Annotated in this window: 76 protein-coding genes and 1 tRNA gene (1 of these 77 cut by a window edge); 54 read left to right on the forward strand and 23 right to left on the reverse strand. The window is 63.6% G+C overall.

Going from position 1 to position 51,202, the window contains the following annotated elements; all coding sequences use genetic code 11:
- The coding region (locus AX735_RS09915) for an AAA family ATPase (RefSeq protein WP_156447459.1) at positions 1-381 on the reverse strand (381 nt) is incomplete at its 3' end.
- 258 nt (positions 382-639) lie between these two features.
- On the opposite strand from AX735_RS09915, the gene AX735_RS26870 reads away from it, so the two are divergent.
- Both AX735_RS26870 and AX735_RS09920 read left to right on the forward strand, forming a co-directional pair.
- Positions 640-768 (forward strand): hypothetical protein, encoded by a 129-nt coding sequence (locus tag AX735_RS26870; protein ID WP_273304901.1) that lies wholly within the window; start codon positions 640-642, stop codon positions 766-768.
- Between the two features lie 46 nt (positions 769-814).
- Positions 815-1,003 (forward strand): PspC domain-containing protein, encoded by a 189-nt coding sequence (locus AX735_RS09920; protein ID WP_066279275.1) that lies wholly within the window; start codon positions 815-817, stop codon positions 1,001-1,003.
- Positions 1,004-1,037: 34 nt separating this feature from the next.
- Here AX735_RS09920 and AX735_RS09925 read toward each other — a convergent pair whose 3' ends face one another.
- From AX735_RS09925 to AX735_RS09975, 14 genes are all read right to left on the reverse strand, one after another.
- Positions 1,038-1,796: a queuosine precursor transporter gene (locus AX735_RS09925; protein WP_066279281.1), complete on the reverse strand. Its 759-nt coding sequence runs from the start codon at positions 1,794-1,796 to the stop codon at positions 1,038-1,040.
- Positions 1,797-1,985: 189 nt separating this feature from the next.
- Positions 1,986-2,195, reverse strand: a complete 210-nt coding sequence (locus tag AX735_RS09930) for a hypothetical protein (RefSeq protein WP_066045519.1) — start codon at positions 2,193-2,195, stop codon at positions 1,986-1,988.
- Between the two features lie 7 nt (positions 2,196-2,202).
- Positions 2,203-2,409, reverse strand: coding sequence for a hypothetical protein (locus AX735_RS25005; RefSeq protein WP_156441543.1), 207 nt, complete (start codon positions 2,407-2,409; stop codon positions 2,203-2,205).
- A gap of 147 nt (positions 2,410-2,556) precedes the next feature.
- Complete coding sequence (locus tag AX735_RS09935) at positions 2,557-3,459, reverse strand: tyrosine-type recombinase/integrase (protein WP_066045522.1); 903 nt, start codon at positions 3,457-3,459, stop codon at positions 2,557-2,559.
- Between the two features lie 65 nt (positions 3,460-3,524).
- The gene (locus AX735_RS09940) at positions 3,525-3,818 is read right to left on the reverse strand and encodes a helix-turn-helix domain-containing protein (protein WP_066045525.1); all 294 of its coding nucleotides are present in this window, start codon (positions 3,816-3,818) and stop codon (positions 3,525-3,527) included.
- On the reverse strand, positions 3,818-4,159 hold the full coding sequence (locus tag AX735_RS09945; protein WP_066045527.1) for a hypothetical protein: 342 nt from the start codon (positions 4,157-4,159) through the stop codon (positions 3,818-3,820). The genes AX735_RS09940 and AX735_RS09945 overlap by 1 nt, the downstream gene beginning before the upstream one ends.
- Positions 4,156-4,656, reverse strand: a complete 501-nt coding sequence (locus tag AX735_RS09950; protein ID WP_066045530.1) for a hypothetical protein — start codon at positions 4,654-4,656, stop codon at positions 4,156-4,158. The genes AX735_RS09945 and AX735_RS09950 overlap by 4 nt, the downstream gene beginning before the upstream one ends.
- Positions 4,649-5,389 carry a hypothetical protein gene (locus tag AX735_RS09955; protein ID WP_066120555.1) on the reverse strand — a complete coding sequence of 247 codons (741 nt, stop codon included), beginning with the start codon at positions 5,387-5,389 and terminating at the stop codon, positions 4,649-4,651. The genes AX735_RS09950 and AX735_RS09955 overlap by 8 nt, the downstream gene beginning before the upstream one ends.
- Positions 5,386-5,604: a hypothetical protein gene (locus AX735_RS09960; RefSeq protein WP_066045536.1), complete on the reverse strand. Its 219-nt coding sequence runs from the start codon at positions 5,602-5,604 to the stop codon at positions 5,386-5,388. The genes AX735_RS09955 and AX735_RS09960 overlap by 4 nt, the downstream gene beginning before the upstream one ends.
- Positions 5,601-6,758: a DUF5131 family protein gene (locus tag AX735_RS09965; RefSeq protein WP_066045541.1), complete on the reverse strand. Its 1,158-nt coding sequence runs from the start codon at positions 6,756-6,758 to the stop codon at positions 5,601-5,603. The genes AX735_RS09960 and AX735_RS09965 overlap by 4 nt, the downstream gene beginning before the upstream one ends.
- Entirely contained in the window at positions 6,755-6,919 is a 165-nt protein-coding gene (locus AX735_RS25010; RefSeq protein ID WP_156441542.1) for a hypothetical protein, read from the reverse strand. The genes AX735_RS09965 and AX735_RS25010 overlap by 4 nt, the downstream gene beginning before the upstream one ends.
- A complete protein-coding gene (locus AX735_RS25015; RefSeq protein WP_156441541.1) occupies positions 6,916-7,065 on the reverse strand; it encodes a hypothetical protein in 150 nt (49 codons plus the stop codon). The genes AX735_RS25010 and AX735_RS25015 overlap by 4 nt, the downstream gene beginning before the upstream one ends.
- The gene (locus AX735_RS09970; protein ID WP_066045543.1) at positions 7,062-7,556 is read right to left on the reverse strand and encodes a hypothetical protein; all 495 of its coding nucleotides are present in this window, start codon (positions 7,554-7,556) and stop codon (positions 7,062-7,064) included. The genes AX735_RS25015 and AX735_RS09970 overlap by 4 nt, the downstream gene beginning before the upstream one ends.
- Complete coding sequence (locus AX735_RS09975; protein WP_156447460.1) at positions 7,553-7,777, reverse strand: hypothetical protein; 225 nt, start codon at positions 7,775-7,777, stop codon at positions 7,553-7,555. Before AX735_RS09975 ends, AX735_RS09970 begins: the two co-directional genes overlap by 4 nt.
- 95 nt (positions 7,778-7,872) lie before the next feature.
- On the opposite strand from AX735_RS09975, the gene AX735_RS09980 reads away from it, so the two are divergent.
- On the forward strand, positions 7,873-8,622 hold the full coding sequence (locus tag AX735_RS09980; protein WP_066045549.1) for a tellurite resistance TerB family protein: 750 nt from the start codon (positions 7,873-7,875) through the stop codon (positions 8,620-8,622).
- Between the two features lie 4 nt (positions 8,623-8,626).
- Here the strand turns inward: AX735_RS09980 and AX735_RS09985 are convergent, their stop codons facing one another.
- On the reverse strand, positions 8,627-9,340 hold the full coding sequence (locus tag AX735_RS09985; RefSeq protein WP_066045552.1) for a LexA family transcriptional regulator: 714 nt from the start codon (positions 9,338-9,340) through the stop codon (positions 8,627-8,629).
- Here AX735_RS09985 and AX735_RS09990 point away from each other — a divergent pair.
- From AX735_RS09990 to AX735_RS10030, 9 genes are read left to right on the forward strand one after another with little or no spacing between them, the layout of a single operon-like run.
- On the forward strand, positions 9,339-9,881 hold the full coding sequence (locus tag AX735_RS09990; RefSeq protein WP_066270863.1) for a hypothetical protein: 543 nt from the start codon (positions 9,339-9,341) through the stop codon (positions 9,879-9,881). The genes AX735_RS09985 and AX735_RS09990 overlap by 2 nt on opposite strands.
- On the forward strand, positions 9,878-10,279 hold the full coding sequence (locus AX735_RS25020; RefSeq protein ID WP_156441532.1) for a hypothetical protein: 402 nt from the start codon (positions 9,878-9,880) through the stop codon (positions 10,277-10,279). Before AX735_RS09990 ends, AX735_RS25020 begins: the two co-directional genes overlap by 4 nt.
- Positions 10,276-10,764 carry a phage regulatory CII family protein gene (locus AX735_RS10000; RefSeq protein ID WP_066045559.1) on the forward strand — a complete coding sequence of 163 codons (489 nt, stop codon included), beginning with the start codon at positions 10,276-10,278 and terminating at the stop codon, positions 10,762-10,764. Before AX735_RS25020 ends, AX735_RS10000 begins: the two co-directional genes overlap by 4 nt.
- On the forward strand, positions 10,764-11,159 hold the full coding sequence (locus tag AX735_RS10005) for a hypothetical protein (RefSeq protein WP_066045562.1): 396 nt from the start codon (positions 10,764-10,766) through the stop codon (positions 11,157-11,159). The genes AX735_RS10000 and AX735_RS10005 overlap by 1 nt, the downstream gene beginning before the upstream one ends.
- The gene (locus tag AX735_RS10010) at positions 11,156-11,353 is read left to right on the forward strand and encodes a hypothetical protein (protein ID WP_066120552.1); all 198 of its coding nucleotides are present in this window, start codon (positions 11,156-11,158) and stop codon (positions 11,351-11,353) included. The genes AX735_RS10005 and AX735_RS10010 overlap by 4 nt, the downstream gene beginning before the upstream one ends.
- A 37-nt stretch (positions 11,354-11,390) precedes the next feature.
- Positions 11,391-11,981 carry a hypothetical protein gene (locus tag AX735_RS10015; RefSeq protein WP_066120549.1) on the forward strand — a complete coding sequence of 197 codons (591 nt, stop codon included), beginning with the start codon at positions 11,391-11,393 and terminating at the stop codon, positions 11,979-11,981.
- The gene (locus tag AX735_RS10020; protein WP_066270859.1) at positions 11,978-12,622 is read left to right on the forward strand and encodes a hypothetical protein; all 645 of its coding nucleotides are present in this window, start codon (positions 11,978-11,980) and stop codon (positions 12,620-12,622) included. The genes AX735_RS10015 and AX735_RS10020 overlap by 4 nt, the downstream gene beginning before the upstream one ends.
- Entirely contained in the window at positions 12,619-13,104 is a 486-nt protein-coding gene (locus AX735_RS10025; protein WP_231730639.1) for a hypothetical protein, read from the forward strand. The genes AX735_RS10020 and AX735_RS10025 overlap by 4 nt, the downstream gene beginning before the upstream one ends.
- A complete protein-coding gene (locus AX735_RS10030) occupies positions 13,101-14,093 on the forward strand; it encodes a hypothetical protein (protein WP_066045574.1) in 993 nt (330 codons plus the stop codon). Before AX735_RS10025 ends, AX735_RS10030 begins: the two co-directional genes overlap by 4 nt.
- A 23-nt stretch (positions 14,094-14,116) precedes the next feature.
- Here AX735_RS10030 and AX735_RS10035 read toward each other — a convergent pair whose 3' ends face one another.
- A complete protein-coding gene (locus AX735_RS10035; RefSeq protein WP_066279292.1) occupies positions 14,117-14,953 on the reverse strand; it encodes a hypothetical protein in 837 nt (278 codons plus the stop codon).
- A 146-nt stretch (positions 14,954-15,099) separates the two neighbouring features.
- Here AX735_RS10035 and AX735_RS10040 point away from each other — a divergent pair, with 146 nt between their 5' ends.
- From AX735_RS10040 to AX735_RS10145, 25 genes are all read left to right on the forward strand, one after another.
- A complete protein-coding gene (locus AX735_RS10040; RefSeq protein WP_197421679.1) occupies positions 15,100-15,699 on the forward strand; it encodes a hypothetical protein in 600 nt (199 codons plus the stop codon).
- The gene (locus tag AX735_RS10045; RefSeq protein ID WP_066045583.1) at positions 15,696-15,983 is read left to right on the forward strand and encodes a hypothetical protein; all 288 of its coding nucleotides are present in this window, start codon (positions 15,696-15,698) and stop codon (positions 15,981-15,983) included. The genes AX735_RS10040 and AX735_RS10045 overlap by 4 nt, the downstream gene beginning before the upstream one ends.
- Entirely contained in the window at positions 15,983-16,204 is a 222-nt protein-coding gene (locus AX735_RS10050; protein WP_066045586.1) for a hypothetical protein, read from the forward strand. The genes AX735_RS10045 and AX735_RS10050 overlap by 1 nt, the downstream gene beginning before the upstream one ends.
- Positions 16,201-16,866: a hypothetical protein gene (locus AX735_RS10055; protein WP_066045590.1), complete on the forward strand. Its 666-nt coding sequence runs from the start codon at positions 16,201-16,203 to the stop codon at positions 16,864-16,866. The genes AX735_RS10050 and AX735_RS10055 overlap by 4 nt, the downstream gene beginning before the upstream one ends.
- Positions 16,863-17,123 (forward strand): hypothetical protein, encoded by a 261-nt coding sequence (locus AX735_RS25025; RefSeq protein WP_156441533.1) that lies wholly within the window; start codon positions 16,863-16,865, stop codon positions 17,121-17,123. Before AX735_RS10055 ends, AX735_RS25025 begins: the two co-directional genes overlap by 4 nt.
- Positions 17,120-18,319 (forward strand): CHC2 zinc finger domain-containing protein, encoded by a 1,200-nt coding sequence (locus tag AX735_RS10060; RefSeq protein ID WP_066045593.1) that lies wholly within the window; start codon positions 17,120-17,122, stop codon positions 18,317-18,319. Before AX735_RS25025 ends, AX735_RS10060 begins: the two co-directional genes overlap by 4 nt.
- Positions 18,316-18,759: a DUF2312 domain-containing protein gene (locus AX735_RS10065; protein WP_066045595.1), complete on the forward strand. Its 444-nt coding sequence runs from the start codon at positions 18,316-18,318 to the stop codon at positions 18,757-18,759. The genes AX735_RS10060 and AX735_RS10065 overlap by 4 nt, the downstream gene beginning before the upstream one ends.
- Positions 18,756-20,327, forward strand: a complete 1,572-nt coding sequence (locus AX735_RS10070) for a DNA primase family protein (RefSeq protein WP_082735505.1) — start codon at positions 18,756-18,758, stop codon at positions 20,325-20,327. The genes AX735_RS10065 and AX735_RS10070 overlap by 4 nt, the downstream gene beginning before the upstream one ends.
- Before the next feature lie 434 nt (positions 20,328-20,761).
- Entirely contained in the window at positions 20,762-21,205 is a 444-nt protein-coding gene (locus tag AX735_RS25030) for a hypothetical protein (RefSeq protein WP_066045601.1), read from the forward strand.
- Between the two features lie 233 nt (positions 21,206-21,438).
- On the forward strand, positions 21,439-21,750 hold the full coding sequence (locus AX735_RS10080) for an HNH endonuclease signature motif containing protein (RefSeq protein WP_066045604.1): 312 nt from the start codon (positions 21,439-21,441) through the stop codon (positions 21,748-21,750).
- A 75-nt stretch (positions 21,751-21,825) separates the two neighbouring features.
- Positions 21,826-22,311: a hypothetical protein gene (locus AX735_RS10085; RefSeq protein ID WP_156441534.1), complete on the forward strand. Its 486-nt coding sequence runs from the start codon at positions 21,826-21,828 to the stop codon at positions 22,309-22,311.
- A 4-nt stretch (positions 22,312-22,315) separates the two neighbouring features.
- On the forward strand, positions 22,316-24,046 hold the full coding sequence (locus AX735_RS10090; protein WP_066045611.1) for a terminase large subunit: 1,731 nt from the start codon (positions 22,316-22,318) through the stop codon (positions 24,044-24,046).
- Positions 24,043-24,204, forward strand: a complete 162-nt coding sequence (locus AX735_RS25775; RefSeq protein WP_197421680.1) for a hypothetical protein — start codon at positions 24,043-24,045, stop codon at positions 24,202-24,204. The genes AX735_RS10090 and AX735_RS25775 overlap by 4 nt, the downstream gene beginning before the upstream one ends.
- On the forward strand, positions 24,204-25,448 hold the full coding sequence (locus AX735_RS10095) for a phage portal protein (protein ID WP_066045614.1): 1,245 nt from the start codon (positions 24,204-24,206) through the stop codon (positions 25,446-25,448). Before AX735_RS25775 ends, AX735_RS10095 begins: the two co-directional genes overlap by 1 nt.
- Position 25,449: 1 nt before the next feature.
- Positions 25,450-26,112 (forward strand): HK97 family phage prohead protease, encoded by a 663-nt coding sequence (locus tag AX735_RS10100; protein WP_066045617.1) that lies wholly within the window; start codon positions 25,450-25,452, stop codon positions 26,110-26,112.
- Between the two features lie 18 nt (positions 26,113-26,130).
- The gene (locus tag AX735_RS10105) at positions 26,131-27,489 is read left to right on the forward strand and encodes a phage major capsid protein (protein WP_197421681.1); all 1,359 of its coding nucleotides are present in this window, start codon (positions 26,131-26,133) and stop codon (positions 27,487-27,489) included.
- A 98-nt stretch (positions 27,490-27,587) separates the two neighbouring features.
- Positions 27,588-28,037, forward strand: a complete 450-nt coding sequence (locus AX735_RS10110) for a hypothetical protein (RefSeq protein WP_066045620.1) — start codon at positions 27,588-27,590, stop codon at positions 28,035-28,037.
- 29 nt (positions 28,038-28,066) lie between these two features.
- Positions 28,067-28,639 (forward strand): head-tail connector protein, encoded by a 573-nt coding sequence (locus AX735_RS10115; RefSeq protein ID WP_066045622.1) that lies wholly within the window; start codon positions 28,067-28,069, stop codon positions 28,637-28,639.
- Entirely contained in the window at positions 28,636-28,983 is a 348-nt protein-coding gene (locus tag AX735_RS10120; protein ID WP_066045623.1) for a head-tail adaptor protein, read from the forward strand. Before AX735_RS10115 ends, AX735_RS10120 begins: the two co-directional genes overlap by 4 nt.
- Before the next feature lies 1 nt (position 28,984).
- Entirely contained in the window at positions 28,985-29,161 is a 177-nt protein-coding gene (locus AX735_RS25035) for a hypothetical protein (RefSeq protein ID WP_156441535.1), read from the forward strand.
- Positions 29,161-29,553: an HK97-gp10 family putative phage morphogenesis protein gene (locus AX735_RS10125; RefSeq protein WP_066045626.1), complete on the forward strand. Its 393-nt coding sequence runs from the start codon at positions 29,161-29,163 to the stop codon at positions 29,551-29,553. The genes AX735_RS25035 and AX735_RS10125 overlap by 1 nt, the downstream gene beginning before the upstream one ends.
- A gap of 13 nt (positions 29,554-29,566) precedes the next feature.
- Positions 29,567-29,974 carry a hypothetical protein gene (locus AX735_RS10130; RefSeq protein ID WP_197421682.1) on the forward strand — a complete coding sequence of 136 codons (408 nt, stop codon included), beginning with the start codon at positions 29,567-29,569 and terminating at the stop codon, positions 29,972-29,974.
- 11 nt (positions 29,975-29,985) lie between these two features.
- On the forward strand, positions 29,986-30,426 hold the full coding sequence (locus AX735_RS10135) for a hypothetical protein (protein WP_066045632.1): 441 nt from the start codon (positions 29,986-29,988) through the stop codon (positions 30,424-30,426).
- 12 nt (positions 30,427-30,438) lie between these two features.
- Positions 30,439-30,822, forward strand: coding sequence for a hypothetical protein (locus AX735_RS10140; RefSeq protein ID WP_066045635.1), 384 nt, complete (start codon positions 30,439-30,441; stop codon positions 30,820-30,822).
- A 92-nt stretch (positions 30,823-30,914) separates the two neighbouring features.
- Positions 30,915-31,154 carry a hypothetical protein gene (locus tag AX735_RS10145; RefSeq protein WP_066045638.1) on the forward strand — a complete coding sequence of 80 codons (240 nt, stop codon included), beginning with the start codon at positions 30,915-30,917 and terminating at the stop codon, positions 31,152-31,154.
- Between the two features lie 415 nt (positions 31,155-31,569).
- Here AX735_RS10145 and AX735_RS25040 read toward each other — a convergent pair whose 3' ends face one another.
- A complete protein-coding gene (locus AX735_RS25040) occupies positions 31,570-31,746 on the reverse strand; it encodes a hypothetical protein (protein WP_156441536.1) in 177 nt (58 codons plus the stop codon).
- A gap of 113 nt (positions 31,747-31,859) precedes the next feature.
- Here AX735_RS25040 and AX735_RS10150 point away from each other — a divergent pair, with 113 nt between their 5' ends.
- The 15 genes from AX735_RS10150 (at position 31,860) to AX735_RS10220 (ending at position 45,514) form a co-directional block, all read left to right on the forward strand.
- Positions 31,860-32,147, forward strand: a complete 288-nt coding sequence (locus AX735_RS10150; protein WP_066045645.1) for a hypothetical protein — start codon at positions 31,860-31,862, stop codon at positions 32,145-32,147.
- Positions 32,144-32,875, forward strand: coding sequence for a Rha family transcriptional regulator (locus AX735_RS10155; protein WP_066045647.1), 732 nt, complete (start codon positions 32,144-32,146; stop codon positions 32,873-32,875). The genes AX735_RS10150 and AX735_RS10155 overlap by 4 nt, the downstream gene beginning before the upstream one ends.
- 172 nt (positions 32,876-33,047) lie before the next feature.
- Positions 33,048-36,098 carry a phage tail tape measure protein gene (locus AX735_RS26875; RefSeq protein ID WP_066045650.1) on the forward strand — a complete coding sequence of 1,017 codons (3,051 nt, stop codon included), beginning with the start codon at positions 33,048-33,050 and terminating at the stop codon, positions 36,096-36,098.
- Positions 36,095-36,691: a hypothetical protein gene (locus tag AX735_RS10165; protein ID WP_066045653.1), complete on the forward strand. Its 597-nt coding sequence runs from the start codon at positions 36,095-36,097 to the stop codon at positions 36,689-36,691. Before AX735_RS26875 ends, AX735_RS10165 begins: the two co-directional genes overlap by 4 nt.
- Complete coding sequence (locus tag AX735_RS10170) at positions 36,688-37,311, forward strand: hypothetical protein (protein ID WP_066045656.1); 624 nt, start codon at positions 36,688-36,690, stop codon at positions 37,309-37,311. Before AX735_RS10165 ends, AX735_RS10170 begins: the two co-directional genes overlap by 4 nt.
- Positions 37,308-37,730 carry a DUF6950 family protein gene (locus AX735_RS10175; RefSeq protein ID WP_066045657.1) on the forward strand — a complete coding sequence of 141 codons (423 nt, stop codon included), beginning with the start codon at positions 37,308-37,310 and terminating at the stop codon, positions 37,728-37,730. Before AX735_RS10170 ends, AX735_RS10175 begins: the two co-directional genes overlap by 4 nt.
- Entirely contained in the window at positions 37,731-39,644 is a 1,914-nt protein-coding gene (locus tag AX735_RS25780) for a hypothetical protein (RefSeq protein ID WP_066045660.1), read from the forward strand. It begins immediately after the preceding gene.
- Positions 39,645-39,706: 62 nt separating this feature from the next.
- Entirely contained in the window at positions 39,707-39,943 is a 237-nt protein-coding gene (locus AX735_RS25785) for a hypothetical protein (protein WP_066045661.1), read from the forward strand.
- Positions 39,940-40,632: an N-acetylmuramidase domain-containing protein gene (locus AX735_RS25790; RefSeq protein WP_066045664.1), complete on the forward strand. Its 693-nt coding sequence runs from the start codon at positions 39,940-39,942 to the stop codon at positions 40,630-40,632. The genes AX735_RS25785 and AX735_RS25790 overlap by 4 nt, the downstream gene beginning before the upstream one ends.
- Before the next feature lie 17 nt (positions 40,633-40,649).
- A complete protein-coding gene (locus tag AX735_RS10195; RefSeq protein ID WP_066045667.1) occupies positions 40,650-41,222 on the forward strand; it encodes a hypothetical protein in 573 nt (190 codons plus the stop codon).
- Positions 41,223-41,228: 6 nt separating this feature from the next.
- A complete protein-coding gene (locus tag AX735_RS10200; RefSeq protein ID WP_066279297.1) occupies positions 41,229-43,775 on the forward strand; it encodes a DUF2807 domain-containing protein in 2,547 nt (848 codons plus the stop codon).
- Positions 43,772-44,062 carry a phage fiber-tail adaptor protein gene (locus AX735_RS10205; RefSeq protein WP_066045672.1) on the forward strand — a complete coding sequence of 97 codons (291 nt, stop codon included), beginning with the start codon at positions 43,772-43,774 and terminating at the stop codon, positions 44,060-44,062. The genes AX735_RS10200 and AX735_RS10205 overlap by 4 nt, the downstream gene beginning before the upstream one ends.
- Before the next feature lie 12 nt (positions 44,063-44,074).
- Entirely contained in the window at positions 44,075-44,584 is a 510-nt protein-coding gene (locus AX735_RS10210) for a hypothetical protein (protein WP_066045675.1), read from the forward strand.
- Positions 44,581-44,898, forward strand: coding sequence for a hypothetical protein (locus AX735_RS10215; RefSeq protein WP_066045678.1), 318 nt, complete (start codon positions 44,581-44,583; stop codon positions 44,896-44,898). The genes AX735_RS10210 and AX735_RS10215 overlap by 4 nt, the downstream gene beginning before the upstream one ends.
- A 1-nt stretch (position 44,899) precedes the next feature.
- Positions 44,900-45,514 carry a hypothetical protein gene (locus AX735_RS10220; protein ID WP_066045679.1) on the forward strand — a complete coding sequence of 205 codons (615 nt, stop codon included), beginning with the start codon at positions 44,900-44,902 and terminating at the stop codon, positions 45,512-45,514.
- 144 nt (positions 45,515-45,658) lie between these two features.
- Here the strand turns inward: AX735_RS10220 and AX735_RS10225 are convergent, their stop codons facing one another.
- Positions 45,659-45,898 carry a hypothetical protein gene (locus tag AX735_RS10225; protein WP_066045680.1) on the reverse strand — a complete coding sequence of 80 codons (240 nt, stop codon included), beginning with the start codon at positions 45,896-45,898 and terminating at the stop codon, positions 45,659-45,661.
- Positions 45,899-45,907: 9 nt separating this feature from the next.
- Positions 45,908-46,261 (reverse strand): hypothetical protein, encoded by a 354-nt coding sequence (locus AX735_RS25045; RefSeq protein ID WP_156441537.1) that lies wholly within the window; start codon positions 46,259-46,261, stop codon positions 45,908-45,910.
- Between the two features lie 199 nt (positions 46,262-46,460).
- Here AX735_RS25045 and AX735_RS10230 point away from each other — a divergent pair.
- A tRNA-Arg gene (locus tag AX735_RS10230) sits at positions 46,461-46,537 on the forward strand.
- A gap of 47 nt (positions 46,538-46,584) precedes the next feature.
- On the opposite strand, the gene AX735_RS10235 is transcribed toward AX735_RS10230, so the two are convergent.
- On the reverse strand, positions 46,585-47,982 hold the full coding sequence (locus AX735_RS10235) for a methyl-accepting chemotaxis protein (RefSeq protein ID WP_066279299.1): 1,398 nt from the start codon (positions 47,980-47,982) through the stop codon (positions 46,585-46,587).
- A gap of 606 nt (positions 47,983-48,588) precedes the next feature.
- Here AX735_RS10235 and AX735_RS10240 point away from each other — a divergent pair.
- Positions 48,589-49,341 (forward strand): ferredoxin--NADP reductase, encoded by a 753-nt coding sequence (locus tag AX735_RS10240; protein WP_066279302.1) that lies wholly within the window; start codon positions 48,589-48,591, stop codon positions 49,339-49,341.
- A gap of 3 nt (positions 49,342-49,344) precedes the next feature.
- Here the strand turns inward: AX735_RS10240 and AX735_RS10245 are convergent, their stop codons facing one another.
- On the reverse strand, positions 49,345-49,779 hold the full coding sequence (locus tag AX735_RS10245) for an acyl-CoA thioesterase (protein ID WP_066279306.1): 435 nt from the start codon (positions 49,777-49,779) through the stop codon (positions 49,345-49,347).
- On the reverse strand, positions 49,776-51,202 hold the 3' portion of the coding sequence (locus tag AX735_RS10250) for an acetyl-CoA acetyltransferase (protein ID WP_066279309.1). 118 nt of this gene lie beyond the right edge of the window; only the last 1,427 of its 1,545 coding nucleotides appear in the window; the start codon falls outside the window, past its right edge; its stop codon occupies positions 49,776-49,778. The genes AX735_RS10245 and AX735_RS10250 overlap by 4 nt, the downstream gene beginning before the upstream one ends.

The raw sequence follows: 51,202 nt of genomic DNA on the forward strand, positions 1-51,202 counted from the left end.
TTCCAGGAACAGCCGATCCATCGCCGGGGTCAGCCAGACGACGGCGAGCCAATCGGCCAGGCTGTTCGCTGCCGCCGCGGCGCCATTGACGCGCACCTGCCGCCGCGATGGCGCGTCGGCGCTGGTACCGGTGCCGATGCGCACCTCGTCGTCCATGAGTGCGGCGGCGACCGTGAACCCGCCCGGTCCCTGCTGCCGGGCCATCTGCTGGATGTCGGCGCGGCGCATGCCCCGGCCCGGTGCGAGCAGCGAGATCGCCTCCAGGATGTTGGTCTTGCCCGCGCCATTGTCGCCCCAGATCACGTTGAACCGCGCGCCCGCCTGAAGCCGGGTCGCCTCATGGTTGCGGAACTGGGTCAGCGAGAGGGAAGAAAGCGCCATCTGCGGCCCGCTATAGCGCCATGAACCGAGCCATGCGCGCAAAATCGGCGAGGCGCGGCACGGCGGGAATGGTCTCACCCCAAAACATCGTGAATATTCCCAAAATTTCGCATTCAGCCTGCAGCAAGAAATGTTTCATCCTGTGCAAGCATCAGAAATATATGGGTTTTTCAATCTGGCACGCCCTGTGCAGAGTATCCGGCATCTCCCGACGGACGGACCGAAGGGACACGCAGACACTCTGAAAGGACCCGCATCATGTTCTCGCTCTCGCAGTTCAACACCAATCTCGTCGCTGCCATCTGCGCTTTCGCCACCTCGGCACTTTTCATCGGACTGAGCGTAGGTCCGGCGGAAATCGGTACGATGTCGGCGATGATCGTCTGATCGTCGACACGCTGCCATCACATTCAAGGTTTAAAGGGAAACCATCATGAACAACCGCTCTTTCCATCTCGACAAGTCGAACGGCAAGCTGATGGGCGTGTGCTCCGGCATCGCCAACTATTTCGACTGGGATGTGAACCTGATCCGCATCGCCTTCGTGCTCGCCGCATTGTTCGGCATCGGCGCGCCGGTGCTGATCTATCTGGTGATCGGCCTGATCGCCTCGGACCGCTGAGCCGGGAGCGCCGGATGCCGGATCAGACCCCCGATCAGACCTTCGTGCTGAACGGCGTGAAATCGGTGGCGGTATCGAACACCTCTACCCCTTCGCGCCGCTTCAGCCAGCCGACCACGGCATAGGTCACCGGCGTCAGCACCACTTCCCAGCTCACCTTGAGCAGCCAGTTGGTGATCATGACCGTGATGACCTGGCTCGTCTCCCATTCGCCGTAAAAGGCAAGCGGATAGAAGATCAGGCTGTCGACACCCTGGCCGACCACCGTCGAGCCGATCGTGCGGGTCCAGAGCAGCTTGCCCGCCGTCCAGATCTTCATCCGCGCCATGACATAGCTGTTGACGAACTCGCCCGCCCAGAAGGCGACGATCGAGGCGAAGACGATCCTGGGAACCTGGCCGAAGACCGATTCATAAGCCGCCTGACCGTCCCAGCCTTCCGCCGGGGGCAGGCTCACCACCACCCAGCTCATGAACGCCATGAACAGCAGCGCGCCGAACCCTGCCCAGATCACGCGGCGCGCGCGGGCATAGCCATAGATTTCGGTGAGCACGTCGCCGATGACATAGCCCAGCGGAAAGAACAGGATGCCCGCGCCATAGACCCATTGCTGTCCGGCGATGGTGATGAAGGTCGGCTTGGCCGCGCCGATGACGTTCGACAGCAGCAGCACCGTGACGAAAGCCGCCATGACGAAATCGTAATAGCGGAAGCGGTGCGTGGCGGGATCGAAGCCGATGCCCGGTTGCAGGCTGTGGCTGACGGCGGCGGGTTCGGCAGATGGGCTTTGCATCGCCCAAGCCATATCGCGGTTTGCACCCACCTGCAAAGCCCGCTATTGCGCCCACACCAAGGCGCGCGCCCTTAGCTCAGCTGGATAGAGCACGAGACTTCTAATCTTCGCGGATAGCATTGAAAAAAAAGGATTTATTGGCATTTTGTGCCAATTTTTGTGTCAATTTTCTTGTGCTAGCCGCTGGCGTTAGTCTGCTCTGGCAGCGTTGTGCCTTGCGATCAGGTCGTAAAGTTCGGCTTTTTGGCGTTTCAGTTCATCGACCTGCTGTTGGGTGGTATCCGTTCGAATACCATTCCGCATTTCGCTTGTAGTAATTCGGCGATCTTCAAGGAAAGGTAACCGCTGATCGATTTCTTCGATGTAGCGCACGGCCCATTCAACAAAAGCATTTACCATGGCGCCCTCATTCGCCGCCCGCCGCTGCAAGCAGTTCATTGGCCAGTGCTCCCAGCTCGACGACTCGCCCGTCGTCGAGGCGAACTTCAATTTTTGGTGTCCTGCCGGTCGGGGCCTTGCCGCTCGCAAATTCAGCCATTTCGGCGGTTAGATTAGTCATGACAGACACAGCCTGTCTCAAATCGGTAGCAATCTCATGAACGCTGCGCGGCATTGGCCTCTCCCATATTTGACATTGCAATGGATATAGTCCGCAGGTTTGAAAAGGTCGAACCTTTTTCAAGGTCCCCGATAGCCTGATCGCTCCAGCGCAAGTTGTGGCCATTTGCCCTGACTTCGGTCGCATCGGGTTTGAACGGAGTTATGCGGACTTCTCCTGCTCGCCTTCTGCTGCTTTGCCCCTGCTGATCGCCGAGGCCGCCCTGTCGAAGGCGGTGACAGTTTCCTCCGCGCCGATGTGCATGTAGCGGGCGGTGACCGCGATCGAGCTGTGGGCCATGGCCTTTTGCAGCTCGAGCAGGTCGGCACCGCCCTGGCGCGCCCAGGTGGCGAAGGTGTGGCGCAGATCGTGCCAGTGGAAGTCGACCAGCCCTGCTGTCGCGCGAGCCTTGTCCCAGCGCTTGCGGAAGTTGGTCTGGTCGAAGACCGGGCCGCGCAGCTGCACCACCCTGGGGGTGCCTTCGTCCGCGCGCTCGCCCGGCTTGCCGGCGACGGCGGCGGTCTGGCTAGCGCGATGGTCCTTCAGCAGTTTCAGCAGCGGCTCGGCAATGCCGACCACCTGGGGCTTCCTGCCCTTGCCCTTGGGAATCGTGATCGTGCGGCCGCGCAGGTCGACCTGGTGCCATTCAATGCCCAGCATCGCCGTCTTGCGCAGGCCCGTGGTGACCGCCGCCGTGATCGCCAGCTGCATGCCGGGATCCGCCGCGGCGATCAGCGTGTCGAATTCCTCGTGGCTGAGGAAGCGGACGCGGTGTTCGTTCTCCGGATAGCGCAGGCGCTTCCAGTCGATCGACGGCGCGGCCAGGCCGTGCGCATTGACCGCGTGGTTGATTGCGGCCTTCAGCACCGCCATGTCGCGGTTGATGGTCGGGCGATCGATGCCGTCGCCGCGGCGCTTGGCCCGATAGTCCATCAGCTGGCGCGTGGTCAGGCGGTCAAGCGGCTGCTGGGTATCGAGGCGCGAATCGAACAGCGTGATCTTCTGCCAGATGAAGCTGTGGCTTTTCAGGTGCTGGGCGTGGTCGGTGTAGTAGGTGCCCAGCACATGGGTGAGCTTCCAGCTTTCAGGGCGCTGGGGCGCGGCCTTCAGATCGGCCAGCAGGGCGGCGGCTATCGCCTGCGCGTCTGCTTTTCTCTCAGCTTTCGTGCTGCCGCGATATCGGTGACCGTTGTGGGTGAACGCGTACCACCAGTAGGGGGAGCCTTCTCTTTTGTGGATTCGCATGTGCGGTGCCTCTTGGCGAAATCGACCAGATCCTCTGCAAGATAGCGAACAGACGCTCCCACCTTCACATAGTCAACCTTTCCTGCCTTGCGCAGATCGCGCAGCGTGCGCGCCGACAGCGCGATCATCGCGGCGGCTTCTTCCTCGCGCAGCAGGATAGGATCGGGCGCGGATGCCATCAGCCGTGTTCCCTGCCATTCCACCAGTCAAAGAACCGACAAGGGCCGCAGGTTACGCGCCAGCCATTGTCGCGTAGTGTGATCAGCAATGCCTTGGCATGCGGCCGTCGCAACCAGTATCGGTTCCAGCACCAATTGCCGACCCAGTCGCGGGCATCGTAGATCGCGAAGTCCCGGCGATGGATGCGGATATGTGTTCCGGTGGCCGCGAACTTGTAGCCAGCATCGAAATTGGGCGCTTCGATCTCGACATCGCCATAAGTGGCCATGGCTGCGCGCCCGGCGAACAGGCCGTTGTCAGGATCGTTGCAGGCAAAGTCGATGGCAACGAGACTTTTCACGCGACTTTCCTTTCGATCGGCAGGGGCTTGCCATCGGGGCCGAACATGTCGGCGAGAAGGCTGGGGGCGGGTTGCGGAAATGATGGGCGAACCATTTTGCCGGCATCGGGCAAATGGTCGGGTGCGGGGCGCCATGCGCGGAAGGCCTGGCGCAGCGCCTGCAGGCGATGCAGCGAGCGCAGCGCATCGGTCAGGCCGAGGAAGCGGGTGCCCAGGTCGACGCGGCCTTCGCGCTCGATCTTCGTTATCACGGTGTCGCGCGCGCGCGTCAGCTCTGCGATGGTGTCTGACAGCGGGCAAAGGTCATCGGCGCGCGACTGACGATCGCGCGGGCTGATGCCATGGCCGGGGCCGCCGACGATCCACGCCTCTGCCGCTGCCCAGGGCATCAGCGCGCGGTTGGCCGAGACGCTGTTGACGCTGCCCTGTTTGATCGCCCGCGTGGCCATGGCGATGCGGCGGTCGAGCTCGCGGGTGATAAAGGGGGTGTCAGGCATCGATCTTGCCCTTCCGCACCTCGAAGGACACGGCGACCACCCAGGGGTTGGCGTCCCATGCGCCGGGGCCGTTGATCTCGTTCCAGAGGAAACGGTAGGCAGCGACGGGCGAAAGCCATCTGCCCTGATGCAGAGGCTCCGGCAGCATCCACCAATCCGGCTCAATCACGCCGGCTTTGTGCGTTAACCCCTCTGCGATCGCGTCGTCCCTGCTGATGTCCTGCAGCCGCTCGACCCGAACATCGGTGACGGTCAGAGTGAGGCGACTTGCCCAACGGGGCATGTGGATCGACACCTTGCGATGCCAAACCGCGTATGGGTCGGGAGCGGCGAACATGCGACCGCGCAACCCGTCCGGGCCATAATGCCGGTTCGCGCAGTTGGGGGGATTGCCGTCCGCGGCATAGTGAACGGGATCACCGCGACGGTAGGCAAGCTGCGGCGGCGGCAGCTCATCGCCGCCGGGCGTCGTGCCGTACGAGTAGCGGGTGGCGATCCACCACGATTCCTTGACCCAGAGCCGGTCACCGACTGCGAAGCGCGGACTAGGAAAGGGCTCGCAAGTGCAGCCGAGCTCGTCTGCTGTGGCGTTCGCCCATCCGGTGTCGCTGAAATGACATGGGATGATCTTGCGAGCAGGCTGCGGCTTCAACACCCGCCGCGTCTGCGTCTTGGTGCCAGCGAGCAGGGCGCGCACCATCGGCGCGCTGAATAGGATCGGGCGGTCGCTCATCGCGCCCACTCCCGCGATTTCCTGCCCAGCCAGAACGGGATGAACCCGATGGCCAAGATAGCCCCAGCGGCAAGCACGAACGGCCAGCCTGCAGAAATCGGGACAATCCAGACCTGGTTGGACTTGCTAAGCCGCTGCCACCAGAAGCCGGCGCAGAACAGTGCGACGACGACGCCAGCGAGATAGACCGCCATCAGGATATCGGCCCAGTTCATGGCATCACCTGCGGCATGGCATCGTGCGTTACGCCGTCGAGCAGGCGGCCTGCGCGCTTCTTGCCGATCGCGAACATCGTCATCGCACGCCTGCCCTGCTCGAATGCCGGAGGGCGAAACATCGCTTCACCATCGAACCGATGACCATCGGCATGGAGCACGCATTGCTTGCGGCGCAGGCGCCGGGAGGCATCTGGCCTGTTGATCGGCGCTGGATGGTAGCAGGCGTCGGTCTGCTCTTCGGTCATCTCGCAGACCGGTGCCCACTCGCCCCACTGCTTGAAGAAGAACGGTACGCCGGCGGCGGCGCACTGGTCGCGCAGGCAGCGGGCCCAGTCGGGGTGCATCGGGCGCGCAGCGGGGCCGCTTTCGCCGCCGACGATGACCCAGTCGATCGAGCCTATTACCCCGGTCCAATCGCAATTCGTGCAGCACTCATAGGCGCCGGTGCTGGGGTCCATGGACAAGCCATCGAGAGCGTTCGGGCATACCAGCCACCTGCTCAGGTCAATTCGTCCCAGCATCGGCTCAATGCTAAGGAACCGGACGGCAGCGGGCGTGGCTTCCAGATCGTCGATGCGTTCGTCGGCGCGCTTCTGGTCCTCGACCGACACGCCAAGCCAGACGTTGGGGAGGGGTGTGCAATCACCGCCCATGATCGGGCAGAGCCTTTGCCACCGATCAGTATCGATCGCGCGACCGATGGCTGCCCAGAAGTGCCAGCGGTGCTTTGACAAATAGGCCCGCATGCGATTGCTGCGCTTGGTGAGTATCTGGAAGGTGTGCCCTTCCCAACGCTCGCCGTTGGGAAGCAACCGGGGTGCGCAGAGCGCCATCACGGCGAACACGCGGTCGATCACCTCGTCGGGCACCGATTCATGGAACAGGTCCGACATGCTGTTGACGAAGTACATGGTCGGCTTAGCCCGGCGCAGCGGCTCGAGCATCGCCTTTTCGTTCACCTCGATCCTGCCGGTCCAGACCGGGCCTGCCTTGCTGGGCTGGGTGAGCCCGGCATAGACCGGCGCAGTGGCCTTTATCCGGCCCAGGCGCGCGGCGGTGCGCATGGCGTAGCAGTTGGTGCAGCCAGGCGAGAGCACGCTGCATCCGGCGATCGGGTTCCACGTCGCCTCGGTCCATTCGATGCTCGTCATGCTCCGGCCTTTCTCGCTTCGGGGATCCAGCGCTGGCGGGTGCCGTCGGGCTGGAGGATCGACCAGTCGCCCTCGTGTACGCGGGTCATACCGGTGTTCATCACGATCACCGGGCCGCGCGAGGCGGGGCGGTGTTCGGGGCGATAGCGGGCGATGGTCATGCCGCACCTGCGCGCAGGGCGTTGAACAGGGCGAGGCCGGTCACCAACAGGACAGACAGCACGATCAGCGCATCGCCCAGCTCGCGTAGCCAGCCCTTGATGTCCATCAGCGCGGCGGCGATTTCGTGTGCCTGGGCGCGGGTCATGCTGCGACACTCTCGACAGGTGCGACATAAGACACGCGGTGTCCTTCGCCGAGATAGTCGCGGAAAGCTGCCACAGCCTCGTCAATGCTCGGGTGTCGGCTGTTCATTCCGCCCTCGTGCGAGCGCTGGAAGAACGACAGCTCAAAATTGCCTGCCGATTTGGCGCGGATTTCGACGCGGATGCGCGCTTCGTGGGCGAGCAGCACCAGAAGCGTCAGGGGGAAGAAATCGAAGGTTGCCATCCGGCCATCCCGCCACGGCACAAACATTGCAGAATGATTGTGGCCGACGCCCCACTGGACTTTTTCCCAGTTGATCGGAGCGTTGTAGATGCCGCCGCCGACCATGCCGCAGATGTCCATCACCTTGGCCTGAAACTCGGTCAGCTTTTCCGGCGCCGGGCGATACGATTTGCGCTTCGCGTAAATCTGGTTGGCAGCCTGGTTCTTCTGCTCAACCCATTGGGCGTGATCCATGCGCGCGTAGCTCATGCCGCAGCCGTCCGGTTGTACCGGCGCTTGGGAGGCCAGCTTTCGCAAAGGGTGGCGGGGGAGAGGGGGCGGGTGCCGCTGGCCTGGCCATGGCGCGGGCTGTTGCCGGTCACGGTGACCGTGCCGTCGTCATTCGCGCTGATGATGCGGACCTGGTTACCGGTCCTGCGTTCGTAACCGAAGCTCCCGGGGTGCGGGAACTGAGCTGGTGCCTTGAGCATGTTCGCCTCTCGTTTGCCGAAACAATACCGCGTTAAATATACCGGTATGTGTGCCGCGTCAAGCTGCGGTATGCTCATGCCGGGAGACGGTGCGCATGGTTGACATCAAAAGCCTGATTTCATTTCGGATCGCAGGTGCAAAAGCGCCGCCGGATTGGTCGCCCGATCTGCCTGATCAGGAAGACGAGCCGCCGGCCGAGGCACTGCCGGAGCTGTCGATCGCTGGGCACAACTGCATCGTTACCTATGTCGACTCGCGCGGACGCCCGAGCACCCGCCAGCTGACATGCACTCGGTTGGAGGATCTTCAGGGCGTGCAGTATCTGTTTGCCTGGTGCCTTCATCGGAAAGCGCACCGCCGGTTTCGACTCGACAGGATTTCAGAGGTCAGTGACGCGGTCAGCGGCGAGACGCTGGGCGATGGGAGCAGCTATTTCGCCCGTTTTGGTCAATGGCATGTGCAGGATGCGCCGTTGCACTGGGGGCTTTCGCCCTGTCATCATGCAGATCTGCGTGCCGGGCTTATCGTTCTGATGTTCATGGCAAGATGCGATGGTGAGGTGCACGAAGCCGAGCTGGAAGTTGTCGAGCAGCTGGTCACGTCATTCTGGCTACGATGCGAGACCTTGGCCGATCTGCCCCTCAACGAAATCCGTGCCGCTGCAGACCGCATCGCTCCAGACAGCGAATCTTTCTTCGTGGCGCTGGAGCGCGCGCGGCAGTCGCAGGCGCTTACGCGGATCATCGTGCCGTATCTCGAGCGGGTCATGGTTGCAGATGGCCGCTTGCACGCGCACGAGCTGCACTGGATGCGCGCTGCGATCGACTATTTATCGCAAGCTTGATCCGTCAGATGGTTACAAGCTCTGCCCAGGGCATGACGCGATGAACCGCGGCGACCTGCTGCCGCATCACGCGAAAAGTCTGGCGAGGCTCAAACTGCTCTAACTCAATGAAGGTCGCGCTCTGTCTCACCAGGCGCTTGATGAGGGCGCATACGATGGTTTGGCCGCCATCGCCGTTATCGTGCGCGAGCTGCACGATGACATCGTCGCCGATGCGCGGTGGCCGCTTGGGGTCAACATAGACTGGATCGCCCGGCTCGTAGCGCGGCGACATGGATGTGCCCGCCACGTACAGTCCGTATATGTCCTGCCGCCCCATGATGTTGGGTGGTCTGCGCAGCCAGTCGACTGCCTCACCCATCTCGACTTCGTGCATCTCGATAGGAATCTCGGGTTGATCGGGATCGGGGTGCGTGTCTGAGCCAAGCGCGGTGCCATAGACCGGCACGTTGCGCGGCGTCTCCAATCCCTTGAAGGGAATGCCCACATCGCGGGTGCGCTGCGGCGCTAGCTCGTCTTTGCCGATCAGCCAATCGGTGGTGACTTCGAACAGCTCAGCCAGCTTTGCCAGTCGATCGGCGCGGGGTTCGTGGCCGGCCAATATCTGCCGCACGGCATCCGGACCGCCAGTGGCAAGCATCGATGCTTTCCAGGCAGAAAGGCCCTTTTCGTCCAGCTTCTGCTTGATGCGTTGTTGCAAGATTGTTTCGTCAGACATGACGGCATTAATGCCGCCAAAACGACGGCAATTCGAGGTGTTATCTTTTCCGGTTGACCCCGTGGCAAATACCGGTATTTTTACCGGTGTGTTTAACGCTATCGAGGCGAGTTCCGTGGTGCCACCCATTTCATTGCTACCCGTGCTCTGGCGGATTGCAGACCAATGGGTCGCAGTGACCGGCACAAATCACTCCACGCTTGGGAATCGTGCCCTGTTTTCCAGCGGGGTGTTCGAGCGCCTGCGCGCAGGCAAGACGATCACCCAGCAGAATTACGAGCGATTGCTCAACTGGCTGGCCCAACCTGCCAATTGGCCTGATGCGGAGGTTCCGCAGGAATGCCGGGTTCTGCTGCATGACATGGCCAGTATCGGCCAGTCTGCGCAGATGTCACCGGGAAGCGCGGAGAAAGTTTCCCCGGATGATCATGGGGTTGATCCAGTTGTCGGCGGGCCCTTCTCCCGCCGTGCAGCCGAAGGGGTGGCGCATGCGATCACCGCCACCCCGGAGGCCGCCCAAGGTCGGGAGGTGGGGGCATGAAAACCATTTCACTCAGCATCAGGCAGTGCGCGCTGACCATGGCTGCCGCAGAGCAGAGCTTCGATGCGCTGCATCGAGCCTTGGCAGGGGCAGGTCTATTGGAAGCCCTTGAAGGCCTCACGGGCCTTTCGGATCGCTATGGCCTCGGCCTCACGGATGAGCGCGATCTCTTCCGCGTCGAAATTGCGCTCCGAACCGCAGGCGGGGCAGAGGATCACGACATCCTCCGGATATTGCCCAGCGAGGGGTACATCAAACTTGTGGCCGCAATCGCAATGGATTGTGGCGGAGAAGCTGTTGTCAGTCATGGCTGGCCGATCCTTTCAGTCGTGGGTCCCAACGCGACTGTAGCCGAAGGGGTGGCGTCGGCAAACGCCACCCCGGAGGCTGCACGATGACCCTGGCGGTGTGGCAGCAGCGGCTGAAGGCAGCCGCAAAGGACCTGGTGAGTGCCACCGGCGGGATCGAGGCGGCGGCTGACATTCTGGCCAAGGGCAAGAGCACGATCGCGCGCTGGGCCAGCATCAACGACGCAGACTATTCGATGCCGATCGAGGCGGTCGCGGCGCTGGAGCGGGTGACGCGCGGCACAGCAGGTGCGCCGCAGGTCACGAGCGAGCTTTGCCGCCTGGCGGGCGGTGTGTTCGTGCCGCTGCCCGATGCGGGGGCCAGCGACGGTGAGCTGCGCGCGGGCGTGATGCGCCTTTCCGCCGAGCTCGGCGATGTCGCGCGCGAGATCGACCGCGCGCTTTGCGATGACCGCGTCTCACCGCGCGAGGAAAGCGCGATCCACCGCCAGCTCGACGAGCTGATCGCGAAGTCCGTGGAACTGAAACAGGCGGTGACGCTGATGGTCGACCGCGATGGCAAGGGAGGCCTGTGATGGGCTGGCGCGATTTCTGGCCTTTCGGGCGCAAGGCAGAGCCGCAGGCGCCAGCCCGCGCGGCTCCGATCGATTGCCGCGCGAATGGCAACTGGGCGCGCGGGGATCTTGCACTGTGCATGATCGATAGCTGGAAGCCGCACCCGGGTGCGCCCCTGCCGATAAAGGGGCGCATCTATCGCGTGCTGCAAGTGGTCGAAGACATCAAGCCCGCCGCATTCGAGACGGGTGAGGGGCTGCTTGCCTATTGGCTGGCGCTCGAAGGCATGGATGGCTGGTCTTACCAGAGCAACACCTTCCGCAAGGTGGTTCCGGATCACACCGCCTGCGAAGCCGAGTTTCGCGAATTCCTGCTAGGGTGCGCGCCGCTGCCCAAGCGGGAGACGGCAGCATGATGGGCGGGTTCATGCTGGGCCTCGCGCTGGGCTGGCTCGTCGCCGGCGGCATCGTGATGCGCATTGCCTTCAAGTCCGAGCTGGCGGGCGAGCCGCTCAGCGCCAGCGACATTCCGGTGGTGATCGGCGGCGTGCTGCTGTGGCCCTATCTGCTCTATCCCGACCAGGGCGACGCAGAGGATGACAATGCCTGAGCGCGCGTCCCTGCCTGCATCTGGTGAGCCGCGGTTCGTGCTGGGGCCGCTGACGCTCTATGCCGATATCGGCGTGATGGAGGCGTGGCTGGAAACGGCGATGCCGGGCGACGAGCTGCGCTATGCCACCGGCCCCGCGCTGGGCCGCGATGCGCCTGCCGGGCTGTTGGCACGGCAATGGGCCGAAGAAGGCGAGGTGGTGCTGTTCCAGCGCCGCGCGGGCGCCGGCAAGCCGCTCGAATATGTCGCGCGGCGCAAGGAACCGCCGGTGCAGCCGCGCGCGCGATCGCGCATGGAAGGGCCGGTGCGGCGCGCCGTCTCGCGCCCGGCCCAGGCGCTGCCCGAGAATTTCGACGCGAGCGACGAGGGGCGGATGCTGGCGCTGCTGACCGAGGCTGCGGAGGCTGGCCTGGCTTGCCCGAGCAATGTGCAGCTGGCGCGCCAGCTCGACCTGAATGCTCGTAGCCGTGCCCAGTATCTGATCACCAAGCTGATGCGGGCGGGCCTTATCCGGGTGGCCAGTGCCAGCAGCTTCGACGGGCGCGTGGTGACCATCGTTTCGAGCGGAAAGCGCACGGCCGATCGGCAGGTCGGAGCCGTGCTGTGGCGGGAAAGGACCGGGGGGTGAGAGGGTTTCGAGACGCGATCAGCAATCAGGACGCGCGCGCGGTGTTTGCCGAGCTGGACGAATGGATGCGCGCCACGGGCACGCCCTGGACGCGCGTTGCCAGCCATATCGGTGTCACTGACGCGGTGCGGCATCGCGTGCTGGGCGAGGGGCGCGGGCTGCTGCGCGCGAATGCAGCGGCGATTCGTGCGGTGATCCGCGACTTTCCCGATGGGCTGGCCGATCCCCGGGGGCGCAACGATTTTCTGACCGCCGCCCAGGCCGCCGTTCTGGCCAACGAAATCCGCGCATGGCTGGCGCGTACGGGCACGCCGCTGGATGTGCTGGCCAAGGCTGCGCATCGCCAGCCTGGTGGGCTGATGCGGCTGCTCGACTTTCCGCAGCCGGTGGGTCGATCGACCGCCGCTGCCTATCGCGCGCTGATGGCGGCCAATCCCGACCGATATCAACCGCCAAAGCATAGCCGTGCGCGCAAGCTGGCCGCGCCGGTGGCGGCGGCAGTGCCCGGCCTTGACCCGCTGGCCGATCGCCGAGGCGAGGCCGACCGCCGCCGCCGAGAATGGATCGCGCAGCAGGCGGCAGAGCACCAGCGCAAATACAACCGCCCGCTGGGGCGACCGATCGAGGAGATGGTGGCGTGAGCGGCATACCTGAATTCGCATCGCTGGAGCAGATGCAAGCGTGGGCGCACGAGCTGATGGCCAGTCGCGCTCCCGACTTCGTGATCGGCGACGATTATCTGCGTCGCTGGTACGTGATCCCGCGCAACCCGTCGGCAAATGTCTATTTGCACCACATCTTGCACAGCGACGACGATCGCGCGCTGCACGATCATCCGTGGTCGAACACCAGCGTCCTGATCGGCGGGCGCTATGTCGAGCATATGGCCGCGCCCGGCGGCGGGGAAATCCGCGTTACCCGGCATGCAGGCGATGTGGTGACGCGGATGGCCAGCGACGCTCACCGGCTTGAGATCATGCCCGGCGAGAGTGCGATCAGCCTGTTCATCACCGGGCCCAAGGTGCGCGACTGGGGCTTTCATTGCCCGAAAGGCTGGGTGCCCTGGCAGGAATTCACGAGCCCGGAAGACAGCAGCAAGACCGGCAAGGGGTGCGGCGAATGAGCGGCAGCGGGATGATTGCGGCGCGGCCCGAGGGGCTGGCGGTGGATATGGCGGGCGAGCCTGAGGGCTGCGCTTCGGATTGGCATCTGACCGGCGAGGGACGGAGCGATTGGCAGCCCATGACGGCGCGCGATCGACCCCTGTTCTGGGGCGAGGCCTTTACAGTCGGAGACTGGGTACTGGTCGCAGGCCAGCGTGTTCGCGTGGTCTCCTATGAGATCGATCCTGCGAATATGACATTCCGGTACACGCCGCTGGCTCAGCCGGACTACGCGGACAAGTTCGCCTTCGACCTGGGAACGTCGGTGGCTGACCTGAAGCCGATGGATGCCGAGCAGCATCACGAGCTTAGTCCCGCGAAGTCCGAAGAACCCAAAACCTGGCTCCAGTCGCAGGCGCCGCTCGGGTCTGGTCCGGTGTTTGAAGGCCCTGCCGTGGCCGGGGCGCTGATCATGGATCAGGATCGCATCGTGGGTTTGCGCATCCTCTCGGAGGCCGGGACGCCTGACTATTCGTTCACGCTTGGATCGCCTGTCTATCGCACCGTCGACCCATTGCCAGCCAGCCTGCCGCCGATGTCGCATGTCGTGCGCGGCTTTGCCGAGGATGACGCTGTCTGCGCTTCGGGTTGGGACGGGCCTGCACGCTGCGAGCCGTTCATGGCGTTCGCACCGGGTGCCACGGTGACGGTCGATAACGAGAGTGAGCCGGGCAGCTGGGCGCGGGCGCTGGGTGAGCGGCCTGATCCGCTCTGGGGCGACAGGGTGAGTGGCGACGATGAAATCGCGGCGGCGCTGGCGGTGCAGGCGCGGCTGCATGCGCTGGGCATCCTGATGCTGGGGGCGGCGAAGTGCACCGACGTGCAGGCGTTGGCCGATCGCGGGGCGATCGAGCGCGACGGGGCGGACCTGTTCATCCGCCGATATTCGGAAAGCATCTGCGAGATCGTGGCCGAGCTGATGCTACCGGCCCAGTCGACCGAAGGCTGATGTCGATGCAAAAGCTCCGCAAGTTATCTGGGCATAGGATAGGCCCGACGCACAAACAGGCACGCGATGCGGCCCTGATCATACACCGGCTGAACAACCAGCTTGAAGCGCTGGGATGCGTTGCCCAGCATCTGGTCCTGAATGGATTTGCTGGTCCACATTTCGACCGCGTCAAACTGCCGTCCTGCCTCATCGATTACTCTTACCGTTCTGCCAGCGCCAAAAAACGCCAGAGCGGTCATGTCGCGATGCCGGCCCAAGGCGGCCTCGTCACTGACATAAATGTCGCTGTGTTCGAGTACCATCCGGACGGCGTCGGGCAAGGGAATCGCATCAAAGGCCGGCGCCTTTTTCAGATCACTCGAGCTGATTGTCACGGGCGGGCATCCCGAGCCGGACACCGTGATGGTCGCACCGCTTTCAATGACTATTTCGCACATGGCATTCACAGTGGAATCAGGTGGTGGCTCGTTGGAGAGCACACTCGCCATCGCCTGGGCAAGGTTGATCATAAACTCGCCGATCGCCGCATAGCTGGCCCATCTGACCAGTCTGTTTTCCGGCAAATTGACGAAACCAGCCATTTCCGCTGCGGCTTCGCGGAACCCCTCCCATTCGCGTTTTGCCGCTGCCATAAAGCGCACCAGGTACGATCCGCTGTCGACCGAATCGATTATCGCCACCCAGTCCTGATCTTCCAATGGCTGGGTAGAGTTGAGATAGTTCTCAAGAACTTTGCCAAAAGCGGTCACGAGACCCGTGAATTCTCCTGCCGACATGCCGGTGGCTGCGTCAACGCGCAACTCAACCAAGCCTCGATCGGTCGGCATTTCCATTCCCGTTCGAACACGCGTTGCCATTTCACCCTCCCTTATCAACTTGAAGCTGCCCCATCCGACCAGGACTGGCAAGGCCTGGGCTCGACTGTTTCAACAGTGCTTCGACAGTCTGTGGATGCTGACCGGGGAGGGCGGCCTTCATGAGGCAGAACAGGTCGAGCGCCGTCATGCAGCAGCGCCGCGAGCCGCACCATTCGCTCGACGATTTCCCGACGCCCCCTTGGGCGACGCGTGCTCTGTGCGAATGGTTGATCGCTCAAGGCCATGTGCTGAGCGACAAGAATGCTCGCGAACCCGCCGCTAACCGTGGCTTCATGGCGCGACCGATGACGGAGCATTTCGCATCGGTCGAGGCATCGGACGTTCATGATTACGGCGCGGGCTACCCTGTAGTCGATTATCTCTGGGGGCCAGACCCGAGCCCGGTTGATTGGACGTTCTGCAATCCACCGTTTCGTCTGGCACAGCAGTTCATTGAACGCGCGCTGCGCACCAGCACCATTGGCGTTGCCATGATCGTGCGGTCTGCATTCACCGAGGGCGCGTCGCGATACTCCGAGCTATTTGCGCCCCATCCACCAGCTTTCGTGGTGCAGCATGTCGAGCGCGTTCCAATGGTTCGCGGGCGTTATGACCCTTCAGCTGCCAGTGCCACCGCTTATAGCTGGATTGTCTGGGTTGCAGGTCAAAGCGATACTCGATTCCGTTGGCTCCCGCCGTGCCGCAAGCGGCTCGAGCGCCCCAGCGATTACGAGGTCGCGGCATGAACGCGTCTCGCACCAGGTTCGATTGCGGGCGGTGCCAGCGGCAGACGCGCGAGGCGCTGACGAAATGGCACCAGCTGTTTGTCTGCCCGTCCTGCCTCGACGAGCTCGATACGCCGCTTTCGCCGGTCACGCGCACGATCGCGCTGGACCGGGCGCTGTCCGACCGGCTGCTGCCGATCGCCAGCCAGCGCGGGCTGCCGGTGTCGACCCTGGCGACGCGCATTCTGGACATCATCAGCCGCGAAACGGTGCTGATCGACAATCTGCTGGATGAGGAAGAGTGATGGCGGGGCGAAAGGCTATTTGCGCACGCGATATCAACGCTGGCCCAGGCACGTGCTACTATTGGTGGGACAGCTGCCCCGCGAAGATTGCGCACTGCTTCAACCGGTACGTGCGCGAAAACGGCGGTACGATCGACATGGCCAAGGCCCAAGACTGGGCCGCCGCGCGCGACAAGGCGCTTGAGCCACAGCGCAAGCTGGATCTGGGCGAGGCAGCATGACGGGCCGTGTTCTGGTCGCCTGCGAGCGCAGCGGGGTGGTGAGGCGGGCGTTCGAGGCGATGGGCTGCGATGCCTGGTCCTGCGACACCATGCCTGCCGATGATGGCAGCAACCGGCATATCACCGGCGACGTGCTCGACCATCTGGACGATGGTTGGGACCTGCTGATGGTGGCGCATCCACCCTGCACGATCCTGTGTAACAGCGGGGCGAAGCATCTGTACATCGGCGGGCGCAAGGCGAATGGGCGGGACCCGGCGCGCTGGGCCGAGCTCGACCGAGCCGCCGCCTTCTATCGTAGGTTGCGCGATGCAGTGCATATCCCGCGCCGGGCGATCGAGAACCCGGTGATGCACGGCCATGCGATCAAGCTGACGCAGCGTGGACCGGTGCAGTTCGTGCACCCGTATTTCTTCGGCGAGCCGTTCTTCAAGAACACGGGCCTCGAGCTGATCGACCTGCCGCGCCTAGTGCCGACCGCCATGCTGACGCCGCCGCTGCCGGGCACGGCAGAGCACAAGGCCTGGTCGCGCTGCCATCGCGAGCCGCCGGGGCCTGATCGCGCACGGCGGCGCAGCCAGACCTATCCGGGCATCGCAGCGGCGATGGCCGCGCAATGGGCGCCGCTGATCGGCGCGGGCGAGAGGGAGATGGCGGCATGATTCCAACCAAGATTTCTCCATGCACACGTGAGCTTGGCAGGCCTGCTGGCACGCTCGAAGAGGATTGCTCGTCACTGCAAATCTCAGATGTTCAGGACCCGATTTGGGGCAACCTCCAGCTTTCGGCCTGGCAACCATCAGATGAAGAGCGCGCTGCGATTGCGAATGGAGCGCCGGTTATCCTGTCTGTCGTCGGTCGATCGCATCCGGTTGTGTCCCTGTTTGTGGGTGCTTGGGAAGGCGAGGCATCGGAATGACCGGGAGGATCGAGCCTTCCGTGATCGCCGATATCAAGGCGCGGGTGCCGGTGTCGCGCGTCGTCGGCCAGGTGGTGAAGCTGGTGCGGCGTGGGCGCGAGTGGGTGGGGCTGTGCCCGTTTCATAGCGAGCGGACGCCCAGCTTCACCGTGGCCGACGACAAGGGCTGGTATCACTGTTTCGGCTGCTCGGCGCATGGTGGGGTGATCGATTTCGTGATGGAGCACCAGGGCGTCGACTTTGTCGAGGCGGTGCGTCGGCTGTCCGACGAGGCGGGAATCGTGCTGGCGCGCGAGAGCGCGACACCGCGCGCCGAGCTGGAGCGAAAGGTGGAGCTGCGCGACGCGCACCGGGTGCCGACCGTCGAGTGCGCGCAATGGATGTGGCGCACTGCCGGGCCTGCCGAGGGCGAGATTGTCGAGGCCTGGCTGGCGGCGCGCGGGCTGGACGTTTCTCACCCGCTGGTTCGGCAGGGGCTGCGCGCGCTGCGCTATCACCCGCGCTGCCCGATCTATGCATGGAAGCTGCACGAGCGGCCTGAGGCGCTGATGGGCACGCGGCCTGCCATGCTCGCGCTGATCGAGCGGATCGAGGGGCCTGCCGGTGCGCGCATGCGCGTACCGATGGGTGTGCATGTGACCTATCTGTCGCCCGATGGGCGCAGCAAGGCGCAGCTGGGCGTGACACGCGACGGCAAGCCGGTGCCCACCCGCAAGATGTTCGGCGATGTCGCCGGGGGCGGCGTGTGGCTTGGGCCGGTGGACGATTCCGGACCGCTTCTGGTCGGCGAGGGAATCGAGACCACGCTTTCAGCAGCCTGCCTGGACGGGCGTCCAACCCGCATGGCGGCGGCGCTGTCGCTCGGCAATCTTGAGGGCAAGGCGGTGTGCCTGCGCGACGGTGCGCTGCCGATCTGGAACGTGCAGGCCGATGCCGCGCGGCCGCCGATGCTGATCGACGACGCCGGGCATGTGATCGTGGCGATCGATGCCGACATGAAGCCGCTGAAAGGGCGGAGAATCCAGTGGGCGCGCGGCGGCAAAACGGGTCTGGGTGATGTGTCCGGCCCCGAGCGCGCGCGGATCTGCGCGACGCTGGCAGTGCAGGCGTGGCGGCGCGCCGGGGCGTGGCCGGTCGAGGCGATCAGGCCGCCCATGGGCGCGGATTTCAACGACTTGATGCGAGGTGCGGCATGAGCAGCGGGAAGGACCATGCAGAAGAGCAGCTGCGCGCCTTTGTTGAGCGGATCGAGCGGCTGATCGAGGATCGCAAGGACATAAACGCCGATATCGCGTCGGTGAAGAAAGAGGCGCAGGGCTTCGGCTTCAATCCGGGTGCCATCATGGATGTGATCAAGCAGCGGGCCTTTGCCGAAAAGCATGGGCAGGATGCGCTGCTGGAGCGGCTGAGCCTGATCGAGCTGTATTCAGAAGCGGTCGGCATGGGGGGCATCGGGCTGGACGCGCTGATGCACCAGGCGCGCGACAAGGCGCTGATGGCGCAGTTTCTGACCGAAGCGCAGGCCCCGAAAAAGCTGACCAAGCGAACGCAGACCTTTCTGGCGCTGCAGGATCAAGCGGCGGCGGCGCGCCGGGCTATTGCCGATACCGATAATCACAAGGGAATCGCAGGATGAGTGATGTGACCGGGCCGATAGCGATGCCGATCGCCGACCCGCTGAAGATGGCCTGGTACGAGCTTTCCGACCTGGGCAATGCGCGCCGGTTGCGCGACCTTGCGGGCGGGCGGCTGTTGTGGGTAGACGATCACTGGCAGGGCTATGACGGCAAGCGATGGAGCCGGGAGGACGGCAAGCGCCTGGCGCATCTGACCGCGCACGAGGTGGCGCTGCACATCACGGTCGAGGCGCAGGCCATTGCCGGCGAAATCGAGGCCGGGCGTGTCGAGAAGGCGCAGCAGGGGCGCTGGGAAGAGCGCGCGATCGCGCTGTTCAAGCATGCGGTGATGAGCGGTAATGCGAACAAGACCGCTGCGATGCTGGTGCAGGCGCAGAACCTGATGTTCGCAACGCGCGACGATTTCGATCGCGACCCGCTCGCGATCAATGTCGGCAACGGCACGCTTCGGTTTTTCGACAGCGGCGAGGGGTGGCGGGTCAGGCTCGACCCGCATGACCCGGCGGACATGATCAGCCGGGTGGCGGACGTGCCCTGGCTGGCGCCAGAAAACCCGGAATCGGCTTGCCCGACATGGGAGAAGCACATGGCCACGGTGCTGCCTGACCCGGCGGTGCGCGCGTTCTTCCAGACCTGTGCCGGCTATGGCGCGACGGGCAGCATCCGCGAGCAGGTGATCTTCATTCTGCAGGGCAAGGGCGGCGATGGCAAATCGACCTGCATGAACGTGCTGCGCGAGACGCTGGGCGGCTATGCCACCAAGAGCGACGTGCAGACCTTCATGGCGGGGGCGATGCGCTCTGGCGCCGACGCCACGCCCGATCTGGCGCGCCTGGCGGGCGATACGCGCATGGTTACAACGGCAGAGCCCAAGGTGGGCGGGATGCTCGACGAGAGCCGGATCAAGGATATCACGGGCGGCGAGCCGATTCAGGCGCGCGAGCTGCACGGCGCGCCGTTCACCTTCGATCCGCGATGCAAGATCTTCTTCCAGTGCAACCGCAAGCCTCGGGTGAGCGGCGACGATGACGGGATATGGCGGCGCATCACGGTGATCATGTTCCCGCACCAGTTCAAGGATGAGGCGATCAACAAGCGCATCATGGAGGACCTGCTAGCCGAGAAGCCAGGGGTGCTGCGATGGCTGGTCGATGGGGTGCTGGCCTGGCTGAATGCGGGCGAGCTGAAGCCCCCTGCAAGCGTGAAGGAGGCGACCGACGATTACCGGCGGGCATCGAACCCTTTTGGTGAGTGGTTTGCCGATTATGTCGACACTAGCGACCCGAAGTCTGTCGAGCCCGCGCAGTCGTTGTTCGACAGCTACAAGGCGTTCTGTAGCGACAATGGCGTCGACGATCGCGGGATCATGAACAGCACGTCCTTTGGCCGTGCTCTGGGCGACAAGCAGCTGATCAAGTTCAAGAGCCATGGCGGGCGCGTGCACCGCCGGGGATGCCGTCTACGGCGCGATGACGAGCTGTGGCAGGGGCAGAAGGCCGCTGGCGGCGAGACTGCTCCTGAGGGCCGGGAAAACCCGGGCGAGATCATGCCGGGATGGGACGATTGATCGATGCTGACCGTTGGCCACAACATCTTGTGTCAGACAGTTTCAGACAGTTGGGTTGACTGTCTGGTTTCTGGCCCGGCGTCGGGGCCGATCGAGGGTGTCGGGGTGTTGGTGCGGGGTGTGACTGGTCCTGATCGGGGTGGCTGATCCGTCTGACCGTCTGGAACTGTCAACCTCTGGAAAGGCGCGGAATTGGCCAGCGTCAGACAGTTGCCGGATTGTCAGACAGTTCTTGCGGGTTTCAGTCATGTGCGCGCGCCCACATGTGCGTAGGTTGGTGAACTATCTTACTGTCTGATCTGTCTTCAAGGGGAATATGTGGTGGTTGACCAGAAGAATGGCGGGAACGGTGTTTGGAAGATCAGGGCCGAGTTCTGGGTGTTGATGGCGGTGTCGATCGTGGCGCTGCTGGCTGGGCTGAAGGGATGCGTGGGATGGTGATCGACGATGTGCTGAGCTTTGACGAGGTCGAGGCGGCGTTGATGGATGCGCTCGAGTACCTGGCGCGCATGCCGGACAAGGAACGGGGCTGGCTGTCGGCGGCGTCGCGGTCCAGCATGCCGCCGGTCATCCGGGCGACCTGGCTGGGCGATTATGGCGATAACGATGCCGTGCCGCGCGGTGCGGGCCTCTCGCGGGCGCAGGTGGAGCATGTCGAGCAGTGGGTGACCGGCGAGCGGGCGCTGGTGCTGGCGGTGCCGGCAGCGCATCGCAGGCTGGTCGGCCTGGTGCTGCGGCACAAGCGCGAGAATGAGGGTGGCGGCTTTGCCTGGAGCGATGTGTGGCGCGTGTTCGGTGATCGATCGGTGACCAGCGATGCTCTGCGCAAGCGCTATGAGCGGTCGATCTGCATGGTGGCTCGCGCGGCAAATCGGTGAAGCCGAGGATTTCCGCCTGCACACTGCGTCAAGCGGTTTCGGATGTGTGCAGTGAAAAATACTTTGTCCGTTTGTGCAGCGATTGGGGTATTCATGCAGTTGTGCTGGAGAAGTGCGTACTCGGCAGCGGGCGTGCGGTTCTGTTTGGTACATCCTCTCCTGACCTTCAGCGGGCGGCGGGCTTCGGCTCTGCCGCCCGCTGGCGTTTTGGGGCAAGGCGCAACGGGTGGTGCATGGGCAGGCTGAAGGCGATGCCGAGCAGGCTGAAGGCCTCGCCGCCCAGGCTCAAGCCGCTGCCCAAGGTCGCGCTGAGCTTCTATCAGTCGCCCGAGTGGCGGCAGCTGGTGCGCGACATCAAGCGGGTGCGCGGTGCGTTCTGCATCGTCTGCGGCTCGGACAAGCGGATCATCGGCGATCATATCGTCGAGATCAGGGACGGTGGCGAGAAGCTGGACCCGATGAACGTGCAGCTGCTGTGCCATGCGTGCCACCAGCGCAAGACGGCTCGAGAACGGGCCAAGCGGGCTGTCGGGCACGCCGGATGACCGGGGGGTGGTTGAAACTCTGCAGGATCGCGGCCGCGCGCACCGCCGTTCCTCTCATTCGGAGATTTTTTTCTTGTGACTGGAATTTCGGACGACGCACCGGGCCTGTTTGGCTGGGTGCCCGCGCCGCCGCGTGGGCAGGGGCGTCCGGCGTTTCAATGGTCGCGGGAAAAGTCGAATAAAATCATGGTGTTGTTTGCCAGCGGCTATCGCGAAACCGACGTGGCCAAGGTGATCGGCTGCGATGCCAAGACGCTGCGAAAGGTTTTTCCCGCCGAGTGCCGGGAGCGCGAGCGGGCCGCCCTGGTTGTGCGGTCGGGCATGATGGCGCGCCTGGTCGATGAGGTCGAGAAGGGCAACGTCGCCGCGTGTAAGCGGCTCGACCAGATGCTGGATGCCGAGCGGGCGCGGGCGACCGATGCCCGGATGCGTCCGACTGAACCGAAGGCGGGCAAGAAAGCCGCGCCGATAGGCAAGAAGCAAGAGCAGCAGGATGCAGCGCAGGGTGTGGGCGGGCTGTTCGGCACGCGCAAGCCGCCGCGATCCGCGCTGATCAACTGACGCCATGCGGCCCGTCTGGTCGACGGCCTGCCTTGACTGGGAGGAACGAATTGTTGCGGGTGACAGCCTGGTGCCATGCGCGCCGCTGTTCCCCGAAAAGGCGGAAGAAGCGCTGGAGGTGTTCTGCGCGCTGCAGGTCACCGACCTGCCGCAGAAGGACGATGGCAGCTTCCCGACGCTCGGGGAGATTTGCGACAGCCGGATCCTTGATCTGGTCGCCGCGATCTTCGGCGCGGAGGACCCGGAGACTGGCCAGCGGCTGATCCGCGAATTCATGCTGTTGATCAGCAAGAAGAACGGGAAGTCGACGATCGCTGCGGGCATCATGCTAACCGCGCTGATCCTGAACTGGCGGCATCATGCCGAGCTGCTGATCCTGGCGCCGACGCTGGAGGTTGCCAAGAACAGTTTCGACCCGGCGATGGGCATGGTGGATGCCGACCCGGAGCTGAAGACGCTGCTGCATGTGGTCGAGCACCAGCGGCTGATCCGGCACCGGGTCACCAAGGCCGAGCTGAAGGTGGTGGCGGCCGATGCCGACACCTCCGCGGGCAAGAAGGCCGGCATGGTGCTGGTCGAGGAATTGTGGCTGTTCGGCAAGAAGCCCAAGGCGGCGAGCATGCTGCGCGAGGCGACAGGCGGCACCTCGACCAGGCCGGAAGCGTTCGTGCTGTACATCTCGACGCACAGCGACGAGCCACCGGCGGGCGTGTTCAAGACGAAGCTCGCCTATTTCCGCGACGTGCGGGATGGCGAGATCGATGACCCGTCGAGCCTGGGCGTGCTGTACGAGTGGCCGGAAGACCTGCTGGAGGCCGAGGCGTATCTCGACCCGGCGATGTTCCACGTCACCAATCCTAGCCTTGGGCGGGCGGTGTCGGCGGAATGGCTGACTGCCGAGCTTCGAAAGACGCAGGCGGGTGATGCGGACGAAGACCTGCAGGTCTTTCTGGCCAAGCATCTGAACGTCGAGATCGGTCTCAGGCTGCGCCGGGACCGGTGGCGCGGGGCGGATTACTGGGAGGCGGCGGGCGACCGATCGCTGACGCTGGAAAGCCTGCTGGCGCGGTGCGAGGTCGCGGTGGTCGGCATCGACGGCGGCGGGCTTGATGACCTTTACGGGCTGTGCGTGGCGGGCCGCGAACGCGATACCGCGCGCTGGCTGTACTGGTTCCGCGCATGGGCTTGGCCAGATGTGCTGGAGCGGCGCAAGGACATTGCGGGGTTGCTCAGGGATTTCGAGGCGCAGGGAAGCCTGACGATCTGCCGCGAGGCCGAAGTCGGTGACGATGCCGAGGCGGACTTCCTGCCACAGGACATTGCCGAGATCGTCGCGATCGTGGCGCAGGTGAAGGAAAGCGGGTTGCTGCCCGAGCGTGGGGCGATCGGCCTTGACCCGCAGGGCGTGGCCGACCTGATTGATGCCATGGCGGCGGCAGACATTGCCGACGATCAGATGGCGCCGATCGGCCAGGGCTTCCGGCTGATGTCGGCGATCGTCGGCCTGGCGCGCAAATTGAAGTTCAACCAGGTGGTGCATGACGGGTCGCCGATGATGGCGTGGTGCGTCAGCAACACCAAGGAAGAGAAGGGGCGGCAGTCGGTGATGATCACCAAGAACGCCTCTGCCAGCGCGAAAATCGACCCGTTCATGGCGGGGCTGAATGCGACCAAGCTGCTGGAGCTCAATCCGGTGGCTGTGGGCGCTGCCAAATCATTCTGGGAAGTGACATGAAAGCTGCCGAGATCATGCGCGACATCGCCGGGCTGATCGGGGCAGGATTGGTGTCGATCGGTACCGGCATGATGCATCTGCCGAGTGGTTTGATCGTCGCTGGAATGCTGTTGATCGTGGGTGCAGTGCTGGCAGCGCGGGCGGCGCGTCAACTCTGATGGCGGGACTGTTCGGTTCGATCGCGGCAGGCTTCGAGCGCAAGGAAGCCCGTACGCTCGACAGCCTGCCGGGGTTCATGTTCGGCCCGGAAAGCAAGGCCGGCGTCAGCGTGACGTGGTCTACGGCGCTGAACGTATCGGCGATGCTCGCCTGCTGCAAGGTGGTGGGTGAAGGCATTGCGCAAACCCGGTGCAAGATCATGCGTCCGCGCGCAGGCGGCATCGGGGCGGATCCTGCAAGGGACCATCCGCTCTATCGACTGCTGCATCTGAGCCCGATGAAGGGGCAGACGGCCTTCGGCTTCTGGGAAACGCTGGTCTTCCATGTGATGCTGGTCGGCAATGCCTATGCTTACATCAGCCGCGTTGGCGGCAGGGTGTTCGAATTGATCCAGCTGGATCCTAGCAAGGTCCGGGTGACCCGCCGTACCGACCTGACGCTGGTGTACGAGGTCACTGGCGAAGACGGCCAGATGCGCCGCTTTGCCGCCGAAGATATCTGGCATGTGCGCGGACCCAGCTGGAATGGCTGGATGGGCATGGAGACGGTCAGGCTGGCGCGCGAGGCGCTGGGGCTGGCGATTTCGCTCGAGGCCAATCACGCGGGCCAGCACAAGAACGGGGCATCGCCGAGCGGGGTCTATTCGGTCGAAGGACCGCTGACTCCCGAGCAACACAGTATGCTGACCGAATGGCTGAAGCGCCAGGCGGCTAACCCGGGCATGCCGATGATCCTGGACCGCGGTGCAAAGTGGTTCAGCCAGCAGATGAGTGGCGTCGATTCGCAGCATCTGGAGACGCGGCGCTTCCAGATCGAGGATATCTGCCGGGCGGTGCGGGTGATGCCGATCATGGTCGGGCAGTCCGACAAGGCGGCGACCTATGCCAGCGCCGAGCAGATGTTCCTGGCGCATGTCATTCATTGCCTGGCGCCTTGGGCGACCAGGCTGGAAGAGTCGATCGAGGTCGATCTGCTGACCGAGGCTGAGCAGGCGCAGGGGCTGTATGCGAACTTCAACCTGTCGGCTCTGATGCGCGGCGATTACAAATCGCGGCAGGAAGGCCTCCAGATCCAGCGCCGCAACGGCGTGATCAATGCCGACGAGTGGCGCGCGCTGGAAAACATGAACCCGCGCGATGACGAAGGTGGCGGCCAGTACATCGTCGAAAGCAACATGGCCGTGCAGGACGGACGCGACCTGACGCCGATGCCTTCATCGCCGAGCCCGCAGGGGAGCAACTGACATGAACATGAATCGACTGGCGTTCGACTGCGAGGTCAAGCTGGCGGCCGACGGCGGCGAAACCGGGACGATCGAGGGTTACGCATCGGTCTACAACGTCGTCGATCGCGGCGGTGACATCGTGCTACCCGGCGCATTCAGGAAGAGCCTGGCCGAATGGCGCAAGCGCAAGGCCATGCCGCCGATGCTGTGGCAGCATGACAGCTGGACGCCGATCGGACTGTGGACCGAGATTGACGAAGACCACAAAGGGCTGAAAGTCAAAGGGGACCTCGTGCTGGAGGTTCCTGCTGCAGTGACCGCGCATGCGTTGGCGCGTGCGAAGGTCGTTAAGGGGCTTTCGATCGGCTATGCCACAAAGCAGGCCACGTTCGATCGGCAGACCGGGATTCGGTCGATCAAGGAAGCCGAGCTTATCGAGGTGTCGCTGGTCACCTTCCCGATGAACCAGGACGCAACCATTTCAGGCGTGAAGGGCGATTTCGACCCGCGCGTCATGGAAAGAGCTCTTCGTGACGAAGGGTTGTCAGATCGAGAGGCGAAAATCGCTGTCTCGGTCTTCAAGAAATCCTGCCGCGACGGCGGGACTGGCGGCACGGCACCCCGCGACGGGGAAACCGACCTGATCTTGTCCCTGCGCAAATGCGCCGAAGCGCTGCGCTAAGCCACGAAGGAAAACCACATGTTCATCGGAAATCAGGGTGCGCTCCTGGCGGGCGCATCGCCCATCGCCATGGCCCGCGCGCCCGAAACCAAGGACGGCGATCTGACCATGGAGGTCAAAACCGCCGTCGACCAGCTGGCCAAGACGTTCGAGGATTTCAAGGTCAAGAACGACGAGCGCCTGAAGCAGGTCGAGACCAAGCGCGGCGAGGATGCCGTGACCAAGGATGAAGTCGAGAAGCTCAACAAGGCGATCGACGATGCTCAGGCCGAGCTCAAGAAGCGGCTCGACGAGATGGAGGCTAAGGCCAATCGTCTGGCCCTGACCGGCAGCGGCGACGCAGCCAGCGAGGCCAAGGCTGCTCGCCAGTTTGGCGAGCTGGTTGGCAAGAAGGACTTCAGCCCGGAAGACCTGGCCGAATACAAGTCCGACCTGGCCAACTACATTCGGCGCAACGAGGTGAAGGCGGTGACCATGCAGGTCGCATCCGACCCGAGCGGCGGCTATTGGGTGACCCCGGATACCACGGGCCGCATGGTGCAGAAGATCTACGAATCGACGCCGATGCGACAGCTGGCCAATGTCGTGCAGATCGGCACCGATGCGCTGGAAGGCCCGATCGATAATGACGAGGCCGATGCCGCGTGGGTTGGCGAAAGCCAGTCCCGCTCGGCAACCGATGCCCCGCAGATCGGCATGTGGCGCATTCCTGTCAACGAGCTCTATGCGTACCCGAAGGTGACGCAGAAGCTGCTCGAGGATGCCGTCGTCGATGTGGAAGCCTGGCTGGCGAACAAGGCGGTGTCCAAGTTTGCCCGCAAGGAAAACGATGCCTTCCTGAACGGCGATGGCATCCTGAAGCCGCGTGGTCTGCTGACCTATGATACGGCGGCGACGGCCGATGCCACCCGCGCCTGGGGCACCTTCCAGCATGTGCTGTCGGGCGCGAGCGGTGCCTATGCCTCGTCGAATGCGGCAGACAAGCTGATCGACCTGATCTTCGAGGTGAAGGCCGGCTATCGCCAGAATGCTGGCTTCCTGATGTCGCGGCGTACCGTCGGTGCCACGCGCAAGCTGAAGGACGGCCAAGGCAACTATCTGGTCGATCTGCGGCTGCGCGACGGCGCCCTGGTCGAATCCATCTTCGGCTTCCCCGTCACCGACGGCGAGGACATGCCGGCGCTGGCTGCGGGCAGCCTGTCGGTCGCCTTCGGCGATTTCAACGAAGCGTACACCATCGTTGATCGCCTCGGCGTTTCGGTGGTGCGCGACAACATCACCCAGCCCGGGTTCGTCAAGTACCACATGCGCAAGCGCGTGGGCGGCGGTGCGGTCAACTTCGAGGCGGTCAAGTTCCTCAAGTTCGCCGCGTCCTGACGCTGGCAATCGCTGCCTTCCGATCAGCGGATTGCAGCCTGTAAGGAAACCGGCGGCGGGTCACATGGCCCGCCGCCTTTCTGTTGAAAGGCATACCCATGACTCCCGAACGCGATATGTTCCATGGCAGCGCCCCGGTGTCGGCTATCCCGCCCGCTGTGCTGTCCGCAGACAATACCCCCGCGGCTATCGATCTGCGCGGCTATGGCGCTGCCCTGCTGCTGCTGCACATCGGCGTCGGCGGCATCAGCTTTACCGGCACCAACAAGATCGAATTCGTTCTGACCCACAGCGACGACGATTCGACCTATACCAACGTGACCGACGATGACGTCATCGCCGACAGCAACGCGCCTGCCAGCATCAGCAACGGCATCATCCGCGCGCTGACTGCGGCCCATGCCGCCGCCACGCTGCAGAAGCTCAGCTATGTCGGCGGCAAGCGTTACCTCAAGCTGCTGGCCGATTTCGGCGGTACGCATGGCACCGGAACGCCGATTGCTGCCACCGTGGTGCGCGGGCTGCCGCACATCCAGGGCGTCGCCTGATCCAGTCCCTCGCATCCGCTGGTGGCAACATGCTCTTCACCCTGAACCCCATCGACATCGCCGAGGGGTATGGTGAGGGCATCCTGCCGCTGGCGGATGCGAAGGCGCATCTGCGCATCCTTCATGATGATGAGGATGCCAAGATCGAGTTCTGCCGGGATGCAGCCATTCAGGCAGTGGAGCGCTACGCGAATGTGCGGCTCGAGCGAACTGCAGGGATCGTTGCACGCTTCGCGGATTTCGGCCCGCAAATGCGCATGGGCATCGGCCCTGCTGCGACAGTGGAGGTCACGGGCATCAGCTATGTCGGCAGCGACGGCGCTCCAGTGCTGATGGACGAAGGCAGCTGGCGGTTGGATGTGCTCGGGGGGCTGATTCCCGCACTGAATGCCGCCTGGCCGACCAGTTATGGGCCCGTCACCGTGACCTTTACTGCTGGCTATCAGGCATCGAACCGACCTTCTTCGCTGGTCATGGCGGCGAGGATGATGCTGGTTCAGATGTTCGAAAGCTGGGATGTCATGCTGGCAGGGGAGGCCAGTATCGATGCGCCGAAAGGATTCCGCTTCCTTTGCGATCAAGTCCGGATGCCGGTGGTATGACGCCGAGGCATCGCCGGTACAATCTGGTGGAATTCCGCAGCAAGGGCGCAACCACCGAAAACGAGGCTGGCGAACCAGTCCCCGGAGCATCGACGCTGATCGCGCGCGCTTATGCAGCGATCTATTATGGAAAAGGGCAGGAGCGGCGAGAGGCGGCGATCGAAGGGGCCAGCCAAGTCGGCACGTTCAATGTCGAGGCCAGCAGCGATCTGCGGCGGGTCACGGTGGCCAATTTTATCCGCTTTGACGGCGCAGACTGGGACATCACCGGCATTGCTCCGCTCGGCAGGGGCGAGATCGATTTTACGGCTGTTCATCGTAGCAGCCTGACAGCGGGAGCATGACATGAACGTCATTACACTTGTCCTCCATGCCAACAATTACGGCGTCCGCAGGCGTAAGGACGTAGGTGATATCTATTATCACCAATCGCCCGCCACGCTGATCGGCATGGGCTTTGTCGCGCCGTACAATCCGCCTGCGCCTTCCGGCGGTGAGCCGGAAGAAGAAGAGCCGGCCTGATGGAGTTCGTGCTGACCGGCATCGATGCGGCGATGCGTGCCATGCGCAATATCGACGCGAAGGTGACGGATGAGAACATCAAGCCGGAAGCTGCCAGGGCGCTGCAGCCTGTTCTCGAAACGGCAAGGCGGATTGCCCCGGTCGATCGTGGCGAGTTTCGCGACAGCCTGGCGATCAGCGACACGGTGAGTGACGGGCTGACCCGTGACGGCCGTGGGGCGATGTATTTCGGCCCGCTAGAGGGTCAGGCCTTCCATGGGTGGTTCGTCGAGCTGGGCACGGTCCACATGGCGGCACAGCCAACCATCGTGCCTGCCTTCGAGCAGCACCGAGACGAGATCGTCGACATTTTGGGCAAGGGCGCTGGTCGCCTGATCCTGTCGGCCAACTGACATGGAAGAGGCCTTGATCGCACGGCTGCGCGCAAGCACGGCTGTCGCGGCCGTGGCCGGCGTGTTCAATGGCCGACCGGCGATCGATGTGGGCGAGCGGCGATCGGACCAGTCGGCGGCCTTTCCCGCAGCGCACATTCAGATGATGGTGCCTGGGCGAGATTACGACCAGGATGGGCCTCAGGGTCTGCACATCCCGCGCGTTCGGTTCGAGTGTTTCGGCCTTACCTGGCTCGCGGCAAAGCGTCTTTCACGCGCCATTACGGAAGTTCTGGAAGTTCCGGCCACGGTGAGCGGCATCCGCTTCCACCGTGCCAAGCTGGTGTTCGAACGGGACATGAATGCTGAAGACCTGGACGGTGGGATCAGGGTCTTCTGGACAATCCGCGACATGATGATCCCCTACACCCCTGCAGCATAAAGGAAGTTGATATGGCACATGGTGATGGCGTCCTCGGGGACGGCACTGAGCTCTGGTTCACGAACGCATCGGATACCCTGACCCGGGTGGTCGGTCTGATGAACGTCAACCGCCCGCATCTGTCGATTGCCAAGACCGAGACCACCGACCATGCCAGCGGCAAGGTCAAGCGCTATATCGCGGGCCATGGTGACGTCAACGAACTGGCCGTCACCATCAAGTACGAGCCCGGCAGCCCGACCGACCTGATGATTTCTGAGCATCTGGCAAGCCGCGAATATCGCCCGTTCAAGATCGTGACGATCGAGACGGACGGTTCCAGCCAGGATAATGCGGGCGTAGTGATGCTGCTGACCTATGTGCCGGACAATGCCCCGCTGGGCGCAATGCGTACCGCCACGATCACGGGCCAGCCCAAGCCGCTGACCCAGGTCGCGTCCGAAGTAGCCTGAGGGTCCTGATCCATGCAAAATCCCTTGCAGGGCATTGCCAGCTTCACCTTCGGCGGGCGCGAGTGGCACCTGAAGCTCGATAACCGCGCGCTTTATTATGCCGAAGATGTGCTCGGCTATTCGTCGCTCGACGCAGTCAATCAGGTGCGTGCCGACCTCACAGCGGGCAAGACTCCGCTGATGAAGACGATCGTCGCGCTGGTCTATGGCGGTCTCAAGCAGAACCACCCGGATATCGACGAAGACACCGTGCTGGAGATGTTCCTGTCGGAAGACCCCATCGTCCGTGATGCGGTGATGAAGGCGATGCGCGGCACGCAGATGCCGGATACCGCGCCGCCGGGCACGGCGGGAAACGGATCCAAGAAAGCTCGGGGGGCGCGCAAGACCCGGTAAGGTCAGAGTGGAACTGGGAGATCATCTTCCAGACCTGGTGTCAGGCCGGCTTTCTGCCGGACAGCTTCTGGGGTGAGACGCCGCGCACCACCATGTTGGCGATCTGGGGCGCACGCCACAGGCAGGTTGCCGATTTCCGCAACATCGTGACGGGGGCCTGGCTGGGCGGAATGCTCAGTCAGTGTCCGCCGGCGCAATATCCGCAGCTGGAAAAGCTGATCGGCGCGGAGGAAAAGCCTGCCGAGGCGAAAAAGATCGACCCGAAAGAGGCATCCGCCAACGCGCGGGCCTGGGGCGAATGGCTGCGGGCGGGGGCACAGAAAGGCAGGTGACCATTTCGGCGGTCTGATGCACTCTGCGGCCTTTGAGGCAGGGAGAGTATCATGCGAATCGGATTGGGAATGGTTTTGGCAATGATGGCATCGCCTGCAATGGCGGCGGATCAGTTTGACCTCGTCTGCAAAACCGTGTCGAGTAGTGGATATGATAAATCTCCACCTCGGTCAGAGGTCCAATTGACCATTGATCTTTCGAGAATGGAGTACTGCGAAAACGGTTGTTCGAATATCTTAAAAATCAAGAGCGTGATGACTGATAAGATTATTTTGCGTAGCTATCGCGACTCGGGGCAGGGTATAATAGTCGACATTTCGGCAGTGGTTGATCGTGTGCTTGGCGTTTATCAATATGAGTTTTCGCAGATTTACCCATATCCGAGCACCAAGGCGTACACTGCAGACTGTGAGCTCAAGCCGTTTTCGGGTTTTCCGGGCGCAAAGTTTTAGTTTCGGCCATCGCTTCTTGCACCAGGCGGCGGATCGCCTCGGAGCGCGACGGGATCTCGGGTTGCAGCCTGCGCCAATCGTCTAGTTGACGAAGGAATTCGTCATCAACCCGCATCTGGAACGTTCGGATGTGCTGCATGGTGACGATCTACAATGCAGGTTGACTGTGGGCAATAGTGTTTGTAATTACAAGCAAGGCGACAGGGTGTTACAGCACCCTGTCGCCTCTAACCATCATCATGGAGCTGACCCATGCCTCAGGCTGTTTCGACCGTTATCATCCCTCTGCACGGAATGTCAGCGGGAATATTGCGCGGGGTATCCCAATCGCCCACTGACAGGCTGGACGATCTGGAAACCCGGCTTGACAAGCTGCGCACCCTTGCCGGGGTTCTGCTGAACCGGCGCGATGTGAACGCTGAAGTCGGTGACCTGATCGGTGTGCTGCATGACGGCATCGATGCCTGTATGTTGCTGTGCAACGGCCCCGCGGCAGAGTATTTCGCCGACCGTCCGTTTGAGCGGGAGATGCTCGCATGAACGCGCTTGTCAGCCTTACCCCTGCGGGCGCGCGCACCAACAGCCGCCTTGTCGCCGACACGTTCGACAAGCAGCACAAGGATGTGTTGCGCGCTATCGATACGATCATTGAAAGGAAGCCAGAACTGACAGGGCGCAATTTTGCGCCGTGTGAATCACAGGTCCAGATGGCCAATGGCGTAAAGCGCGATGTGCGCTTTTTCGAAATGGACCGTGATGGCTTCTGCCTGGTGGCCATGGGCTTTACCGGCGAGAAGGCGCTGGAATGGAAGCTGGCGTTCATCGAGGCGTTCAACGCGCTCGAGCATCATGTGCGGGAAGAAGTGGAGCAGCAGCCTCTGGTGGAAGCCCAGCAGCTTGATTTTGATGCCATGGCGGAGCGGATGCGCATGGTGCGCGAGGCGCGTCTGCTATACGGGCGCGAGGCAGGCAAGCGGCTATGGCAGGACCTTGGCCTGCCGGATGTATCGCCCAAGAACAAGGCGCCGACCTTTACGGGATCGATCATCGAGCCAAGCGTCGACGCGTGGTTGGCCGAATGCACGGTTGTCGAGCGCGGGCACAAGGTTGAGACTTCGATATTGTATCAGCACTATGTCTGGTGGTGCACTCAGACCGACCGGCGATATGTGACGCTGACCATGTTCGGACGGCAGCTCACCTGCGCCGGGTTCTATGGCCAAAAATCGGGCAGGGTGCAGCGGGTTGGCATCAAGCTGATCGACTGAGTTGCTGGTGTCCATTCTATGGATACCAGCGTGCGTTGTCGGTCGAAATAGGGTGCAGTCAGCAGCCCCTTCTGAATGAAATTGCTCAAGAGTGTCCAAGTTATGGACACCCCTGGAACACCATCACAGGCCTGTCGGGAAACCGGCGGGCCTTTTTCTTTGAGGGAAACCCGTGACCGGACCGATCGCATCGCTGAACGCCGCGCTGCGGTGGGACCTGGCCGATTTCGAACGCGGCACCCGTCATATCGAGATGTCGTTCCAGAAGCTGCTGACGCTGGGCCGCGATATGGCTGCGGGCTTTCAGCAGATCGGCCAGCAGATGACGCTGGGCATCACCGCACCGATGATCGCCCTGGGCGCCTATACGGTCAATGCCGCGAGCGATCTGCAGGAGCTGCAGAGCGCGTTCGACTTTACCTTCGGTTCGACCGCCAAAACGATGAACGCGTGGGCGGAAAGCACCGGCAACGCGATGGGCCGCGCCACCAGCGAAATGAAGGCTGGCGCGCTGGCCATGGGGCAGTTGTTCAAGCAGGCGGCACCGACCGAGGAGGCTGCCGCGCGCCTGTCTCAGCGCTTTACCGTGCTCGCGCAGGATGCGGCCAGCTTTTACAACACCAGCTTCGATGAGGCGCTGGGCAAGATCCGTTCAGGCCTTTCCGGCGAGAGCGAGCCCCTGCGCGATTTCGGCGTGTTCCTGACCGAAGCCGCGGTCAAGGCCAAAGCGCTCGAGCTGGGCATGATCAGGGTCGGCGAGGAGCTGACCGAGCAGGGCAAGATCATGGCACGCGCGATCCTGATCCAGGAGGGGCTGGCTGATGCCAATGGCGATGTCGAGCGCACGTCAGGCAGCTTTGCCAACCGGGTGCGCGCGCTGAAGGCGAACATCCAGGAGCTGGCGGAGGAGATCGGCGAACGTTTCCTTCCCTATGCCGAGCGCTTTGTCGGTTGGGCTCAGCAGGCGGTGGAGTGGATCGGCAACCTGCCGCCTGGTGTGAAGGATGCTGCTGTCGGCTTTGGCATTTTCGCGGCAACGCTGGGCCCCATCATGATCGGTCTGGGTGCGCTTGCGGCAACCATATTGCCGTTGTTCCTGGCAAACCTGGGGCCGGTATTTCTCGCCATTTCCGCGCTCATCAACCCGTTCGGAACGGCGGTGGTCCTGCTGGGCAAGCTGGCTGGGGAGTTCGGCCTTGTTTCGCGCGCCCTGTCGCTGCTGGCTGGCGGTGCGGCGCGCTTTCTTGGCCCCTGGGGCCTGGTCATCTCCGGCATTTTGCTGTTTTCCGACAGCATCGCCAGTGCGATGCGCGGCATCGGCGCGATGATCCGCGACACGCTGGGGCCGAAGGCCGAGGAGCTGGTCAATCGGTTCGCGGCGCTGTTCGTCGATCTTGAGCAGGCATTCGAGGATCTTGCCGATAGCCCTATCGGCGAGTTCTTCACCATGCTGGTCGATATCGTCGGCGTGCTGATCGATGTGCTGCTGCGCCTAGGCGGACAGATGGTCATCTCCGGGATCGGCGCGCTGATCGACATGGTCACCGGCATCGCCGAATATGTTCAGGGTGTAGTCCAGACGGTTTCTGCCCTGCTGCGCGGCGATTGGGAGGGCGCATGGCAGGCCGCCGGCAATACGGTCGCGCGCGCTGTCGCACGCATTGCCGAGCTTATCCGGGGCGTGATGCCGTGGCTGGCCGGTGCGCTTGACCTGATGGCGCGGCTTGTCGGTGACCCGACGCCGCTGAGTACAGGTCGCGGCTCGGGCGGCGGCTTCCTGGGTGGCGGTGTTGGCTTTCTGTGGGACACTGCCACCAAGGCTATGGCAGGTGGCGGCAGCGATGCTGCTGGCGGCTCCTATGCCATCCCCGGTTCGGGGGGCGGCGGTCGCACGCGAGGCGGTGGCGGGCGTTCCGGGCCAAGCGCGGAGGAGCTCGCCGCGCGCCGGGAAGAGATCAAGCTGGAGCAGGCGCTGGCTGTAGCGCGCGAGCGGGGCGACATTGAAGGCGAGCGTGCCCTGCGCCGTCAGCTCGACCTGCGTTCCAAGATTGAGGAATATGAGCGCGCCGAGCTGAGCAATGCCGACGCCAAAGCGGCCGCAGAGAAGGACTTGCTGGAGCTCGATCAGGCCCGTGCAGAGGCCAAAGCCCGAGAAATCGCGATTGATGAAGAAAGCCTCGACCTGCAGCTGGCCGAACTTCGCAACGATTATCAGGCGATCCAGTACCTTAAGGATAAGGAATATCTGCGCAGGCAGACTCTGAAGTGGCGACAAGATGATGTCGAGCTGGCCGAAGCCGAACTGCGTGCAGCAAATGACCTGAAGAACCTAGAGGAAGCGCGCGCGGATGCAATTGAGCGGCGCTTGGCGGAGCAAGAAGACGCGCGCCAGATCGAACTGGCGCGGATTCGCGGGGACAATCCGGCGCGCATCGCGGCTATGGAAGAAGACCGTCGCATCCGCGCGCGCGCGGATCAGCTGCAGAGCGAATATCGCATGAAGCCTGAAGACGCCATGGCCAAGGCCATGGAGGAAGGCGCTGATCGTTCGCGGGCGGCCCTGCAAGGCACATTCCGCGATACGTTCCGCGCTGGCCTGCAGGCGGCGATGAACGGCGATCTTGGCGGGTTCTTCAAGAATTGGCTAGAGTCGCGCTCCTTCGATGCTCTGTCCAGGGTTCTCGATCGTCTCGCCGATGGCCTGGCCAATCTGGTCAGCGGCGGCGGTGGGGGTGGTGGTCTGCTGGGGGCGCTCGGCAGCGCGCTGGGTTTTGTTGGCGCTGCGACAGGATCTGGCGGTGGCTCCGCCGGCATTACCGTCAACAACAAGGTGGCGTCGCTGCAGGGCTATGGCGGACCTTTCGGCACACCAAAGCTTCCTGTTCCGATTGGGCTGCCCTTGCCAAAATTCGCCAACGGCGGATGGGGCACGATCAAGGGGATGCCCGGGCTCGACACAAACACTCTGAGCCTGAACGGCAACCCGATCGCCCAGGTCTCTGACGGCGAACTGCTGAACGTGCAGCGGGCATCGGCCGCCGGGCCGGGCAACGGTCTGGCCGTCACCGTCACCATGGACCCGTCCACGGGTGCGCTTGGTGCCTTTGTGACCGACACAGCCGGGAAGGTGGTTGCAGAAGCCACCCCGCGCATCGCCGCGCTCGGTGCATCCGGGGCCATCCAGAAGATCGGCAAGATGAACGCAAAGGCGCTGGCCCCATGAGCTATGTCGTGCTCCCCAGCTCGCCCGCCCCGATGATTATTGAGCCGCAGCAGATCGACTATGGTGGCGTGCTTTCCCCGCCGCTTGGCGGAACCGATCAGCGCGTCAACCGCAACGGCAACCGCTGGGCGCTGAGGATCCAGATGCCACTCATGGAAGAACCCGAAGCTGGCCTGTGGGTCGGTGCCCTGACGCGAGGGCAGCGTTATGGCGTGCGTCTTCCGCTCATTCAGGCGGATGTCAATATCGGCATTCCCGGATCGCCGCTTGTCAACGGCAGCGGCCAGGCTGGCGATACGCTGAACATCAAGGGCATGGCCTCGGGCTATGACCTGGTGGCGGGCCAGTGGTTCAACCATGTCTCCGGCGGGTTCAACTATCTCTACAAGATCGCCCTGCCCGGAAAGGCCATCGGCCTTGGCACCGTGACGGCCACGATCGAACCGCCCTTGCGTGCCGAAACGACCGATAACGAGGTCCTGGAGTTCGAGGAGCCGGTCATCGAGGGGCTGCTTGTCGGGCAGGGGCAGGGCTGGACCATCGACGCGGCGATCCACACCGGCCTGTCGTTCACCATTCGAGAACGCCGATGACCCTGGCAGCCGAAACGATCACCCTGATCGGGCTTGTCAAGATCGAGCTGCCCACCCGGACGATCAGGCTGTGCGACGGCGGGTTCTGCTATTTTGGTGGCGAGAAATACACCAGCGAGGACAGCGTGTTCGGTTCGATCGCTGCCGTCGAAGAGTTCGAAGCGATGCTGGGGGACAGCGCCGAAGACGCGACGCTGATGTTCCATCCGGCGGAGACCGCCACCCCTGAAGAGCTCAACAGCAAGGCGTTCCAGAACAGCCGTGCGCGGTTCTGGATGGGCAAGATCGATTGGGACGGCAAGACGGTAGTGAACGCGACGCAGCTGATGGACGGGCTGGTGGATTATACCACGCTGCGTCTGAAGGAAGGATCCCGCACGCTTGAGATGACCTTTATCGGTCGCGCCGAAAAGCTCTTCCTGCGCCAGGAGGGCAACACGCTCGATCCGCGGTTTCACAAGTCGGTCTGGCCAGGCGAGAGGGGCCTGGACAACGCCACGGGCGCGCGGATCACGGTGGCCTGGGGCGTCGGCAGCGCGCGCGGCCTGGCAGGCGCGCCCGGCAGCGGCGCAGGTGGAACCCGGTTCGACTTTGGCGGCCCGGTGGTGCGCGAGGTATGAGCGTGACCGCCGCGATGCGCGGGGCAGCGACGAATGCCACGGCCAACCATTTTTCGGGAACGCCGTTCGATTGGGACGGGGCGAGCTGCATCCACCTTGCGCATGTCCATGCGATCAACATGGGGCATGACGTGCCGCCGCTGCCGATGTTTCGCACGCGGCAGGGGGCTTTGCGGGCGCTGTGCAAGACCGGCCACCGGACGCTGGAATGCCTGATGGACAGCCTGTTCCCGCGCATCGCCCCGGCGCAGATGCTGGTGGGCGATATCGGGATGTTGCCGGGAGAGGATCGGCGCCTGCGCGCGCTGGTGATTTACGACGGCCACAAGTCGGTGGCGGGCTGGCACGAGGCGGACCCTTCGTCGCTCGTCTGGATCAAGAACATGCAAAGCGACCTGATCGCAGCCTGGAGGCTCTGAATGTCCAAGGTGCTGAGGATCGTCGGCACCATTGCCAGCGTTGCGGCAGTGGTCGTTACACCCTTCAATCCGGCGGCAGGTGCTGCCCTGGCGGCGGTCGGTACGGTTGCCAGCATAGGTGCGCAAATCACGGCCAAGCCGCCGCGCAGCCGTGTGCAGGGCACGCTGAACGAAACCGTGGTCGGTGCCAACCAGCCCATGCCCTATCTGATGGGAGAGACCTATTCTGGCGGTGTCATGCTGCACGAGGCGGGCTGGGGTGACACGCTGAAAAAGGTCAAGAACCCCTATTATTTCCGGGCGATGACCTTCAGCTTCTGCGGGCCGGTGGAGGAGTTGGTCGGCTTTTACGCGGATTTCGACCCGATCACGCTGAGCGGCACTGCCGCCACCGGGTTCTATTCGGGCTTCATGTGGGCAGACGTTCAGCTCGGCGCGACGCCCGAGGCAAATGCGCTCGCGCCGCAATGGCCCGGATGTCCGGACTGGGGCAGCGATTACAAGCTGAGCGGCCATGCCGCGATCGGCGTCTCGCTGCTGTTCGACAAGGACGGAGAACGCTTCGCATCCGGGCAGCCGCAGTTCGGGACCGTATGGAAAGGGGTGCTGACCTATGACGCACGCCTGGACAGCACCTATCCGGGCGGCAGCGGCCCTTGCCGTATCTATGACGAGTCCACCTGGGTCTATAGCGAATGCCCGGCCTGGCATGCGGTGGCTTATGGCTATGGCCGCTACCAGAACGACGTCAAGGTGTTCGGTGTCGACCTGGGGGACGCGTCGATCGATCTGGCGGGCGCAGTCGCTTGGGCGAACGTCTGCGATGTCAATGGCTGGAAGGTCGGGGGAACGATCTACGAGCCCGGCGACAAGTGGAACAATCTCAAGCTGATCTGCCAGGCCGGTGCGTGCGAACCCGTGCTGGCGGGCGGCATGTTGAGCTGGCACTACCAAAAGCCGCACGTCAGCCTGAAGACCATCACTGCCGAGCATCTTGCCGGTGGCGAGCTGGAGGTGCCTTCCAACCTCACATGGAAATCGCGGCGCAACACGATCGTGCCGAAGTGGCGCTCGGCTGCAAATCAATGGAATTTCGTTCAGTCGACACCGGTCAGCAAACCCGAATGGGTGGCCGAAGACGGCGAGGTCAAGGAATTCGAGCAGGAATTCCAGCTGGTTCAAGACAAGGACCAGGCGGCGCAATTGGCGGCATATCAGCTTGCGCAGGAACGCGGGCGGGGTGTGATCACGCTGCAGCTGAAACCGGAATTCATGGTCTATGAGCCTGGTGACGGCCTGACGATCGATATCCCTGAGGCGGGGCTGGAAATGGAGCAGGTGATCGTCAGGCGCCGCGCGGTGGCGCCTGACACCGGCATCGTGTCCATGTCGTTCATCACGCGCGAACCGGATGTCGATGCCTGGGCGCTCGCGCAGGGCGGCACTGCGCCTCCCGCAACGGACGTGACCACGCCGCAGGAGCGTGACGAGGCAGCCGGTAACAACCAGAACCCGGGTGGCTATTTCTCGGTCCTGATCGCCAACAGCTTCGTGGCGAATGCCGGCGGTGTCGGTGGATCGAACCCGATCACTGCGACCAATGCAGGGTCTGACGCCACCATCGTCATTGCGGCGCACGATCGCGTTTATGCGGACAAGACGGTTGCCTGCTCTGCATCGACCATCACGGGCGCGGCTTATAGCACGACCTACCTGATCTATTATGACGACGGCAATCGCGTGGGCGGTGCGGTATCCTATCAGATCACCACGTCTGCAGCAGTCGCATACAACTCGGCCACCTATCCCGATCGGCATTTCGTCGGCTTCGTCACGACACCAGCATCGGGCGGCGGCGGTACGACGGGTGGCGGTTCCAACCCGCCGGGATGGGGTGGAGGGCCGATTCCATGATTGGCCAACCTGCCGCTGCCCAGGGCGCGACGACCATGTCAGCAAGAGAAGAAGGATCGCGAGTGCAACGCGCAGAATGGATCGCCGCCGGGGCGCTCATCATCAACGTTCTCAGCATCGTTTTCGGGGGCGGGGCGCTCTGGCAATCGCACCAGGATCACGATCGCCGCATCGTCGCGATCGAGGCGGCGGAACGGGCCCGTACGCGCGAAATGACGCAGATCCTGATCAGGCTCGAGCGCATCGACAGCAACACGATCGCGCTCAAGGAGCGCATGGACAAGGAGGATGGCCGGTGATCACCACGGTATTGGACCTGCAGAGGTTCCTGAACAGCCGCGCCCCTGCCGGGCTTGTCGAGGATGGCAAGGGCGGGCCGCGCACCCGGGCGGCACTGATCTCGGCCTTCACCAACCGCGATGCGACCGCGGCGACCACGGCGCAGATACAGGCCATCGCCGATCGTCTCGGCGCGTCCCTGCGGCAGGTGCAGGCCGTGGCCAAGGTCGAGAGCAATGGTGGTGGCTGGAACGATCAGGGCCAGCCCAAGGCGCTCTATGAGCGGCACTATGCCTGGCGACGGCTGCGCATCAAGATTCCGTTCCTCTCCAACCCCTCGCCCGGTGGATACACGCTCGATGCCGACCGCGACGGCATCAACGACAGCTGGGAAAAGCTGGCCGACATGGCCATGCGCAATCCCGTCGTCGCGTTCGAGAGCGCGAGCTTCGGCAAGTTCCAGATCATGGGCGCGCACTGGCGGTCGCTGAACTATGTCGGGCCCGTCGAGATGGCCTGGTCCCTGCGCGACCACGAAGCGAACCACTACGACATGCTCTCACGCTTCATCGTGGCCAACCACATGCTGCCCGACCTGCGCCGGCTGAGCACGAACCCCGCCGACTGCGTGGGATTCGCGCGGAAATACAACGGCCCGGCCTTCGCCAAGAACAATTACCACCACAAGCTCGCTGCGGCGATGCGCTGATCACCGAAAGGAACACCATGGCAAACCAGTTTTCGACCACGATGCGCAACAGCATGGCGGCAATCTTTGAATCCACGCTCGGCACGACTCCGCTGCTACGCATCCGCACAGGCGCACAGCCCGCAAACTGCGCAGCAGCGCGTTCCGGCACCACCCTTGTCAGCATGACGCTGCCGAGCGATTTCATGGGATCGGCATCCAACGGCACTGTTTCCAAGTCCGGCACCTGGGAAGACAGCAGCGCTGACGCGGGTGGCGATCCCGGTCATTTCGAGTTGATGGACAGCACCGGCACGACCTGCCACGCGCAGGGTCCGTGCGCTGCGCCGTGGACCGCGAGCCGCAACTATGCCGCTGGCGCGGCAGTCACCAATGACGGCGGCAAGGTCTATCGCTGCACGACGGGTGGCGTGGCGGCATCGTCCGGCGGGCCGACCGGCACGGGCGCGAGCATCGCCGATGGCGCAGCGGTGTGGCAGTATATCGGCGCGGACATCGCCTCGATCGGCGGCATGACCGTGAACGGCCCGGTCGGCGCGGGCCAAGCCGTCACCGTCAGCACCTATTCGATCACGATTGGCGGGGCCTGATAGCCGATGGCTCTCGAATACGTTGGTGGCAAAACGGCAGCGATTACAGCATCTACCTCGACCGCCACCAACGTATCGCTGACAGACCTTTCTGGCGGCCTGGCGAGCGCGCCCGCTGCTGGCGATATCGTCATAGTCGGCTATGCGACCTGTTCGACCATTGATCGTGCCATTGGGGTCAACACTGCTGGCTATGCCGAAATTGCCGAACTCTACGCCAACGACACCAATGACGCCAATCTGTCGGTCAGTTGGAAAATCATGGGGTCGACCCCCGACACGACCGTAGCGATAAGCGCAACTGGATCGGCCTCTGACCCTGGCAGCGTCGCAATTCATGTCTGGCGCGGCGTTGATGCCACCACCCCGCTGGACGTTACCTCCACCACGGCAACCGCTCTCAACAGCTGGGTGCCCAATCCGCCGAGCATCACTCCTGTCACCAGCGGTGCTGTGGTGCTGGCGCTTGGAGCGGGTGCGGGCAGTTCGGCTCCTTCTGCGATCGGTTCAATTACCAACTCGGATCTGTCGAATTTCATAGCGCGCAGCGTCGACAATGCCTTTCGTTCGGTTGGCATCGGCGTCGGCAGTTTCGCTTGGACATCAGGCGCTTTCGATCCTGCCGCCTTCACTGTGGCAGGCACCGATAGCACGCTTAACTCCAGCGCCTCGCTAACCCTTGCGCTGCGCCCGGCGGCGGGAGGGGGCGCGGGTGGTCTCACAGCCAACGGCTCGGGCACGATACCCATTTCTGGCACGGGCACCGCAACCGTGTCGTCGGGAACCACCCTGGCATCTTCGCTGTCGTTCCTGGCAGGCCGCGCCGATCCGGCCAACGCTGCCAGCTACACCTTCACCTCCGTTTCGCTCGGGGATGAGGCGGCAACCCGCAAGATCGCGGTTGCAGTGGCATGGCGCTCCGCAGGCACAACGAACGACATCACGGGTGTCACGATCGCAGGTGTCTCTGCAACGCAGGTTACCGGCGGGCGGAACACCACGGGGAACAACATTTCCGCGACCGCGATCTGGATCGCCGACGTGCCTACGGGAGCGACCGGCTCGATCGTCGTCACCCTGGCATCGGATGCGGTGCGCTTGGGGATTGCGGCCTATCGCCTTGTCGGTGTCGAGACGCTGCGCACCAGCGGCACCTCGCTGCCGACAACCGGCGGCGTGCAGACCCTATCGGCCACCGTCACCCTGCCGAGCAGCGGCCATACAATCGCGGTCACGTTCAACGGCGCAGGTCAATCGTGGATTAGCGCGGCGCATGATGACCTTGCCTCTGGCGAGCGGTCCTTCTCCGTCGCCAACGCATCGACCAACGCGACATGGACCGGGGTGACCGAGGATTATGACGCTTCGCTAGAAGCGACGAACTCGACCTACAGCGCGCTGGCCTATGCGGTCTGGGATGTGGTGGAAGCATCCGGCGCAGGTTCGATCAGCGCATCGGGCTCCGGCACGATCAGCATCTCAGGGACCGGCACCGCCACTGCGCGATTGACGGCCTCCGGCTCTGGCACCGTTCCGCTCGCTGGCTCTGGTGCGGCGGCAGTCGCGGCCCAGGCGAGCGGTTCGGGCACCCTGCCCCTGTCCGGCACAGGATCGGCCGCGGTGGCTGTCGTGGCGAGCGGTTCCGGCACACTGGACCTTTCGGGGACAGGCGCTGCCGAGCTGGTATCAGGCCTGTCCGCATCCGGCTCCGGCACGCTGGAAATCATCGGATCGGGCGCAGCTTCGGTCGGCATTGCGGCAGCGGGCTCCGGCGCGCTCTCGCTGATCGGGACCGGCGCTGCATCGGTAGCGATTGCCGGGGCCGGTGGCGGAACCATCGCTGTCAGCGGCTCGGGAACGGGGGCGGTCCAGTCCAGTGCAATCGGCAGCGGCACGCTTTCTCTGGTCGGTTCGGGCACCGGCATCATCCGCGTCGCGGCGGCGGGCAGCGGTGTTCTCGCGCTGGCTGGCAGCGGCGCTGCGGCGGTTGCCATCAGCGCTGCGGGCTCGGGCCAGATCGACATATCGGGCAGCGGCTCAGCAGGCGCGCAGGACAATCTGACCGCTGCAGGTTCGGGCACCATCAGCCTTTCGGGCAGCGGGTCCGCAACGGTCGGCATCGCAGCCAGCGGCTCGGGCTCGATCGGGCTCTCGGGCAGTGGCGCGGGCGCGGTATCGTTGGGAGCGGCCGCCAGCGGCGTCCTGGCGCTATCGGGCACGGGCGCGGGCAGCGTCGCCCTTTCGGCGGCGGGCGGCGGCACGATGCCCCTCGGCGGGACCGGGCAAGCGGGCGTCGCGATAGAGGGCAGCGGCTCGGGCGTCATCGCCATCGCTGGGTCCGGCGCTATCGTGGTGCTTGTCCCCGCTGCCATCGCTGCAGAGCGCATTTATCAAGTACCAGCGGAAGATCGGACGTTTGCGATCACCGGCGAAAGCCGCTCCTTCACGCTCGATGCGGAGAAAAGGACGTATCCGGTTGAGCGCGAGGAAAGGGTTTTCGACGTGCCAGAGGAGCCGCGCCGTTTCACAGTCAACATGAGGTCGACGGGATGAGTTACTCGCACAGGTTTCCGAACAAGGACCCTCAGGCCATTCTCGATTACGAAGTGAACCTGGTGGGCAAGGGCTGGCTTGCCGAAGGCGAGACGGTCACGGACCAGGACGTGACCTGCCCGGACCCCCAATTGCAGATCAGCCAGGTGTCAGAGGCCGATGGCGTGATCCGATTCTGGGCGGCAGGTGGCGTCGCTGGCACGAATTATCTGGTCACCGTCGAGTTCACCACCAGCGCGGCGCGCAGCGACCAGCGCACCGTGCTTATTCCCGTTCGGGAGAGATAGGGGTTCAATACCATGATGATCAGCTATTGGCCTCCGACCAGACTGGTCGAGGGGGACCCGTTCGAGCTTGGCTATAACGGCCAGAATGGTCCGTTTTTGATCAGGATCGCTCGGGCCGCGCAGCACCCCGCAGCAATATGGGCACAAGAGCGCTGGGAGTGGGGATTCAAGTGGCGCTTGGGTATGGCCTTGGCAGCGCCGATCGCGGCTGCAGCGATCCACATGATGTTCTGGCCGCTCTTGCTTGCTGCGTTTGCCGTTGCACTCTGGGCACCCAAGCTGCGTCAGCGACACATGGAGTTGCGCGGCCATGCGATCGAGGTCGCAGTGTCGGTAGCTCTGTACGGTGACGCGCTCGAGCTCGCAGAAGCCCGCGAAGTGCGGTCGCTGCTGACCTACCCGCCCTTCAGGAACGATTCTCCGGATCGCGTTGCCGCAGAGCTGAGGGGCCTGCGCAGTTGGGCCGATCGAACTTCGCGCGGGATGGGTGCGGACAGGATGCAGAGAAAGATCGGGTCATGACTGACAACAACCCTGAGGGGAACGCCGCGTCGGACGATCCATTTGCACTCGATATAGCCGTGCCAGACTGGCAGGCCGCCATCATTCGCCTTGCGCGTCCTGCACTGCTCTGGGCGCTCGGCGTTGTCACCATGGGCTTTGGAGTTGTCATCGTAGGGGCTGTGGAGGCCATCGTGCCCGGAGCCGGTTTACGGATGGCGGCCGCCATGGCTGCTCTGCTGAAGGCCTATCCCGATGCACTCTACTGGCTGGTCGCGTTCCTGTTCGGCGGTCAGGCGCTCGCCGGCATCATCAAGTCCATCAAGGGAGGGTGAAATGCAAATCCTGACGTTCCTTCTGGGCGGTATCGGCAAGGTGCTGCGCTGGCTGCTCGGGCTGGCGCGCGATTATCCCTGGCAGAGCGCGGTGATCGTGCTGGTCGGCGCTCTGGTCCTTCTGATGCGGCAATGGGGCATCGATCACCGCGACCTGACCGACCAGCTCGCCGACGCCAACGGCACGATCGCCGAGGAACGCGCGGCGCATGACCAGACCGTCGAGAACATCATGAAGGGGCGAGAGGCCGCTCGGAAGCTCGACGAACAGAACGCCGCGCGCGTAGCCGCCGAGGCCGCCGCCATCAACGAAAGGCTGACCCATGAACTGGAAACTCGCACCCGCACTTATGCTGCTCGCGCTGACCGCCTGCGCGCACGGCTCGCAGCCCTTGAAGCCGGTGACGGTGGTGGCGGAAACGCGGCAGTGCCCGGCGATACCGACGCCACCTGCCGCGCTCTTGGTGCCGCCGACTGTGCGGACCTTGTTACCCGAATGACCGATGCCCAGGCCAGCATCGACAGGCTGGTCGCCCTGCAGGCCTGGGCGCGCGATGTCAGCGCGATCGAGGTGAATGGGGGCGAAGAACCTTCCGAGGTTTCACACCCGAGTTAACCTCGCGTTAGGGATGATGCTTTAGGGGCGTAGTTCTCCCGCCCGAAAGGCTGCGCAGTTGCTGCGACCACCTACACAGCCACGGGGAAGCGCTGAAGCACCCCCCCCGTGTTTCAGCGCTTTTTTTGCAGGGTCAAAGCCCTGCTAAGTTTCGCGAGGTGGGCAATCGCGCTTGGGCAGCTGGTCCATCAGCGTCACGTTGATGATGCCGCGTTCCTTGGGATAGTCATATCCCTGCAGCGCACGGATGATGATCCACGCCACGCTACTGCCCTCGGCCTGGTGGCTCAGCTGTTCGATACGATCGGGGTCATTAGGTGACGATGGCGAATCGGCGACGCGGCATGCGCCCTTGTTCTCATTGTGTTCTCGTGCCGTCAACATAGGTCGGCGCTACTGTTTCTCTGGCGCGCATTCGCGCACGGCCTTTGGCCCATCCCATGACGTGACATGCAGCCCATCGGGCTTAGTGACAAAATCCACCCTGGCGCGGGTTTTCCCATCTGGCTGGACATAGAGGATTGTCACTCTGTCGGGCCGATCGGGTTGGCGATAGACGATGGACGCTGGCCAGCCTTCGGTATCGATCATACAGCGCTCTGCGTCGTACATGCTGGCGCTGGAGACGTAGCGGTATTCCGGTGTCCGGCTATCCCATTTCGATATTGGACCTGCCATCGCAGCAGCCGACAGGGTCAGCGCGCAGCAAGCGCCTGCCCTGATGATCGGTCTTGGTGTAGCTGCCATGCTTGGTCTCCAATTCGTCTTGGTTGGCGGGCATCCGTTCATACGCCAAGCCGATAGAGATATCAGCCCTATTGTGTCAGATTTTGTGTCAATCCTGTGCCACACTCTGCCGATCGTTGCCGCTGTGTTCCGTTTTCATTGACACCAGGGTAGGCCGCGCCTACCCGAAAACCACGGCTTTCCGCCGCTTACATTGCGCGCGCCCTTAGCTCAGCTGGATAGAGCACGAGACTTCTAATCTTGAGGCCGCAGGTTCGACTCCTGCAGGGCGCGCCAATCGCCTGGACGGTCGGTGGCGTCGATCGACCTGTCCCGGCTGCGCCCTAGAATTCCGACCAGTCCTCCGCATCCGCCTTGAGCGCCAGATTGCCGGTCACCATCGGCACGCGGGCGGCAGGTGCCGGGCGCGGCATCGGCCTGGACATGGCGGGTGCGCCGGATTTCTGGCCAGCATTGAACTGATCGACGACCTGCGACAGGTTGGTGGCCTCGCCTGCCAGGCTACGTGCCGCTGCATTGGTTTCCTCGACCATCGCGGCATTCTGCTGGGTCATCTTGTCCATCTCGCCGACGGCGATGTTGACCTGCTGCAAGCGCGCGGCCTGCGCCTGGGCCGAGCTGGAGATCTCCGAAATGCGGGTGTTGATCGCGGCCACGCGGTCGCTGATCTGCAGCAGGACCGAACCTGTCTGATCGACAAGGGCAACCCCATCCGACACCCCGGTGGTCGACGCGGTGATCAGTTCCTTGATGTCCTTGGCAGCATCGGCCGAACGCTGGGCCAGCGCGCGCACCTCGTTGGCGACCACGGCAAAGCCCTTGCCTGCATCCCCGGCGCGGGCCGCCTCGACCCCGGCGTTGAGGGCAAGCAGGTTGGTCTGGAACGCGATACCGTCGATGACATCGATGATGTTGGTGATCTGGCTCGACGATTTCTGGATCGCATCCATCGCCTGCACGGCCCTGCGGACAACCGCACCGCCATTGTCGGCTGCAGCATGAGCCTCTCCGACCTGCTTGCCGACCTCTGCCGCATTCTGCGCGGTCTGCTGCACCATGGTGGTCACCTCGCGCATCGCGGCGGCGCTTTCCTCCAGGCTGGCGGCCTGCTGCTCGGTGCGGCTGGCCAGATCGTCCGAGGCCGAGCGGATCTCGGTGGCGCCGGTCAGAACATGCGATGCTGCTGCCGCTGTCTGCGCCAGAAGCTCGCTGAGCCGGGACGTGGTGTCGTTGAAGCTGGTGCGCAGGCTGTCATGGTCGGCATCGAACGCGCGCTCGATCCGATAGGCCAGATTGCCGCTCTTCATCTGCTCGAGCCCGGTGGTGATCTCGGACACGACCGTGTTCAGGCTCCTTTCCGCGCGGTTGCGTTCTGCGGCATTGTCACGGAACACCAACATCGAGCGGTTCATCCGGCCGACACAGTCCTGGTGCTCGGTAAACGCGAGCGGACTTTCGATATCCCCGGCAGCAAGCGCCTCCATGCGGACAACGGTGCTGACATAGGGGTCACAGATCAGCTGCTTGGCCTTGAGCAGGAGCAGCGCGATACAAACCATCGCGGCAAGCGAAAGGCCCGTCTGGCCAGAACCCGGAGCCGCGCCAAGCCACCCCGTCAACCCGGCCGCGATCGGGATCGCCATCAATCCCAGCACCAGGGAAATGATCCAGTCGAATTTCTTGCGGATCGGCATGTGAGCGTAGAACTGGTGGATCATCATGAACCTGTGCTGCGAAACGTGGATGAGGTCGCATGCCGTTCATCGACTGCAATCGATAAGCACTGGTTAACGACGAGGCCGATGACATGAAACCCGGATGGCGATTGAACGCCGGAACTGGAAAGCGTTGTTGCGTATTACTTCACCATTACTTGATCATCGGCGCATGCGGTCATATTCCTAAACGGCAGGAATATCGGCAAATTCCGACCGGAATGCTGTGCTTGCCGCGAAGGCTCAGCTGATCTCCGTGTAGCGATTCAAATATATATACCTGCAGTGACTTGCAGCTTTAGATGTGACCGATGTTAACCACTGGCAACTGTCCACAAAATTGGACACCTGCGAAACTGACATCTTTGCGTGTTTCGCTTCTGCGCTTCCCTCACGGCCCGTCGCCGCCCGGGCAGCAATTGCCGAAATTTTTTTTCGAAAATTGCCGGGTGCCCGGCGGGTCATCGTCGCACCGGCGTTCAAGCCCGGTTCCGGACTACCGAATCGCCGATCCGCCAAGCCAAAATTTTGCTGCGGATAACAATCCTTCCTCACACTTTGCGATTCATGCTGCTAGAGGGCACGCATTCACATCAGTTAATCGGACGGATAATGGCTTTCACCCCCGCCAAGGTTTTGACCACGCACCATTGGAACGAAGGGCTTTTCTCCTTCACCGTCGAGCGGCCTTCGTCGTTCCGGTTCGTCAGCGGACAGTTCGTGATGCTGGGGCTGATGGTCGATGGCAAGCCGCTGCTGCGCGCCTATTCGGTCGCCTCGCCGATGTGGGACGAATCGCTCGAGTTCCTGAGCATCATCGTGCCCGATGGCCCGCTCACCAGCCATCTCTACAAGATCCAGCCGGGCGACGAGATCCTGCTCGGCGGCAAGCCCACCGGCACGCTGACGCTCGATGCGCTGCTGCCCGGCAAGCGGCTGCACCTGATCGGTACCGGCACGGGGCTTGCGCCCTGGATGTCGATCATTCGCGATCCCGAAGCCTATGAGCGGTTCGAGCAGATCACCGTGCAGCACACCGTGCGCCAGATCCAGGACCTGGCCTATCGCGACCTGCTCGAAAGCAAGCTCAAGGACGATCCGCTGGTCGCCGAGGAAGCCGCGAAGCAGCTCGTCTATGATTGCTCGGTCACAAAATGCCCGACCTGGGTCGACGAGAACCGCCGCATCACCACGCGGATCGAGGCGGGCGACTATCCTCTCGATCCCGCCACCGACCGCGTCATGCTGTGCGGCAGCATGGCGATGATCAAGGAAACCGGCGCGCTGCTCGAATCGCTGGGCTTCGAGGAAGGCGCCCAGTCCAAGCCGGGCACCTATGTGCTCGAGCGCGCCTTCGTCGGCTGAGCTTTACGCCCGGATCGCTTCCAGCGCGGTGCGCAGGGCATCGGGCAGGGGCACCGGGCGGCGGGTTTCTCGGTCGACATAGACATGGGTGAAATGCCCCGCAGCCGCGGCGGCATCCTCGTCGTTTGCAAACAGCCCGACCGCATAGCGCACCGAGCTGGTGCCGATATGATCGACGCGCACGCCGGCATGGATCAGATCGGGAAAGGCGGTGGGCGCGAAATAGGCGCAGCCGGTTTCGACCACCAGCCCGATCACGCCGCCGGTATGAATGTCGAGCGCGCCCGCGCGGATCAGATACTCGTTCACCGCGGTGTCGAACCAGAAATAATAGACCGAATTGTTGGTATGGCCGTAAATGTCATTGTCCGACCAGCGCGTGCTGATCTGCGTGAAATGGCGGAACTGCGCGCGGTTTGGGCGTACGGGGCGGCTCATGCCGCCACCGTGAAGCCGTTGACGCCATCCGCGTGCCGGATGGTGACCGTGCGCCCGATCGGATCGCGCGCGGGATCGGCCAGCGCGGCAAGCTGGCCGGCCTTGTCGGCGTCATCGGGCCGCGCGACGATGCGGCCCTTGTCGGTGCGCGCGATGACCACCGCGCGCGCGGGCACGCCCTTGGCATAGCCGATCGTATAGCTCTCGATCGTGCCGGTCGCGTCTTCCTCCAGCCGCGCGGGCGAAGGCTGGGCATCGACCTCGGCCTGCATCGGGGCGTGGTCGATCGGCGACCAGCTTTCGGGCGCTGCGGTGCTGTAGATGCCGACCGCCTCCTTCGACAAAAAGCCGCCATTGGCGAGCACCAGGCCGAAGCTGCCCGGATCGGCGCGCAGCGTCTCGACCATCGCGGCGATCCCGTGCATCGAGTAGTTGTTGCCCGCCCCGCCCGAAAAGGGCAGCCCGCCGGTGAGCGTCAGCGGCGTGCTGCGTCCGTCGACGCCCAGCGTTTCGGCGGCGAGCAGCACCGCCACCGGGAAACAGCTGTAGATGTCGTAATGCGCGATGTCGGCAGCGGTCTTTCCCGCACTGGCGAGCGCACCCTTGAGCGACACCTCGATCGCGCGCGAGCGCGACAGGTCGGTGCGCAGGCTGACCGGCTTGTCCATCGCCTCGCCGCTGCCGTGCAAGAAGACCCATTTTGCGCGTGGCACGCCCATCGCCTCGGCTTGGCCGACGCTCGTCAGGATGACGGCCGCGCCCTGGTTCACCGCGTCCTGCGCGACATGCCATTTGAGATAGGGGTCGGCGACCGGATAGTTGCCGTCCGATGGCGTCGCGAGATAGTCGGCGCTCATCGCCTTGGGGAATTGCGCATAAGGGTTCTTGGCGGCGACCGCGCTGAACCCTGCCCAGAGCGCAGACATTTCGGCCATATGCTCGGCCTTGCTGCGACCGAGCCGCGCGCGAAGCGCGTTCTCGAACAGCGGATAGGTGAGGATCGGCGCGCCGAGGCCGTTCTTCAGCTCGTGCCGGTCGAGCAGCATCGGCCCCAGCCCGCGATCCTCCATTTCGCCCTCGATCGTCTCGTTCCAGTCGAGCGCTACGCCCTTGCGCGCAGCGGTCTTAGCGGCGGCGATCGCCTCCGAGCCCGAGAGCAGAACGCACCGCGCCTCGCCCGCGTGAATGGCAGCGGCGAATTCGTTGACCAGCGATTGCGGGCTCTGGCCGCCGACGATCGAATAGATCGCGCGCGCCGGCGTCGCGCCGAGGCGCTTGGCCAGCCCCAGCGGCGGCTTGTCGCAGCCGCCCGTGCCTTCGGGGACCATGCCGGGCGCGCTGTCGGCGAAATGACGCACGACCGTGACCACATCGATCGCGGCGCGCACCGCTTCGGCGGCACCGGTGTCTGCCAGCGCTGCCT

The organism is Blastomonas sp. CCH1-A6 (assembly GCF_001556365.1).
Lineage (GTDB): Bacteria > Pseudomonadota > Alphaproteobacteria > Sphingomonadales > Sphingomonadaceae > Blastomonas > Blastomonas ursincola.

Excerpts from the sequence above, each read along its gene's own strand:
- AX735_RS25020 (WP_156441532.1), top strand. The coding sequence starts at position 9,878 with ATGAAAACCATTTCACTCAGCATCAGGCAGTGCGCGCTGACCATGGCT.
- AX735_RS25040 (WP_156441536.1), bottom strand. The coding sequence starts at position 31,746 with ATGCAGCACATCCGAACGTTCCAGATGCGGGTTGATGACGAATTCCTT.
- AX735_RS10200 (WP_066279297.1), top strand. The coding sequence starts at position 41,229 with ATGGCTCTCGAATACGTTGGTGGCAAAACGGCAGCGATTACAGCATCT.
- AX735_RS25030 (WP_066045601.1), top strand. The coding sequence starts at position 20,762 with ATGGTGATCGACGATGTGCTGAGCTTTGACGAGGTCGAGGCGGCGTTG.
- AX735_RS10045 (WP_066045583.1), top strand. The coding sequence starts at position 15,696 with ATGAACGCGTCTCGCACCAGGTTCGATTGCGGGCGGTGCCAGCGGCAG.
- AX735_RS10170 (WP_066045656.1), top strand. The coding sequence starts at position 36,688 with ATGACCCTGGCAGCCGAAACGATCACCCTGATCGGGCTTGTCAAGATC.
- AX735_RS25005 (WP_156441543.1), bottom strand. The coding sequence starts at position 2,409 with ATGCCGCGCAGCGTTCATGAGATTGCTACCGATTTGAGACAGGCTGTG.
- AX735_RS10055 (WP_066045590.1), top strand. The coding sequence starts at position 16,201 with ATGACGGGCCGTGTTCTGGTCGCCTGCGAGCGCAGCGGGGTGGTGAGG.
- AX735_RS10140 (WP_066045635.1), top strand. The coding sequence starts at position 30,439 with ATGCAAAATCCCTTGCAGGGCATTGCCAGCTTCACCTTCGGCGGGCGC.
- AX735_RS10065 (WP_066045595.1), top strand. The coding sequence starts at position 18,316 with ATGAGCAGCGGGAAGGACCATGCAGAAGAGCAGCTGCGCGCCTTTGTT.
- AX735_RS25780 (WP_066045660.1), top strand. The coding sequence starts at position 37,731 with ATGTCCAAGGTGCTGAGGATCGTCGGCACCATTGCCAGCGTTGCGGCA.
- AX735_RS10135 (WP_066045632.1), top strand. The coding sequence starts at position 29,986 with ATGGCACATGGTGATGGCGTCCTCGGGGACGGCACTGAGCTCTGGTTC.
- AX735_RS10175 (WP_066045657.1), top strand. The coding sequence starts at position 37,308 with ATGAGCGTGACCGCCGCGATGCGCGGGGCAGCGACGAATGCCACGGCC.
- AX735_RS10050 (WP_066045586.1), top strand. The coding sequence starts at position 15,983 with ATGGCGGGGCGAAAGGCTATTTGCGCACGCGATATCAACGCTGGCCCA.
- AX735_RS09970 (WP_066045543.1), bottom strand. The coding sequence starts at position 7,556 with ATGAGCTACGCGCGCATGGATCACGCCCAATGGGTTGAGCAGAAGAAC.
- AX735_RS10120 (WP_066045623.1), top strand. The coding sequence starts at position 28,636 with ATGACGCCGAGGCATCGCCGGTACAATCTGGTGGAATTCCGCAGCAAG.
- AX735_RS09940 (WP_066045525.1), bottom strand. The coding sequence starts at position 3,818 with ATGGCATCCGCGCCCGATCCTATCCTGCTGCGCGAGGAAGAAGCCGCC.
- AX735_RS10215 (WP_066045678.1), top strand. The coding sequence starts at position 44,581 with ATGACTGACAACAACCCTGAGGGGAACGCCGCGTCGGACGATCCATTT.
- AX735_RS10210 (WP_066045675.1), top strand. The coding sequence starts at position 44,075 with ATGATGATCAGCTATTGGCCTCCGACCAGACTGGTCGAGGGGGACCCG.
- AX735_RS10060 (WP_066045593.1), top strand. The coding sequence starts at position 17,120 with ATGACCGGGAGGATCGAGCCTTCCGTGATCGCCGATATCAAGGCGCGG.
- AX735_RS10165 (WP_066045653.1), top strand. The coding sequence starts at position 36,095 with ATGAGCTATGTCGTGCTCCCCAGCTCGCCCGCCCCGATGATTATTGAG.
- AX735_RS10030 (WP_066045574.1), top strand. The coding sequence starts at position 13,101 with ATGAGCGGCAGCGGGATGATTGCGGCGCGGCCCGAGGGGCTGGCGGTG.
- AX735_RS10235 (WP_066279299.1), bottom strand. The coding sequence starts at position 47,982 with ATGATGATCCACCAGTTCTACGCTCACATGCCGATCCGCAAGAAATTC.
- AX735_RS25045 (WP_156441537.1), bottom strand. The coding sequence starts at position 46,261 with ATGGCAGCTACACCAAGACCGATCATCAGGGCAGGCGCTTGCTGCGCG.
- AX735_RS10225 (WP_066045680.1), bottom strand. The coding sequence starts at position 45,898 with ATGTTGACGGCACGAGAACACAATGAGAACAAGGGCGCATGCCGCGTC.
- AX735_RS10205 (WP_066045672.1), top strand. The coding sequence starts at position 43,772 with ATGAGTTACTCGCACAGGTTTCCGAACAAGGACCCTCAGGCCATTCTC.
- AX735_RS09930 (WP_066045519.1), bottom strand. The coding sequence starts at position 2,195 with ATGGTAAATGCTTTTGTTGAATGGGCCGTGCGCTACATCGAAGAAATC.
- AX735_RS10035 (WP_066279292.1), bottom strand. The coding sequence starts at position 14,953 with ATGGCAACGCGTGTTCGAACGGGAATGGAAATGCCGACCGATCGAGGC.
- AX735_RS10040 (WP_197421679.1), top strand. The coding sequence starts at position 15,100 with ATGCAGCAGCGCCGCGAGCCGCACCATTCGCTCGACGATTTCCCGACG.
- AX735_RS10125 (WP_066045626.1), top strand. The coding sequence starts at position 29,161 with ATGGAGTTCGTGCTGACCGGCATCGATGCGGCGATGCGTGCCATGCGC.
- AX735_RS10195 (WP_066045667.1), top strand. The coding sequence starts at position 40,650 with ATGGCAAACCAGTTTTCGACCACGATGCGCAACAGCATGGCGGCAATC.
- AX735_RS25025 (WP_156441533.1), top strand. The coding sequence starts at position 16,863 with ATGATTCCAACCAAGATTTCTCCATGCACACGTGAGCTTGGCAGGCCT.
- AX735_RS25010 (WP_156441542.1), bottom strand. The coding sequence starts at position 6,919 with ATGACCATCGCCCGCTATCGCCCCGAACACCGCCCCGCCTCGCGCGGC.
- AX735_RS10080 (WP_066045604.1), top strand. The coding sequence starts at position 21,439 with ATGGGCAGGCTGAAGGCGATGCCGAGCAGGCTGAAGGCCTCGCCGCCC.
- AX735_RS09920 (WP_066279275.1), top strand. The coding sequence starts at position 815 with ATGAACAACCGCTCTTTCCATCTCGACAAGTCGAACGGCAAGCTGATG.
- AX735_RS10100 (WP_066045617.1), top strand. The coding sequence starts at position 25,450 with ATGAACATGAATCGACTGGCGTTCGACTGCGAGGTCAAGCTGGCGGCC.
- AX735_RS09985 (WP_066045552.1), bottom strand. The coding sequence starts at position 9,340 with ATGTCTGACGAAACAATCTTGCAACAACGCATCAAGCAGAAGCTGGAC.
- AX735_RS09950 (WP_066045530.1), bottom strand. The coding sequence starts at position 4,656 with ATGCCTGACACCCCCTTTATCACCCGCGAGCTCGACCGCCGCATCGCC.
- AX735_RS09965 (WP_066045541.1), bottom strand. The coding sequence starts at position 6,758 with ATGACGAGCATCGAATGGACCGAGGCGACGTGGAACCCGATCGCCGGA.
- AX735_RS10220 (WP_066045679.1), top strand. The coding sequence starts at position 44,900 with ATGCAAATCCTGACGTTCCTTCTGGGCGGTATCGGCAAGGTGCTGCGC.
- AX735_RS25015 (WP_156441541.1), bottom strand. The coding sequence starts at position 7,065 with ATGACCCGCGCCCAGGCACACGAAATCGCCGCCGCGCTGATGGACATC.
- AX735_RS25035 (WP_156441535.1), top strand. The coding sequence starts at position 28,985 with ATGAACGTCATTACACTTGTCCTCCATGCCAACAATTACGGCGTCCGC.
- AX735_RS09975 (WP_156447460.1), bottom strand. The coding sequence starts at position 7,777 with ATGCTCAAGGCACCAGCTCAGTTCCCGCACCCCGGGAGCTTCGGTTAC.
- AX735_RS10000 (WP_066045559.1), top strand. The coding sequence starts at position 10,276 with ATGACCCTGGCGGTGTGGCAGCAGCGGCTGAAGGCAGCCGCAAAGGAC.
- AX735_RS10010 (WP_066120552.1), top strand. The coding sequence starts at position 11,156 with ATGATGGGCGGGTTCATGCTGGGCCTCGCGCTGGGCTGGCTCGTCGCC.
- AX735_RS10105 (WP_197421681.1), top strand. The coding sequence starts at position 26,131 with ATGTTCATCGGAAATCAGGGTGCGCTCCTGGCGGGCGCATCGCCCATC.
- AX735_RS10155 (WP_066045647.1), top strand. The coding sequence starts at position 32,144 with ATGAACGCGCTTGTCAGCCTTACCCCTGCGGGCGCGCGCACCAACAGC.
- AX735_RS10090 (WP_066045611.1), top strand. The coding sequence starts at position 22,316 with ATGCGGCCCGTCTGGTCGACGGCCTGCCTTGACTGGGAGGAACGAATT.
- AX735_RS09960 (WP_066045536.1), bottom strand. The coding sequence starts at position 5,604 with ATGAACTGGGCCGATATCCTGATGGCGGTCTATCTCGCTGGCGTCGTC.
- AX735_RS10115 (WP_066045622.1), top strand. The coding sequence starts at position 28,067 with ATGCTCTTCACCCTGAACCCCATCGACATCGCCGAGGGGTATGGTGAG.
- AX735_RS25775 (WP_197421680.1), top strand. The coding sequence starts at position 24,043 with ATGAAAGCTGCCGAGATCATGCGCGACATCGCCGGGCTGATCGGGGCA.
- AX735_RS10240 (WP_066279302.1), top strand. The coding sequence starts at position 48,589 with ATGGCTTTCACCCCCGCCAAGGTTTTGACCACGCACCATTGGAACGAA.
- AX735_RS09925 (WP_066279281.1), bottom strand. The coding sequence starts at position 1,796 with ATGCAAAGCCCATCTGCCGAACCCGCCGCCGTCAGCCACAGCCTGCAA.
- AX735_RS09955 (WP_066120555.1), bottom strand. The coding sequence starts at position 5,389 with ATGAGCGACCGCCCGATCCTATTCAGCGCGCCGATGGTGCGCGCCCTG.
- AX735_RS10150 (WP_066045645.1), top strand. The coding sequence starts at position 31,860 with ATGCCTCAGGCTGTTTCGACCGTTATCATCCCTCTGCACGGAATGTCA.
- AX735_RS09980 (WP_066045549.1), top strand. The coding sequence starts at position 7,873 with ATGGTTGACATCAAAAGCCTGATTTCATTTCGGATCGCAGGTGCAAAA.
- AX735_RS10095 (WP_066045614.1), top strand. The coding sequence starts at position 24,204 with ATGGCGGGACTGTTCGGTTCGATCGCGGCAGGCTTCGAGCGCAAGGAA.
- AX735_RS10070 (WP_082735505.1), top strand. The coding sequence starts at position 18,756 with ATGAGTGATGTGACCGGGCCGATAGCGATGCCGATCGCCGACCCGCTG.
- AX735_RS10245 (WP_066279306.1), bottom strand. The coding sequence starts at position 49,779 with ATGAGCCGCCCCGTACGCCCAAACCGCGCGCAGTTCCGCCATTTCACG.
- AX735_RS10005 (WP_066045562.1), top strand. The coding sequence starts at position 10,764 with ATGGGCTGGCGCGATTTCTGGCCTTTCGGGCGCAAGGCAGAGCCGCAG.
- AX735_RS09990 (WP_066270863.1), top strand. The coding sequence starts at position 9,339 with ATGACGGCATTAATGCCGCCAAAACGACGGCAATTCGAGGTGTTATCT.
- AX735_RS26870 (WP_273304901.1), top strand. The coding sequence starts at position 640 with ATGTTCTCGCTCTCGCAGTTCAACACCAATCTCGTCGCTGCCATCTGC.
- AX735_RS10145 (WP_066045638.1), top strand. The coding sequence starts at position 30,915 with ATGTTGGCGATCTGGGGCGCACGCCACAGGCAGGTTGCCGATTTCCGC.
- AX735_RS10110 (WP_066045620.1), top strand. The coding sequence starts at position 27,588 with ATGACTCCCGAACGCGATATGTTCCATGGCAGCGCCCCGGTGTCGGCT.